This window comes from Neorhizobium sp. NPDC001467 (assembly GCF_050275975.1).
In the GTDB taxonomy this organism is placed as follows: domain Bacteria; phylum Pseudomonadota; class Alphaproteobacteria; order Rhizobiales; family Rhizobiaceae; genus Neorhizobium.
In genome coordinates, this window is sequence record NZ_JBNNPS010000001.1 from 55429 (window position 1) to 111823 (window position 56395).

Annotated in this window: 56 protein-coding genes and 1 pseudogene (2 of these 57 running past the window's edge); 43 read left to right on the forward strand and 14 right to left on the reverse strand. The window is 61.5% G+C overall.

The features are described from left to right. On the reverse strand, positions 1-457 hold the 5' portion of the coding sequence (locus ACQKKX_RS00285; RefSeq protein ID WP_427569300.1) for a glutathione S-transferase. 269 nt of this gene lie to the left of the window's left edge; only the first 457 of its 726 coding nucleotides appear in the window; it begins with the start codon at positions 455-457; the stop codon falls past the left edge of the window. A 177-nt stretch (positions 458-634) separates the two neighbouring features. Between ACQKKX_RS00285 and ACQKKX_RS00290 the strand changes: the two genes are divergently transcribed. Continuing rightward, the gene (locus ACQKKX_RS00290; protein ID WP_427567713.1) at positions 635-2980 is read left to right on the forward strand and encodes a glucose/quinate/shikimate family membrane-bound PQQ-dependent dehydrogenase; all 2346 of its coding nucleotides are present in this window, start codon (positions 635-637) and stop codon (positions 2978-2980) included. Positions 2981-3335: 355 nt separating this feature from the next. On the opposite strand, the gene ACQKKX_RS00295 is transcribed toward ACQKKX_RS00290, so the two are convergent. Further along, on the reverse strand, positions 3336-3614 hold the full coding sequence (locus tag ACQKKX_RS00295; RefSeq protein WP_427567715.1) for a BON domain-containing protein: 279 nt from the start codon (positions 3612-3614) through the stop codon (positions 3336-3338). 55 nt (positions 3615-3669) lie between these two features. Next, entirely contained in the window at positions 3670-5214 is a 1545-nt protein-coding gene (locus ACQKKX_RS00300) for an ATP-binding protein (RefSeq protein WP_427567717.1), read from the reverse strand. 382 nt (positions 5215-5596) lie between these two features. Between ACQKKX_RS00300 and ACQKKX_RS00305 the strand changes: the two genes are divergently transcribed. The 7 genes from ACQKKX_RS00305 (at position 5597) to ACQKKX_RS00335 (ending at position 14604) form a co-directional block, all read left to right on the forward strand. After that, positions 5597-6145, forward strand: coding sequence for a TetR family transcriptional regulator (locus tag ACQKKX_RS00305; protein ID WP_427569301.1), 549 nt, complete (start codon positions 5597-5599; stop codon positions 6143-6145). A gap of 50 nt (positions 6146-6195) precedes the next feature. Next, positions 6196-7338 carry an efflux RND transporter periplasmic adaptor subunit gene (locus ACQKKX_RS00310; protein ID WP_427567719.1) on the forward strand — a complete coding sequence of 381 codons (1143 nt, stop codon included), beginning with the start codon at positions 6196-6198 and terminating at the stop codon, positions 7336-7338. A gap of 26 nt (positions 7339-7364) precedes the next feature. Then, entirely contained in the window at positions 7365-10544 is a 3180-nt protein-coding gene (locus ACQKKX_RS00315) for an efflux RND transporter permease subunit (protein ID WP_427567721.1), read from the forward strand. 164 nt (positions 10545-10708) lie between these two features. Next, a complete protein-coding gene (gene cysP / locus ACQKKX_RS00320) occupies positions 10709-11692 on the forward strand; it encodes a thiosulfate ABC transporter substrate-binding protein CysP (protein ID WP_427567723.1) in 984 nt (327 codons plus the stop codon). Positions 11693-11881: 189 nt separating this feature from the next. After that, positions 11882-12706: a sulfate ABC transporter permease subunit CysT gene (gene cysT / locus ACQKKX_RS00325; protein ID WP_427567725.1), complete on the forward strand. Its 825-nt coding sequence runs from the start codon at positions 11882-11884 to the stop codon at positions 12704-12706. Positions 12707-12709: 3 nt separating this feature from the next. Next, entirely contained in the window at positions 12710-13588 is an 879-nt protein-coding gene (cysW, locus tag ACQKKX_RS00330) for a sulfate ABC transporter permease subunit CysW (RefSeq protein WP_427567727.1), read from the forward strand. Then, on the forward strand, positions 13585-14604 hold the full coding sequence (locus tag ACQKKX_RS00335; RefSeq protein WP_427567729.1) for a sulfate/molybdate ABC transporter ATP-binding protein: 1020 nt from the start codon (positions 13585-13587) through the stop codon (positions 14602-14604). Before cysW ends, ACQKKX_RS00335 begins: the two co-directional genes overlap by 4 nt. On the opposite strand, the gene ACQKKX_RS00340 is transcribed toward ACQKKX_RS00335, so the two are convergent. The 3 genes from ACQKKX_RS00340 to ACQKKX_RS00350 form a co-directional block, all read right to left on the reverse strand. After that, positions 14601-15707 carry a DNA alkylation repair protein gene (locus ACQKKX_RS00340; protein ID WP_427567731.1) on the reverse strand — a complete coding sequence of 369 codons (1107 nt, stop codon included), beginning with the start codon at positions 15705-15707 and terminating at the stop codon, positions 14601-14603. The two genes, ACQKKX_RS00335 and ACQKKX_RS00340, sit on opposite strands and share 4 nt — an antisense overlap. A gap of 278 nt (positions 15708-15985) precedes the next feature. Beyond that, complete coding sequence (locus ACQKKX_RS00345; protein ID WP_427567733.1) at positions 15986-17422, reverse strand: NAD-dependent succinate-semialdehyde dehydrogenase; 1437 nt, start codon at positions 17420-17422, stop codon at positions 15986-15988. Between the two features lie 183 nt (positions 17423-17605). Beyond that, positions 17606-18793: an acyl-CoA dehydrogenase gene (locus ACQKKX_RS00350; protein WP_427567735.1), complete on the reverse strand. Its 1188-nt coding sequence runs from the start codon at positions 18791-18793 to the stop codon at positions 17606-17608. A 99-nt stretch (positions 18794-18892) separates the two neighbouring features. Here ACQKKX_RS00350 and ACQKKX_RS00355 point away from each other — a divergent pair, with 99 nt between their 5' ends. The 15 genes from ACQKKX_RS00355 (at position 18893) to ACQKKX_RS00425 (ending at position 34173) form a co-directional block, all read left to right on the forward strand. Continuing rightward, positions 18893-19810 (forward strand): LysR family transcriptional regulator, encoded by a 918-nt coding sequence (locus tag ACQKKX_RS00355; RefSeq protein WP_427567737.1) that lies wholly within the window; start codon positions 18893-18895, stop codon positions 19808-19810. Between the two features lie 26 nt (positions 19811-19836). Beyond that, positions 19837-20514: a phosphoribosyltransferase gene (locus tag ACQKKX_RS00360; protein ID WP_427567739.1), complete on the forward strand. Its 678-nt coding sequence runs from the start codon at positions 19837-19839 to the stop codon at positions 20512-20514. An 82-nt stretch (positions 20515-20596) separates the two neighbouring features. Then, positions 20597-21652, forward strand: a complete 1056-nt coding sequence (locus tag ACQKKX_RS00365) for a dipeptidase (RefSeq protein WP_427567741.1) — start codon at positions 20597-20599, stop codon at positions 21650-21652. A gap of 88 nt (positions 21653-21740) precedes the next feature. Beyond that, entirely contained in the window at positions 21741-23384 is a 1644-nt protein-coding gene (locus tag ACQKKX_RS00370; protein WP_427567743.1) for an ABC transporter substrate-binding protein, read from the forward strand. A gap of 247 nt (positions 23385-23631) precedes the next feature. Further along, positions 23632-24618, forward strand: a complete 987-nt coding sequence (locus tag ACQKKX_RS00375) for an ABC transporter permease (protein WP_427569302.1) — start codon at positions 23632-23634, stop codon at positions 24616-24618. Beyond that, positions 24615-25547, forward strand: a complete 933-nt coding sequence (locus ACQKKX_RS00380) for an ABC transporter permease (protein ID WP_427567745.1) — start codon at positions 24615-24617, stop codon at positions 25545-25547. The genes ACQKKX_RS00375 and ACQKKX_RS00380 overlap by 4 nt, the downstream gene beginning before the upstream one ends. Beyond that, positions 25544-26380 carry an ABC transporter ATP-binding protein gene (locus ACQKKX_RS00385; RefSeq protein ID WP_427567747.1) on the forward strand — a complete coding sequence of 279 codons (837 nt, stop codon included), beginning with the start codon at positions 25544-25546 and terminating at the stop codon, positions 26378-26380. Before ACQKKX_RS00380 ends, ACQKKX_RS00385 begins: the two co-directional genes overlap by 4 nt. Before the next feature lie 11 nt (positions 26381-26391). Continuing rightward, positions 26392-27147: an ABC transporter ATP-binding protein gene (locus ACQKKX_RS00390; protein ID WP_427567749.1), complete on the forward strand. Its 756-nt coding sequence runs from the start codon at positions 26392-26394 to the stop codon at positions 27145-27147. 213 nt (positions 27148-27360) lie between these two features. Beyond that, a complete protein-coding gene (locus ACQKKX_RS00395; protein WP_427569303.1) occupies positions 27361-28830 on the forward strand; it encodes an ABC transporter substrate-binding protein in 1470 nt (489 codons plus the stop codon). A 511-nt stretch (positions 28831-29341) separates the two neighbouring features. Next, positions 29342-30292 carry an ABC transporter permease gene (locus ACQKKX_RS00400; protein WP_427567751.1) on the forward strand — a complete coding sequence of 317 codons (951 nt, stop codon included), beginning with the start codon at positions 29342-29344 and terminating at the stop codon, positions 30290-30292. Between the two features lie 8 nt (positions 30293-30300). Next, entirely contained in the window at positions 30301-31131 is an 831-nt protein-coding gene (locus ACQKKX_RS00405) for an ABC transporter permease (RefSeq protein ID WP_427569304.1), read from the forward strand. Positions 31132-31172: 41 nt separating this feature from the next. Beyond that, positions 31173-32672 (forward strand): amidase, encoded by a 1500-nt coding sequence (locus ACQKKX_RS00410; RefSeq protein ID WP_427567753.1) that lies wholly within the window; start codon positions 31173-31175, stop codon positions 32670-32672. Positions 32673-32803: 131 nt separating this feature from the next. Then, positions 32804-33145, forward strand: a complete 342-nt coding sequence (locus ACQKKX_RS00415; RefSeq protein WP_427567754.1) for a DUF883 family protein — start codon at positions 32804-32806, stop codon at positions 33143-33145. 2 nt (positions 33146-33147) lie between these two features. Next, on the forward strand, positions 33148-33594 hold the full coding sequence (locus tag ACQKKX_RS00420) for a hypothetical protein (RefSeq protein WP_427567756.1): 447 nt from the start codon (positions 33148-33150) through the stop codon (positions 33592-33594). Positions 33595-33762: 168 nt separating this feature from the next. Then, positions 33763-34173 carry a hypothetical protein gene (locus ACQKKX_RS00425; RefSeq protein WP_427567758.1) on the forward strand — a complete coding sequence of 137 codons (411 nt, stop codon included), beginning with the start codon at positions 33763-33765 and terminating at the stop codon, positions 34171-34173. 9 nt (positions 34174-34182) lie between these two features. Here ACQKKX_RS00425 and ACQKKX_RS00430 read toward each other — a convergent pair whose 3' ends face one another. Both ACQKKX_RS00430 and ACQKKX_RS00435 read right to left on the reverse strand, forming a co-directional pair. Next, positions 34183-34746 (reverse strand): RNA polymerase sigma factor, encoded by a 564-nt coding sequence (locus tag ACQKKX_RS00430; RefSeq protein WP_427567760.1) that lies wholly within the window; start codon positions 34744-34746, stop codon positions 34183-34185. Continuing rightward, a complete protein-coding gene (locus ACQKKX_RS00435; RefSeq protein ID WP_427569305.1) occupies positions 34743-34925 on the reverse strand; it encodes a NepR family anti-sigma factor in 183 nt (60 codons plus the stop codon). The genes ACQKKX_RS00430 and ACQKKX_RS00435 overlap by 4 nt, the downstream gene beginning before the upstream one ends. A 175-nt stretch (positions 34926-35100) precedes the next feature. Between ACQKKX_RS00435 and ACQKKX_RS00440 the strand changes: the two genes are divergently transcribed. The 3 genes from ACQKKX_RS00440 (at position 35101) to ACQKKX_RS00450 (ending at position 37233) form a co-directional block, all read left to right on the forward strand. Beyond that, complete coding sequence (locus ACQKKX_RS00440; protein WP_427567762.1) at positions 35101-35895, forward strand: response regulator; 795 nt, start codon at positions 35101-35103, stop codon at positions 35893-35895. Between the two features lie 78 nt (positions 35896-35973). After that, positions 35974-36138, forward strand: coding sequence for a DUF1328 domain-containing protein (locus ACQKKX_RS00445; RefSeq protein ID WP_427567764.1), 165 nt, complete (start codon positions 35974-35976; stop codon positions 36136-36138). Positions 36139-36222: 84 nt separating this feature from the next. Next, the gene (locus ACQKKX_RS00450; protein WP_427567766.1) at positions 36223-37233 is read left to right on the forward strand and encodes a sensor histidine kinase; all 1011 of its coding nucleotides are present in this window, start codon (positions 36223-36225) and stop codon (positions 37231-37233) included. A 127-nt stretch (positions 37234-37360) separates the two neighbouring features. Here ACQKKX_RS00450 and ACQKKX_RS00455 read toward each other — a convergent pair whose 3' ends face one another. Further along, positions 37361-37600, reverse strand: coding sequence for a hypothetical protein (locus tag ACQKKX_RS00455; RefSeq protein WP_427567768.1), 240 nt, complete (start codon positions 37598-37600; stop codon positions 37361-37363). A gap of 114 nt (positions 37601-37714) precedes the next feature. Here ACQKKX_RS00455 and ACQKKX_RS00460 point away from each other — a divergent pair, with 114 nt between their 5' ends. The 10 genes from ACQKKX_RS00460 to ACQKKX_RS00505 all read left to right on the forward strand — a co-directional run bounded on the left by ACQKKX_RS00460 (position 37715) and on the right by ACQKKX_RS00505 (position 48092). Continuing rightward, positions 37715-38668 carry a sugar-binding transcriptional regulator gene (locus tag ACQKKX_RS00460; RefSeq protein WP_427567770.1) on the forward strand — a complete coding sequence of 318 codons (954 nt, stop codon included), beginning with the start codon at positions 37715-37717 and terminating at the stop codon, positions 38666-38668. Positions 38669-38815: 147 nt separating this feature from the next. After that, a complete protein-coding gene (locus ACQKKX_RS00465; protein WP_427567772.1) occupies positions 38816-40129 on the forward strand; it encodes an ABC transporter substrate-binding protein in 1314 nt (437 codons plus the stop codon). A gap of 151 nt (positions 40130-40280) precedes the next feature. Further along, a complete protein-coding gene (locus ACQKKX_RS00470) occupies positions 40281-41153 on the forward strand; it encodes a carbohydrate ABC transporter permease (protein ID WP_427567774.1) in 873 nt (290 codons plus the stop codon). Positions 41154-41165: 12 nt separating this feature from the next. Then, entirely contained in the window at positions 41166-41990 is an 825-nt protein-coding gene (locus tag ACQKKX_RS00475; protein ID WP_427567776.1) for a carbohydrate ABC transporter permease, read from the forward strand. Positions 41991-42002: 12 nt separating this feature from the next. Next, a complete protein-coding gene (locus ACQKKX_RS00480) occupies positions 42003-43007 on the forward strand; it encodes an ABC transporter ATP-binding protein (RefSeq protein WP_427567778.1) in 1005 nt (334 codons plus the stop codon). 31 nt (positions 43008-43038) lie between these two features. Further along, positions 43039-43815, forward strand: a complete 777-nt coding sequence (locus ACQKKX_RS00485) for an L-iditol 2-dehydrogenase (RefSeq protein ID WP_427567780.1) — start codon at positions 43039-43041, stop codon at positions 43813-43815. 72 nt (positions 43816-43887) lie between these two features. Further along, positions 43888-45369 (forward strand): mannitol dehydrogenase family protein, encoded by a 1482-nt coding sequence (locus ACQKKX_RS00490; RefSeq protein ID WP_427567782.1) that lies wholly within the window; start codon positions 43888-43890, stop codon positions 45367-45369. A gap of 11 nt (positions 45370-45380) precedes the next feature. Further along, the gene (locus tag ACQKKX_RS00495; protein ID WP_427567784.1) at positions 45381-46085 is read left to right on the forward strand and encodes an HAD family hydrolase; all 705 of its coding nucleotides are present in this window, start codon (positions 45381-45383) and stop codon (positions 46083-46085) included. Between the two features lie 41 nt (positions 46086-46126). After that, positions 46127-47719, forward strand: coding sequence for an FGGY-family carbohydrate kinase (locus ACQKKX_RS00500; protein WP_427567786.1), 1593 nt, complete (start codon positions 46127-46129; stop codon positions 47717-47719). After that, a complete protein-coding gene (locus ACQKKX_RS00505) occupies positions 47706-48092 on the forward strand; it encodes an ester cyclase (RefSeq protein ID WP_427567788.1) in 387 nt (128 codons plus the stop codon). The genes ACQKKX_RS00500 and ACQKKX_RS00505 overlap by 14 nt, the downstream gene beginning before the upstream one ends. Positions 48093-48198: 106 nt before the next feature. Here ACQKKX_RS00505 and ACQKKX_RS00510 read toward each other — a convergent pair whose 3' ends face one another. The 3 genes from ACQKKX_RS00510 to ACQKKX_RS00520 are packed head-to-tail and all read right to left on the reverse strand — an operon-like array spanning position 48199 to position 49376. Further along, complete coding sequence (locus tag ACQKKX_RS00510) at positions 48199-48321, reverse strand: hypothetical protein (RefSeq protein ID WP_427567790.1); 123 nt, start codon at positions 48319-48321, stop codon at positions 48199-48201. A 51-nt stretch (positions 48322-48372) separates the two neighbouring features. Further along, the gene (locus ACQKKX_RS00515) at positions 48373-48576 is read right to left on the reverse strand and encodes a hypothetical protein (RefSeq protein WP_427567792.1); all 204 of its coding nucleotides are present in this window, start codon (positions 48574-48576) and stop codon (positions 48373-48375) included. A gap of 47 nt (positions 48577-48623) precedes the next feature. Beyond that, positions 48624-49376, reverse strand: coding sequence for an SDR family NAD(P)-dependent oxidoreductase (locus ACQKKX_RS00520; RefSeq protein WP_427567794.1), 753 nt, complete (start codon positions 49374-49376; stop codon positions 48624-48626). A 111-nt stretch (positions 49377-49487) separates the two neighbouring features. Here ACQKKX_RS00520 and ACQKKX_RS00525 point away from each other — a divergent pair. Then, positions 49488-50419: pseudogene (locus ACQKKX_RS00525) on the forward strand (LysR substrate-binding domain-containing protein). A gap of 81 nt (positions 50420-50500) precedes the next feature. Further along, positions 50501-51214 (forward strand): sulfate transporter family protein, encoded by a 714-nt coding sequence (locus ACQKKX_RS00530; RefSeq protein ID WP_427567796.1) that lies wholly within the window; start codon positions 50501-50503, stop codon positions 51212-51214. Positions 51215-51232: 18 nt separating this feature from the next. Here ACQKKX_RS00530 and nth read toward each other — a convergent pair whose 3' ends face one another. Then, complete coding sequence (gene nth / locus ACQKKX_RS00535) at positions 51233-52045, reverse strand: endonuclease III (RefSeq protein WP_427567798.1); 813 nt, start codon at positions 52043-52045, stop codon at positions 51233-51235. A gap of 35 nt (positions 52046-52080) precedes the next feature. On the opposite strand from nth, the gene ACQKKX_RS00540 reads away from it, so the two are divergent. The 4 genes from ACQKKX_RS00540 to ACQKKX_RS00555 all read left to right on the forward strand — a co-directional run bounded on the left by ACQKKX_RS00540 (position 52081) and on the right by ACQKKX_RS00555 (position 54273). Continuing rightward, positions 52081-52563, forward strand: coding sequence for a DUF2244 domain-containing protein (locus tag ACQKKX_RS00540; RefSeq protein WP_427567800.1), 483 nt, complete (start codon positions 52081-52083; stop codon positions 52561-52563). 191 nt (positions 52564-52754) lie between these two features. Then, entirely contained in the window at positions 52755-53573 is an 819-nt protein-coding gene (locus tag ACQKKX_RS00545) for a methylated-DNA--[protein]-cysteine S-methyltransferase (protein WP_427569306.1), read from the forward strand. Positions 53574-53746: 173 nt separating this feature from the next. Beyond that, on the forward strand, positions 53747-53986 hold the full coding sequence (locus tag ACQKKX_RS00550) for a CopG family ribbon-helix-helix protein (protein WP_427569307.1): 240 nt from the start codon (positions 53747-53749) through the stop codon (positions 53984-53986). A 161-nt stretch (positions 53987-54147) separates the two neighbouring features. Next, a complete protein-coding gene (locus ACQKKX_RS00555; RefSeq protein WP_427569308.1) occupies positions 54148-54273 on the forward strand; it encodes a type II toxin-antitoxin system RelE/ParE family toxin in 126 nt (41 codons plus the stop codon). Here ACQKKX_RS00555 and ACQKKX_RS00560 read toward each other — a convergent pair. Next, complete coding sequence (locus tag ACQKKX_RS00560) at positions 54270-55253, reverse strand: sugar-binding transcriptional regulator (RefSeq protein WP_427567802.1); 984 nt, start codon at positions 55251-55253, stop codon at positions 54270-54272. The two genes, ACQKKX_RS00555 and ACQKKX_RS00560, sit on opposite strands and share 4 nt — an antisense overlap. A 194-nt stretch (positions 55254-55447) precedes the next feature. Here ACQKKX_RS00560 and tal point away from each other — a divergent pair, with 194 nt between their 5' ends. Then, positions 55448-56395, forward strand: partial view of a transaldolase gene (gene tal / locus ACQKKX_RS00565; RefSeq protein ID WP_427567804.1) — the 5' portion only. Its footprint extends 18 nt past the window's final position; only the first 948 of its 966 coding nucleotides appear in the window; its start codon is at positions 55448-55450; the stop codon falls past the right edge of the window.

Genomic DNA, 56395 nt, shown 5'->3' on the forward strand with positions numbered 1-56395 from the left:
CCAGCACGCGTTCGAAATAACCCAGAAATTTCGGGATGCGGCTGTCAATGAACGCCTGCGAGCGCCTCTTTGCTTCCGTTTTCTGGTTTTCGTAATAATCGTCCACGCCGAGCGGATGATGGGTATCGTGCGCCTCGGCGACGAAATCCGTAAGCGTCAGCTGCAATCCTCGTGCAAACAGGCGCTCCTGCTCGCCTTCCGGCGCAAGCCCGTGCCTGCCGCCGAGATAATCGAGAATGTTGGCGACATGCGAGACGATAATGTCACCATGTTTCAGGAAGGGTGGGGCAAAGGGCGCGTAGGGGCCGGCCTCGTCGCCGAGAAAATCCGTGATGGCCTCCGTTCCAGCCTCGCCCTTGCCCATTTCGCGGTAATCCGCGCGCGCTTCCTCTAGAGCCAGCCGCACAAATTCGCCGCGGCCGGGAATGCCGTCCCAGTAATAGAGTTCGTAGGTCACGTAAGGCCCTTCCGGATGTTGTCTTGCCGGGACAACATTGCGCCGCGTCATCGGTTCCACCGGTCCTGTCGGGGTGCGGGCGAAATTCTGCCCGCGGATGGTTGACGGGCGCCGGAAAAAGGCAATCTCCAAGGCGATACGAGTTTTGACAGCGCCAGTCTGCAGCAGGGGGCCGAAATGGCAATCACTCTTACAGCGATCTTGTTTACACTGATCGGGATAGCGCTTGCCGCAGGCGGCGGCCATCTCCTGATGATTGGCGGCAGCGCCTATTACCTGATCACCGGCATTGCCTTCGTGCTGACGGCCATCCTGCTCTTCATGCGCCGGCCGCTGGCCCTTTGGCTTTATGCGGTCATCATTCTCGGCTCGCTGGCCTGGGCAGTGTGGGAAGTCGGTCTCGACTGGTGGCAGCTGGGGCCACGTGGCGGCGTCATCATCGTCCTTGGCATGTGGCTGCTGACCCCCTGGATCCGGCGCCCGCTCGGCTTTTCCAGCCCGACCACCGGTTTCCGCTATGGCGCGGACGTCCGGCCGCTGGCGGTCTCCGTCGGCATTGCCGTGCTGGTGGCGCTGGTCTCGATGCTGTTCGATCCGCACGATCAGTCCGGCGCGCTGCCGGAAGAGGCGGTGGCGGCCGCGCCTGAGCTTGGCGGCAGCGTGCCGCCCGGCGAATGGCATCAGTATGGCCGCACGTCCTATGGTCAGCGCTATTCGCCGCTCGATCAGATCAACACGGAAAATGTCGCAAAGCTCGAGGAAGTCTGGCGGTTCCAGACCGGCGACGTGAAGCTGCCGGAGGATGTGGGCGAAACCACTTATCAGGTGACGCCGCTGAAGGTTGGCAACAGCCTGTTCCTATGCACGCCGCACAATTGGGCGATCGCGCTGGATGCGACGACCGGCAAGCAGATCTGGAAATTCGACCCCAATGCCGGCCTCAATCCGGACCGGCAACACCAGACCTGCCGTGGCGTCTCCTATTATGCCGATCCGGCAGCGGCACCCGGCAGCGCCTGCGCGACCCGCGTCTATCTGCCGACCTCGGATGCCCGCCTGATCGCGCTCGATGCCGCCAACGGCCAGATTTGCGAGAGCTTTGCGAACAAGGGAACGCTCCATCTCGAAGCCGGCATGCCCTACAATCCTGCGGGTTACTATTACTCGACCTCGCCGCCTGCCATTGCCGGCAACAAGATCATCGTCGGCGGAGCGGTCAACGACAACTATTCGACGCAGGAACAGTCCGGCGTCATCCGGGCGTTCGACGTCAATTCCGGGCAGCTGATCTGGAACTGGGACAGCGGCAATCCGACCCAGACGACGCCTTTGCCGGAAGGCCAGAAATACACGGTCAATTCGCCCAACAGCTGGTCGGTCTTTTCCGTCGATGAAGCGCTTGGCCTCGTCTATATCCCGCTCGGCAACCAGGTACCCGACCAGCTCGGCATCGGCCGCAGCGAACATGTCGAGAAATATTCGTCGTCCATCGTGGCGCTCGATCTCAATACCGGCGCCGACCGCTGGGTGAAGCAGTTCGTGCATCACGATCTGTGGGATATGGACGTGCCGGCGCAGCCGACGCTGGTCGATCTGAAGCGGCCCGACAACAGCACCGTACCGGCGCTGGTCGGCCCGACCAAGCAGGGCGACATCTATGTGCTCGACCGCCGCAGCGGGGAGCCGATCATCCCGATTACCGAGGAGCCTGCGCCGACCGGTGCCATTACCGGCGATTTTACCGCACCAACGCAGCCGACCTCCGGCCTGAGCTTCAAGCCGCCGAAGCTGGAAGAACGCAACATGTGGGGCGTCACCATGTTCGACCAGATGGTGTGCCGTATCCGCTATCACACGCTGCGTTACGACGGGCGATACACGCCCCCGTCGCTCGAGGGTTCGATCATCTATCCCGGCAATTTCGGCACGTTCAACTGGGGCGGCGTTGCCGTCGATCCCGAACGGCAGGTGATGTTCGGCATGCCGACCTATCTGGCCTTCACATCACAGCTTGTGCCGCGCGATCAGGTGCCGCCGAAGGGCCAGGACGAAAAGGGCAGCGAGCAGGGGCTCAATCGCAATGAGGGTGCGCCTTACGCGGTGAAGATGGGTCCTTTTCTCGGGCCTCTGCAGATCCCCTGCCAGGCGCCGCCCTGGGGTTATGTCGCTGGCGTCGACCTGCGCACAGGCGAGACCGCCTACAAGCATAAGAACGGCACCGTCTACGACATGACGCCGCTGCCCTTGCCCTTCAAGATCGGCGTGCCCGGCATAGGCGGGCCGATGATCACCAAGGGCGGCATCGCCTTCCTAGGGGCAGCAGTCGACAATTATCTGCGAGCTTACGACCTTACCACGGGCAACCAGTTGTGGCAGGCCCGCCTTCCGGCCGGCGGCCAGGCAACACCGATGAGCTATGCGGTGGAAGACGGCCGCCAATTCGTGGTGATGGTGGCCGGTGGCCACGGATCCATCGGGACCAAGCCGGGGGATTACGTGATCGCCTATGCATTGCCCCGGTAAAGCGCATGACGATGAGGATGAGAGCCGGGTTCAGCCCGGCTCTTTCCTGTAGGGCTCTTCCTGTAGGGTTCTTGCAGGGTGGCTTTCGTCCCCAATGCGGCTGGCGAAATGGCAAGAAGATGCCGACGACGTCGATAGTCGGGACTTTGGGACGGGGGCTGGACCATGCTTGGCCCTTACGCGGCAGATGAACCGTCAAACCTCACGGCCAGCGTCGTGAAAAGATGTGCCGCTGGTCTTGGAACGCCGAGGTTCCATAACGCTTACAAGCTGAATTAGTCGCTTCCTGATCACTGCGCGCGCAAATGGGGCGCCGCCGCGAGGAGGGCGACGCCGTAGTTTCGACATGCACTTATCAGTGCAGGAAGCCGCCGCTGCGGATCATGTTGCGCACGTGGCTGACGCCCTCGACGGAAGCTGCCACCTCGGTTGCGCGCTCGATCTCCTTGGCGTCGAGAACCGTTCCCGTCAGCGTGATGTCGGAGCCGCTGGCCACGACTTTGACATCGCTGGCGTCAACCCCGAAATTGGTGGCAAGCGCATCTGCGACGCGCGTTTCCAGCTCGGCGGCGGGCGGATTCTCGACCTCGATCGTCGGTTCCTGATCGTTGAACATCGGCGGTTTGAACACCATGACCGTTCTCCTTGGCTTTATGCTGCCAGCATAACGCGAGGACCGGCGGATTGGTTCAATGCAGGACCGTGCCGACGATCTCTTTGAGCTGTGCCTGCGTGAACGGTTTTGCCAGCCGGGGAAGATGCTGATCGCTGCCGGCCGGCAGTTCGGCATAGCCGGTGGCGAGGATCACCGGCAGGTCGGGATGCTGCCGGGAAATCTCGCGGGCCAGTTCGGACCCGGTCATCTGCGGCATGGAATGATCGGTGATGACGAGATCCAAGGCTTCGCCGCGGCCGATCACCGACAGCGCGTCGGCGGCGCTGTAGGCCTCGATCACAGTGTGGCCGAGATCCTCCAGCATCAGCGTGGTGTTCATCAGGACCAGCGGATCGTCGTCGACTGCAAGAATGGTGAGCGGCCGGGTCGGTTCCTCCGGCACAATTGTCGGCGCTTCAGGTTCGGCGCTGGCCTGGCCTTCGGTCGCCACCGGCAGCCACAGAAAGATCGTCGTTCCCTTTCCCGGACTGCTTTCGATATTGAGCGCGCCGCCGGACTGCTCGATCAGGCCCTGTACCATGGAAAGGCCAAGGCCGGTGCCGCGGCCGACGCCCTTGGTGGTGAAGAAGGGCGTGGTCGCATGGGCAAGCGTTTCCGCATCCATGCCTTCACCGTCGTCGGTCACGCGGATGCACAGGTATCGCCCCGGCTTCAACCGGCTTTCTTGCGCCGCCGCGTCCTGTGGGGCTGCGGAAATGCTGATCGTGCCACCATTCGGCATGGCATCGCGGGCATTGACGATGAGGTTCAAGAGAGCCGTTTCTAGCTGGTTCGGATCGGTGCGGGCAGGCGGCAGGTCACCGGCAAATGCGGTTTCGATCGACAGTGTCTGGCTGAGCGAACTTTTGAGGAAATCCCGCATGCCATGCACCAGTTTTGGCACGTCAACGGGCACGACGTTCAGTTCCTGCCGGCGCGAGAAGGCCAGCATGCGCTGGGTCAGCGCTGCGCCGCGTTCGGCACCACGGATTGCATTGTCGATCAGCGGAAACAGAGTCGGGTCATCCGGCAAGCGCTTGCGCAGCATTTCCAGACTGCCCCTGATCGCCATCAGGAGATTGTTGAAATCATGCGCGACGCCGCCGGTCAGCTGGCCGATCGCCTCCATCTTCTGCGCCTGGAACAGTTCCTCGCGCGCCTTGGCCAGCGCCGTCTGCGCTTCCATGCGCTCGCTGTTGTCGCGGGTAATCTTGGCAAAGCCGACGACATTGCCGCTGTCGTCATGAATGGCGTCGATGACCACATGGGCCCAGAAGCGGCTACCATTGCTGCGAATGCGCCAGTTTTCCTTTTCAAACCGCCCGTCGCGCCGGGCAATTGAAAGGGCGCGTTGCGGTTCGCCGCGCAGGCGATCGTCCTCGGTGTAGAAGAGCGAGAAATGCCGACCAACGATCTCGTCGGCGCGGTAACCCTTGATGCGCTCGGCCCCGGAATTCCACGTGGAGACGTGGCCATCCGCATCCAGCATGTAGATGGCGTAATCAGTGATAGAATCAAGAAGGGTCTGGTACAGCCCCTCGTTGGTGAGCATCACCGAATGGCCCTTTGCCACATCCATGGTCGTCCCGTCGCTCCCGCAGATAATCCGCGCAACGACCTTAAACAGAAATTGGTTCCAAATCCGATAATCTTCCCGGAAAGGTTGCCGGGCCGTTGACAGCTGGCTGTGATGAGCTTACGACTGACGAAAATTGAAATTCGTCAGTCGTTATGGAGCGATCATGCGTGAAAGCCACCACCTTAGTCAGGCCGACGCCCTTACTCCGGTCGGTGCCGATGAAGTGGGTCGGAATGACGCGGGCGCAGGGACGGGTGCGGACGGCCATTCGGCCACGGTCGCCCGGGCTGCTGCAGGCACGCGGACCGACCCGGGCGTCCACGCGGTTCCCGGCACCGCGGTTGCCGGTCAGGTCGACGTCAGAGCGGAGAATACCGAGCGCATCCTCGATGCCGCTGCCGCGCTGTTCAAGCACTACGGCTATACCAAGACCAATGTCGCCGATATCGCCAAGGAACTCGGGATGTCGCCGGCCAATATCTATCGGTTCTTCGCCTCGAAGGCGGAAATCCACCAGGCGCTCGCCCGCCGCATGCTGGGCGAAACCTATGCGCAGGCCGTTGCGGATGTGCAGGGCGGCGAAACTGCGCATGACCGGCTTCGCCGTTACGCGCTCGGCCAGCACCGCATGACGCTCGAGACCATGCTGCATGAGAACAAGGTACACGAAATGGTGGTGATCGCCATTGCCCAGCAGTGGCCGGTGATCGAAGACCATATCGAACGCGTCCGGGTTCTGGTCGCCGGCGTGATCGCGCAGGGCATAGAGGCGGGCGAATTTCGCCCGCAGGATGTCGATGTCGCCTCGGACTGTTTCATGCAGGCGACGGTGGCGCTGTGTCACCCTCAGATCATTGCGGACTGTCTTGCGAAAGGTCGCAAGGCGACGCCGGAAGATGTTGTTGAATTCGCTATCAGGGCGTTGCGCTGACCCTGAGCGGGAGCGCGTGCCGATTTTTCCGTCGCATGGGGAGTGCGGTCATGTCATCGTTTTTGAAATTGCCCATCGGTCTTGCCCTGGCAACCACAATTGCGGTTTTCAGCGGTTGTTCGGAGCAAAAGAAGCCGCAGGCCGTCGAGGTTCTGCGGCCCGTCAAGGTGGCCGAGATCGCGGCTGCCGATGAGGGCCGCTCCCTTGTCTATTCCGGTGCCGTGCGTGCCAGAAAGCAGATGGATCTCGGCTTTCGCGTGGCCGGAAAGATCACCGAAAGGCTGGTCGATGTCGGTGAGCGCGTGAAGCCCGGTACGGTTCTTGCCCGTCTCGATGCGGTCGATCTTGAGCTTGCCGTTCGCCGTGCCGAGGCCGATCTGGCATCCGCGGACAAACAGGTGGAGATTTCCGCACTGGCCCGCCGTCGTGCCGAAAATCTGGCCTCGAAGAATATCGCCCCGCAGGCCGAACTGGAACAGAGCGTGCTGTCTGCCGATCAGGCGCTGTCAGCCCGCCAGTCCGCCCTCTCCGCGCTCGAACAGGCGCGCAACCAGGTCGCTTACGCGGAACTGAAATCCGATGTTACTGGCATCGTCACCGGCGTCAGCGCCGAGGCCGGGCAGGTGGTCTCCGCCGGTGCGCCGGTGATTTCCGTCGCTGTCGACGGCGAGAAGGAAATCGAGATCGCGGTACCCGAAAACGATATTGCCCAGTTCCGTCCGGGCAAGGCCGTGAAGGCAAGCTTCTGGTCCTACCGCAACCTGACGCTGGACGGCACGGTGCGCGAGGTTTCCGGCAGCGCCAATACCCAGTCGCGCACCTTTGCGGTCCGTGTCAGCCTGCCCGACGACGAAAAGCTTCGTCTCGGCATGACCGGCATGGTCACGGCCCGTACCGATGGTGAGGTTGCGGCCTTTTCCGTGCCACTGGCCGCTGTCACGGAAAAGGACGGCAAAAAGATCGTCTGGATCGTCGACAAGGCAAAGGGCACCGTGCATTCGCGCGTCGTGACCGTTTCCGGTTTTGCCGATGACGGCGTGCGCATTGCCGAGGGCGTCAAACCCGGCGAAACGGTCGTTGCCGCCGGCACGCAGTTCATGGCGGAAGACATGAAGGTGAAGGTGCCGGGCGCGGCAACCGCAGAAGCGCAAGACAGCACCCAGGCCGCGCCTCAAGGCGCTGACCGTTCGTAACCGGTTCGGGAAAAGGATTAGAGATCATGTCGTCCTCCGATCACACACCTTCCGGTTCCAACACCGGCCCCGTTTCTGGCACTGGACGGGCGCCGGAAAATCAACCCTTCAACCTGTCGCGCTGGGCGATCGCCCATCCGAGCATCGGCCGGTTCCTGTTCGGCCTGATCATCATCATCGGTGCGCTCGGCATCATGAACATGGGCCAGAAGGAAGATCCGGATTTCACCTTCCGCGTCATGGTCGTGCAGGCCGTGTGGCCGGGTGCCTCGCTGGAGGAAATGCAGGATCAGGTCGCCAACAAGATCGAGCGCAAGCTGCAGGAGACGCCGCATCTCGACTGGGTAAAGTCCTATTCGCGCGCCGGAACCTCTATCATCACTCTGCAGATCAAGGGTGATACCAATGCCCGCGATGTCGCCGATGCCTTCTATCAGGTGCGCAAGAAGGTCAGTGACATTACCGATCTCCCGGACGGGCTGTTGGGCCCCTATTTCAACGACGAATTCGGCGACACCTATATCACGCTGCATGCAATCAGCGGCGAAGGCTACAGCTATCCCGAACTGAAGCGCTACGCCATTCAGGCGCGCGACATGCTGCTGGCCACGCCCGGCGTCGAGAAGGCCGTCATCCTCGGCGATCAGGCCGAAAAGATCTATATCGACGTCTCGTCCAAGGTTCTGGCCGAGCACAATCTTACCTTCAACGACCTCCAGAGCGCCCTTGCGGGCCAAAACACCGTCGATCCCGCCGGGAACATCCAGACCTCCAGTCGTTCCGTCCGGATCGCGGTGGAGGGGGGCGTCACGACACCCGAAGACGTGCGCGAGCTGCGCCTGCGCACCGGATCGCAAGTCATCCGTCTCGGCGATATCGCCACCGTCTCCTCAGGCCTCGTCGAACCCTATGATCGCAAATACCGCTTCAACGGTCACGACGGCGTGCAGGTCGGCGTGGTGATGGCGCCCGGCTTCAAGGTGACGGATGTCGGCACGTCGGTCGAGGAAACCTATCACCGCTTCACCGCCGCACTGCCGCTCGGCGTCTCCGTGGATCAGGTCTCCAATCAGCCGGAAGTGGTGACGGAAGCCGTCGGCGAGTTCACACAGGCGCTGATGGAAGCGCTGGTCATCGTGCTCGCCGTGTCGCTGATCTCGATCGGCTGGCGTTCCGGCATCATCATCGCCATCGCCATTCCCTTGGTTCTCGCGGCAACGCTTGCCATCATGTATACGCTTGGCATCGAGCTGCAGCGCATTTCGCTCGGTGCACTGATCATCGCACTGGGCCTTCTGGTGGATGATGCGATGATCGTCGTCGAGATGATGGAGCGCAAGCTGGAGGAGGGGCTGCCCAAGCTGGAAGCCGCCACCTTCGCCTACTCCTCCACCGCATTTCCGATGCTGACGGGCACGCTGATCACCGTCGCCGGTTTCATTCCGGTCGGTTTCGCCAATTCCACCGCCGGCGAATATGTCCGCTCGCTGTTCTATGTCGTCGGCATCGCGCTGGTCGTGTCGTGGTTCGTCGCCGTCTATTTCACGCCGTGGATCGGCTATATGCTGCTGAAACAGCGTGCCCATGCCGGCACGCACCATGACGCCTATGACACACGTTTCTACCGCGGCCTCAAGCACTCGGTGGGCTGGGCGGTCAGGCACCGCGTCATCGTGCTGCTTTTGACGCTCGGCGTATTTGCTGGCAGCCTGTGGTCCTTCCAGTTCATCCCGCAAAGCTTCTTTCCGCAATCGTCTCGGCCGGAAATCCTCGTCGACATGTGGTTGCCGGAAGGCACGTCGATCGAGGAAACCGAACGGCAGGCGAAGGCGCTGGAAGCGCGCATTTTGCCCGATCCCGACAAGACCTTTGTCGCTACCTATATCGGTGAGGGCGCACCGCGCTTCTTCCTGCCGCTCGATCAGCAGCTTCGCAACCCAAACTATGCGCAATTGCTGGTCATGGCGAAGGACGTGGAGACCCGCGAGCGCCTGATCGTGAAACTGCGCAAGACGCTGGCCGATGATTTCCCGACCGTGCGTGGCAAGGTGGATCGCCTCTTCCTTGGTCCTCCGGTCGGTTGGGCGGTGCAGATGCGTGTGCAGGGCCCGGATCGCGACGAGGTTCGCCGCATTGCCGATCAGGTGAAGGCGCGGTTCCATCAGAACCCGGTTCTCGGCGCCGTCCATGACGACTGGCTGGAAAAGGTGCCTTCGATGAAACTTGTCATCGATCAGGACCGTGCCCGCGCGCTCGGCGTCTCGTCGCAGCGTGTGCGCCAGATGCTCTATGCAGCAACCACCGGTGCGCCGCTCGGGGATTTCCGCGATGGCGAGGAAACGGTATCGATCGTTGCCCGCGAACCGGCGGAGACGCGCAAGCTTCTGTCGGCGGTGGAAAGCGTCTATATCCCGACCGACAGCGGCGCCTTCGTGCCGGTGTCGCAGATCGCCCGCGTCGAGCCGGTTCTGGAAAACGGCATCGAATGGCGCCGTGACCGCCTGCCGACCATCACCATCAAGGCGACCGTTCCCGACAGTGTCGAGCCGACCGATCTTTCGGTAAAGCTCTACAACCAGCTTGGCGATATCCGCGCGCAATTGCCGGCCGGCTACCGGCTGGAAATTCAGGGTGGTGCCGAGGATGCGGCCGAAAGCCAGCAGTCGATTGCCGCCAAGGTGCCGGTGATGCTGCTGGTCATCGTGGCGCTGCTGATGGTCCAGCTCCAGCATTTTGGAAAATCCATGCTGGTTCTGGCCACCGGTCCGCTCGGCATTATCGGCGCTGCTGCGGCCTTGCTGATCAGTGGCGCGCCTTTCGGTTTCGTCGCCATCCTCGGCGTCATCGCACTGCTCGGCATCATCATCCGCAACTCGATCATCCTGATCGACCAGATCGACCAGGATATTGCGGCGGGCATGCACAAGGCGGAAGCGATCGTCGGCGCTGCCGTGCGGCGTTTCCGTCCGATCATGCTGACGGCGATGACCGCCGTTCTGGCGCTGATCCCGATCTCCTGGGGTCTGTTCTGGGGGCCGCTCGCCTATGCGATGATGGGCGGCATTCTGGTCGCCACCGTGCTGACCATCTTCGTGCTGCCGGCCGGTTACGCGCTGTTCTTCGGCCGTGAGCCGAAGGAGACGGAAAAGTCGTCCGATCAGCAGAACGAGCCGCAGCAGCTCGACCTGCCGATGGCGGCGGAATAACGCAATTCGGGGCCTGTTTCGCAACGTTGGAACAGGCCTCGCCAAACGGCCTTTGCGTTGGTCGAAAATTCTCTCTGTGTGAATTGCGGGAGTGGTGCGTTTCTCGCGCGCTCCCTTGTCGCCGCCTATGTTTGCGCACCAGCAAATCCCACCGGAGACTTTTGATGAACCGCCTCCTGATCCTCGGCACTGCAATCGCCGCTCTTTTCGTGCAGCCGGCCTTCGCGCAGGAGCAGAAACTCCTTAACGCCTCCTACGATATCGCCCGCGAGCTTTTCGTGGCCGAGAACGAGGCCTTCGTGAAGACGCATCCGGGGGTCACCATCGACCAGTCGCATGCCGGCACCTCCAAGCAGGCGCGCTCGATCGTCGAAGGTCTGGAAGCCGATGTGGTAACCTTCAACCAGGTGACCGATGTCGAGTTTCTGGTGAAGCAGGGTTTTGTTTCGAAAGACTGGCAGAAGGCGTTTCCGAACAGCGCTTCGCCCTTCTACTCCTTCCCGGCTTTCCTGGTGCGCGCCGGCAACCCGAAGAACATCAAGGGTTGGGCGGACCTCGGCCGTGACGATGTTCACGCCGTCTTCCCCAACCCGAAGACGTCGGGCAATGCGCGTTACACCTATCTTGCGGCCTATGCCTGGGCGAAGGAAGAGTTCAAGGACGATGCGGAAAAGATCGACGCCTACATCACCAAGATCTTTGACAATGTTCCGGTGTTCGACACCGGCGGCCGCGCTGCCACCACGACATTTGTCGAGCGCGGTCAGGGCGATGTGCTGATCACCTTTGAAGCCGAAACCCGCGGCATCGAAAAGCAGTATGGCAAGGACAAGGTCCTGAGCGTCATCCCGTCCGTCAGCCTGCTCGCGGAATTCCCAGTGGCCGTGGTCGACAAGGTTGCCAAGAAGCATGGCACGGAAGCGCTGGCAAAGACCTATCTCGATTTCCTCTATACGGAAGAGGGCCAGCGTGTTGCCGCCGAGTTCGGTCACCGTGTCCACAATGAAAAGGTCGCCGGTGAGTTCAAGGACCAGTTCCCTGAAATCCGTCTCGTCAATGTCGATGACGTGTTTGGCGGCTGGTCGAAAATCCAGTCGGAACATTTTGCCTCCGGCGGCACGCTCGACAAGCTTTACGGCAGCCGGTAACTTTTTCCGAGCAGACGCCCAATCTTTCGTCATGCTCGGGCTCGTCCCGAGCATCTGCCAACGCCAAATTGAGGGCATAGCAGATCCTCGGCACAGGGCCGAGGATGACGAGGAGAGTGCGGCGGCCCTGTCATTCTTTCACCGGCGGATTTCCATCCGCCGGATTTTGCCAATCAAGGAACCGACTGCGTGAGACGCCGTAATGTCCTGCCCGGCCTGCCGCTATCGCTGGGCGTGACCCTGTTTTATGTCGGCCTGATCGTGGTGCTGCCGCTGGCAGCGCTCGTGTTCAAGGCCGCGAGCCTGGGGCCTGCCGATTACTGGCAGATCATATCGTCATCGCGCGCCGTCGCGAGCTACCGCGTCACCGTGCTGTCGGCGCTTGGGGCGACGCTGTTCAACCTGTTCTTCGGACTGGCGCTCGCCTGGGTCATCACCCGCTACCGCTTTCCCGGCCGGCGCATCGTAGATGCCATGGTCGACCTGCCGTTCGCGCTGCCGACGGCAGTGGCCGGCATCGCGCTCACCGCCCTGTTTGCCAATAATGGCTGGTTCGGTTCGGTGCTGGAAAGCGCCGGCATCAGGGTGGCCTATACGCCACTCGGCATCATGATCGCCATGTGTTTCACCTCGCTGCCCTTTATCGTGCGCACGGTGCAGCCGGTTCTCGAAGATCTCGACCCGGCGCTGGAAGAGGCGGCGCAATCGCTCGGCGGTTCCGACTGGACGATCTTTCGCAAGGTCATCCTGCCGCTGCTGACACCGGCGCTTCTGGCCGGCGTATCGCTGTCCTTCGCCCGCTCGCTTGGCGAATTCGGCGCGATCATCTTCATCGCCGGTAACCAGCCGATGTCGACGGAAATCACGGCGCTTCTGATTTTCATCCGGCTGGAGGAATATGACTATCAGGCCGCTGCCGCGATTGCCTCGGTGCTGCTGCTCACCGCCTTTTTCATGCTGGCCGTGACCAACTGGCTGCAGGCGCGGGCACTGCGTTACACGGTGAAGGGATAAGTCATGAGTTCTCTCCCCTCACACAAAAAGCCGCCGCGTGTCGGCGACAACCCCATCTTCCGCCGCATGCTGATCGGCATTGTGCTCGTTCTCGTCGCTTTCGTCATCGTCGCGCCGCTGATCATCATCGGCGTCGAGGCATTTTCGAAAGGCTGGGCCACCTATCGCGACACAATCATCCATCCCGATACGCTGCATGCGATCGGGTTGACCGTGCTCGCGGCGCTGATCGCGGTGCCGGTCAACACCGCCTTCGGCATCGCGGCGGCATGGGCCATCACCAAATTCGATTTCTGGGGCAAGCGGTTTCTGCTGGTTCTGATCGAAATCCCGTTTTCCGTATCGCCAATCGTGGCCGGTGTCGCCTATCTGTTCGTCTACGGCCTGCAGGGCCTGTTTGGACCGCTGCTGGATGCCTGGGACATCAAAATCCTGTTTGCCATTCCCGGCATCATCATCGCCTCGATGTTTGTGACAGCCCCCTTTGTGGCGCGCGAACTGATCCCGCTCATGCAGGCGCAGGGGCGTGATCTGGAAGAGGCAGCAACCTCGCTCGGCGCTTCCGGTTTCCGAACCTTCCTGTCGGTGACGCTACCCAATGTAAAATGGGCGCTGCTTTACGGCGTCATTCTCTGCAATGCGCGCGTGATGGGCGAATTTGGCGCGGTGTCGGTCGTTTCCGGCAATATCCGCGGCCAGACCAATACGCTGCCTTTGCATATCGAACTGCTCTATCACGATTATCAGGCGGCGGGCGCGTTTGCGTCTGCCTCCATCCTGGCATTGCTTGCCGTCTTCACCATCATCGCCAAGGTTTTGCTCGAGCGCCAGGGTGCGGGCCGCGTCCGCAAAACCGTCAACAGGTCAGAGAAAACCGCATGAAGATCCGCCTCGAAAACGTCGTCAAAACCTTCGAGACCTTCCGCGCCGTAAAAGACGTGTCGCTCGATATCGAAAGTGGCGAACTGGTGGCGCTGCTCGGTCCCTCCGGCTCGGGAAAGACCACGATCCTGCGCATGGTGGCGGGACTCGAATATGCCGATGGCGGCCACATCCATTTCGGCGATCAGGATGCGACCGACATTCCGGTGCGCGATCGCGGCGTCGGTTTCGTGTTTCAGCATTACGCGCTGTTTCCGCATATGACCGTGGCGGACAACATCGCCTTTGGCATGAAGGTGTCGAAGGTGAAGCGCGACAAGGCAGCCATCGCCGCCCGCGTCACCGATCTGCTGCGGCTGGTGCGCCTCGAAGGGCTTGGCGATCGTTTTCCGGCCCAGATCTCCGGCGGTCAGCGGCAGCGCGTGGCGCTTGCCCGTGCCCTTGCCGTCGATCCCAAGGTGCTGCTTCTCGACGAACCTTTTGGCGCGCTCGATGCCAATGTGCGGCGTGACTTGCGTCGCTGGCTGCGCGAAATCCATTCGGAACTCGGCATCACCACGCTTTTTGTCACCCATGACCAGGAAGAAGCGCTCGACCTTGCCGACCGGGTGGTGATCCTGAAGGACGGCCAGATCGTGCAGCAGGGCACGCCGCAGGAAGTGTGCCGCGATCCGCAATCCGCCTTCGTGATGAAATTTTTGGGCGATGCCAATGTTATCGCGGCAGACGTGCGCGATGGGCGGGCTTATGCCGGGAATGTCTCCGTGGAGGCCGCAGACGTGGCGGATGGCAAGGGCGAGATTTACGCGCGCCCGACCGATCTCGACTGGTCTCACGCCGGACCGGGCATTGCCGCGACGATTTCGCGCGTGCTCGACCGTGCCGATGGTCGCCGTGTGCTGGCAACGACGGCGGCGGGCGAGGCGCTGGAATTCGATGTGGAGCCGGAGCGGGTGGTGAAGGCCGGGGAGGCGGGGTTCGTGACGCTGAGAAGGGCGAAGGTGTTTGCCGTCTAGGCGAGGATCTCGAACGCGCCTTCCGCCAGCACCTCGCCATTGACGATCAGTTCCACTGCGTGCCGGCCGGGATAATGCACACGCGTGGTGAAATCGCGGATGGCACGGCTGATGGAAAGCTCTAGATCGACGCCGGCATCCAGCGTGATCTCTTTCCATTTGAACACCTTATTCGAGGTGCCACCTGCTTTTTTCACGTAATGCACGGCGTAATCGACCACGAGCTTTTGCGGCGACGTGGCGGTCGAGATCAATTGCGCGGCAATTTTTACCGCGCCGCCAAGTTTAAGTTCTGACGGCGTCACCGAAAAGTTGTTCACCTTCACCTCTGCCTTGTGTCCGGCGCCCAGCACATGCAGCGCCCGCGCGTCGCCCTTCTTGATCAGCGTGCGCAAGGCCTGCCGGATGATCCAGGCGCTATGGGCATTTGTCTGATCCCAACCGGCAATCTTTTGCAGCACCCAGTCCGGGTGATCCTTGGTGATATCGTTCAGATGGTTGGCGACGGATTTGCGCACGTAATGCGCCGGGTCGCTGCGCAGGTTTTCGAGGATTTTTGCAACGGGCGAGGGATCGGCGATCAGCGGTTTCAGCTGAAACGACCATGGCAGGCGCGGGCGGCAACCTTCCGAGGCGAGACGGCGCACATGTTCGTTGTCGTCTCTGGACCATGTTTCCATGACCTCGAGTGTGCGGGCCTGATCCTTTTGCAGAAAATGGCGGATGGCGAATTCCGATGAGCCGAAGCGGGTAAAATAAGCCAGCGCCCGCATGGAAAGGTCGAAATCATCGTGGCCGTAAAGCGCCACATATTCGGGCAGCGTGATGGAGGCAAAACCGTGGTTGATGCGCGGTGCCAGCGCCCAGATGATCTCGATGTTTTTCTCATAGGGACCGGGCAGGGTGGCGTGAAAGGAGACCGCGATCTGCCTCAGACGTTGCATGATGCTGAGGTTGTCCAAACCGTCCGATGCCAGTGTCAGAAACCGTTCGCCGTCGAAACCCGGATGGATCGCGGTGGTCTCGTTGGCAAAATGCTCGAGGCGGGCGCGGTTGAAAATTTCCTTGAGAAGGGGAGCTGCATCGGGCGCGGTTTTGGTCATGACGTTTCCGGGCGCTCCTTTTGAGGTGTTGGTGCTAGCCTCTCCTACGTCATCCTAGGGCTTGTCCCTAGGATCTAACCACGCCAGACAATGGCGCTCAGCAGACCCTCGGGACAGGCCCAAGGGTGACGTCGAGAGTGAGGCAGGCGCGCAGTCTCTATCTCAAAAATGTTCAATCTTTGTTTTTCATATTCCACTCCGCCCGGACACACAGTCCCAGAAACGAAACGGCCGGAGTTTTCACTCCGGCCGTTCCGCCATTCCAATGAAGCTGGTGATCAGCTCATCTGGCTGACATATTTTGTCTCAAGATAGGCCTGAACCGCTTCCGAACCGCCTTCCGTGCCATAGCCCGAATCCTTGATGCCGCCGAAGGGTACTTCCGGCAAAGCAAGGCCATTGTGGTTGATGGTCAGCATGCCGGCTTCCACCTGACGGCCGAGTTCGTGTGCCGTCTTGACCGAGCCGGTAAAGGCATAGGAGGCGAGGCCGAAAGGCAGGCGGTTGGCTTCTTCGATCGCATCCTCGAAAGTCGAGAACCGGTTGACGATGGCGACGGGGCCGAACGGCTCGTCGTTCATGATCTTTGCTGAAGTCGGCACGTTGGCAAGAACGGTCGGCTCGAAGAAATTGCCCTTGTTGCCGATGCGCTTGCCGCCGGTCTTCAGTTCCGCGCCGTTGGCGACGGCGTCCTGGATCAGTTCTTCCATGGCCGGGATGCGGCGCTCGTTGGCAAGCGGCCCCATGACCGTGTCGGCCTCCAGACCGTTGCCGACCTTGATGGCTTCGGCAGCCTTCACGAAACCTTCGAGGAACCTGTCGGCGACGCCATCCTGGATAAGGAAGCGGGTCGGCGCGACGCAGACCTGGCCGGCATTGCGGAATTTCGACATGGCGGTGATCTCGATCGCCTTGTCGAGATCGGCATCGTCGAAGATCATCACCGGGGCGTGGCCGCCCAGTTCCATCGTGGCGCGCTTCATGTGCTTGCCGGCAAGCGAGGCGAGATGCTTTCCGATCGGCGTCGAGCCGGTGAAGGAAATCTTGCGGATGACCGGATGCGGAATGAGATATTCCGACACTTCGGCCGGCACGCCGTAAACCAGACCAATGACGCCGGCCGGAACGCCGGCATCGGCAAAGGCGCGGATCAGTTCGGCGGGCGAAGCCGGCGTTTCTTCCGGTGCCTTGACGATGATCGAGCAGCCGGCGGCAAGTGCTGCCGAAAGCTTGCGGACGATCTGGTTGATCGGGAAATTCCACGGCGTGAAGGCGGCAACCGGGCCGACCGGCAGCTTGATCGCCATCTGCGAAACACCGGCGAAGCGCGCCGGGATGATCTGGCCATAGGTGCGGCGGGCTTCTTCGGCGAACCAGTCGATCGTATCGGCGGCGCCCATGATTTCCATCTTGGACTGAGCAAGCGGCTTGCCCTGTTCGCGGGTCATCATGTAGGCGATCGCGTCTGCGCGTTCACGCAGGTTGTCGGCCGCCTTGCGCATCATTTTAGAGCGTTCGAAAGCCGAGGTTTCACGCCAGATCTTAAATCCCTTGTCGGCCGCTTCCAGCGCCAGATCGAGATCCGCATGCCGAGCATGCGCGATCTTGCCGATCACGTCGTCGGTCGCCGGGTCGGTCACGTCGATGGTCTCACCCGCGATGGCATCGCGCCATTCGCCGGCAATGAAAAGCTTGACGTCGGGATAGGTAGTCATGGTGTCCACTTTCTTTTTCGGAAGCATGGAGCGGGGCCGGCGGGCGCCGGCGCAGGCAATAGCGGTCCTGACGTAGGATAGATGCCAGCCACAATCAACGGTGCCGGCAAAAAGTAATACTAAATGGGCCGAGCCAGGCGGAGCGCCCGAGCCTGGCTGGCAATTCGCGCGGAGCGCTCGTGCTTAGAAAAAGGCCTGAAGGCCTGTCTGGGCGCGCCCGAGGATCAGCGCATGGACGTCATGCGTACCCTCATAGGTGTTGACCGTTTCGAGGTTTTGGGCGTGGCGCATGACATGGTATTCGATCTGGATGCCGTTGCCGCCATGCATGTCGCGGGAGGCGCGGGCAATGTCGAGCGCCTTGCCGCAATTGTTGCGCTTGACGATCGAGATCATTTCCGGCGCCATCTTCTCGGCATCCAGCAATTGTCCGACGCGCAATGAACCCTGCAGGCCAATCGCGATTTCCGTCTGCATGTCGGCCAGCTTCTTCTGGTAAAGCTGCATGCCGGCCAACGGCTTGCCGAACTGCTTTCTATCGAGACCGTATTGACGGGCGCGGAACCAGCAGTCTTCCGCGGCGCCCATCACGCCCCAGGAAATGCCGTAGCGGGCGCGGTTGAGGCAGCCGAACGGGCCTTTGAGGCCCGACACATTCGGCAGAAGCGCATCTTCGCCCACTTCAACACCGTCCATGACGATCTCACCGGTGATGGACGCGCGCAGCGACAGTTTCCCGCCGATTTTCGGCGCCGACAGGCCCTTCATGCCCTTTTCCAGAACGAAACCGCGGATCTCGTTATTGTGCGCTTCCGACTTGGCCCAAACGACGAACACGTCGGCGATCGGAGCATTGGAAATCCATGTCTTGGCGCCGCGCAGGCGATAACCGCCCTCGATCTTTTCGGCGCGGGTCTTCATGCCGCCGGGGTCGGAACCGGCATCCGGCTCGGTCAGGCCGAAACAGCCGATCAGATCGCCGGAGACGAGGCCGGGGAGATATTTCTGCTTCTGCTCGTCGGAGCCGTAGGCAAAGATCGGGTAGATGACGAGCGAGGACTGCACGCTCATCATCGAGCGATAGCCACTGTCGATGCGCTCGATCTCCCGGGCCACGAGGCCGTAAGCCACATAGGAGGCATTGGCGGCGCCGAACTCTTCCGGCAGGGTGACGCCCAAAAGCCCGGTCTGGCCCATCAGCCTGAAAAGGCCCTTGTCCGTGGTTTCGTCGAGATAGGCCTTTTCCACGCGGGGCAGCAGTTCCGACTTCGCGAAAGCGGCAGCCGTGTCGCGGATCATCCGCTCGTCTTCGCTGATCTGCTCGTCCAGCAGAAACGGGTCTTGCCAGGAAAATGCGGTGCGGGTGCTCAACGGTCATGCCTCTGGTATCGTTCTGGTCCCATTGTCGCCAAGCGCCTTGGATCGGCAAGCGTTGTTTACTCAAGCCGCCATGATGTATAGGAATGGACCATGATCACCGCGAGCCGCCGATTGCTGCCTTCGACCGGTGCGCTGGCCGCCTTCGATGCGGTGGCGCGGCTCGGCAGTTTTTCCGGCGCCGCCGACGAGCTGTCGCTGACACAAGGGGCTGTCAGTCGCCAGATTTCCGGGCTTGAAGACCAGTTGGGCGTGATGCTGTTCGAGCGTACCAGCCGCGGCGTCGGCCTGACGGCGGCGGGCGTGGATTACGCCAAATCGATCGGAAATGCGCTCTCGCTGATCCGCTCGGCCTCGCTGAAGGCCATGACCAAAACGCATAACGATCAGCTCAATCTCGCCATCCTGCCAACCTTCGGCACCCGCTGGCTCATGCCGCGCATTCCGCGCTTTGTCGCGCGGCGTCCGGAGATTACGCTCAACTTCGCCACCCGTATCGGCATCTTCGATTTCGAGAAGGACGGTATCGATATGGCGATCCATATCGGCTTGGCCGACTGGCCCGGGGCGGAATGCACCTTTCTGATGGACGAAATGGTGGCACCGGTCGCAAGCGCGGCCTTCATGGAGGCTCATCCGATTGCGCGCGCGGAGGATCTGGGGGCGTTGCCGCTCTTGCACATGGCATCGCGACCGGGCGCCTGGACCCATTGGTTCCAGAGCCTGGGCCTGCGTGACGCGCCATCGCAGGGCATGCGGTTCGAGCAGTTTTCGAGCGTGGCGCAGGCCTGCATCGCCGGGCTCGGTGTGGCGTTGATGCCGCTGTTCCTGATCGAATCCGAATTGCGCAATGGCGAGATCGTTCAGGCCTTTCCGCACCAGGTGCGCAGCCCCAGCGCGTATTATGCGGTCGCACCCGTCGCCAAGACCGATTCCCGCCCCGTTGCCATGTTCCGCGCATGGCTGGTCGAAGAGATCGGCCGTTATCGCGACGAACCCTATTTCGCCTGACCCGTTTTCGCTTCATGGAGAGCCGAATGCAGCCGCACGATTTCTGGCAGGAGATCTATCCCGCCGACACGTTTGATCCGGCAGGCCCGTTCGATACGTTCTATCCCGCCATGCTGGAGGATGGTCGGCAGATCATGCTGCCGATCCGGCATCTGTCGAACGGTGAAAACGCGCTGGCCTCGCTGATCATCAATCAGGCGAGTTTTGCCGTGCAGGATGCATTGGCGGATGCGCTGGCGGCCAAGCTGAGACCTTTCGATCCGGAGATCGTCGTTGGCCTGCCGACGCTGGGCCTGACGCTGGCTGCGGCCGTCGCCCGCCGTCTCGGCCATGGCCGCTACGTGCCGCTCGGGACCTCGCGAAAATTCTGGTACGACGAGGAATTGTCTGTGCCGATGTCGTCGATCACCACGCCGGAATATTCCAAGCGGCTCTACGCCGATCCGCGCATGCTGCCGCTTTTGCGTGGTAGCCGTATCGCGCTGATCGATGATGTGATTTCCAGCGGTTCGTCTATCCTCGCTGGCCTGTCGTTGATGCAGGCGATCGGCATCGAGCCTGTGGTGATCGGCGCCGCCATGCTGCAATCGGAACGCTGGCGCGACACGATCGCCGATATCGATCCCAAATGGCGCGACCATATTGTCGGCGTGTTCAAAACGCCTCTGCTCAGCAAGTCGGATGACGGGCACTGGACCAAATAAGATGATTTTTTCCTGCTTGCCGAGTGTGTGGAGTTCTGAATAGGATCAGCGCTTCGCATCGCAGCAGAGATCTGGAAAATTCATGGAACTGGTGTTCGACGGCCATAATGACGTGCTTCTCCGGCTGTGGAGGACCATGAAAGGGGGCGGTGATCCCATCTCCGAATTTCTGAAAGGCACAGCCGAGGGCCATATCGATGCGCCGCGCGCCAGGACCGGGGGTCTCGCCGGCGGCATCTGCGCCATCTACATTCCATCCGGCGATCTGGTGCTGAAGGAGCCCGATGAAAGCGGACATTACGAAACGCCGCTGGCCGCGCCGCTCGACTACCTGCCTTCCCTGAACATCGCCATGGAAAAGGCCTCGATCGCGCTGCGTCTCGATCGGGCTGGTGCGTGGCGCCTGTGCCGCTCGACGGCCGATATCCGCAAAGCCATGGCGGAAGGCGTGTTTGCCGCCGTGCTGCATATGGAAGGCTGCGAGGCGTTGAGCGCCGATCTGGCCGAACTGGATGTGTTTTATGCGGCCGGCCTGCGGTCGCTCGGCCCCGTCTGGAGCCGCCACAACATCTTTGGCCACGGCGTGCCGTTTGCCTATCCGATGTCGCCGGATACCGGGCCGGGCCTGACCGATCTCGGCTTCGAGCTGGTCAAGGCTTGCAACAGGCTCGGCATCCTGATCGATCTCGCCCACATCACCGAGAAGGGTTTTTGGGACGTGGCGAAGACAACGGATCAGCCGCTGATCGCCAGCCATTCCAACGCGCATGCGCTGACGCAGGTCGCACGCAATCTCACCGATAAGCAGATGGATGCGATCAGGGAAAGCCGCGGGCTTGTCGGCCTCAACTATGCCGTCACCATGCTGCGGCCGGATGGGCGCGATGACGCCGCGACACCGCTGTCCGACATGATCCGCCATATCGATTACATGGTGGAGCGCATGGGGATCGACTGCGTGGCGCTCGGATCCGACTTCGACGGTGCGACCGTTCCTGCCGATATCCAGGATGCGGCCGGCAACCAGAAACTGGTTGCGGCCCTTGGGGACGCGGGCTACGCTTCTGAAGATATTGCTAAATTATGCCGGGAGAACTGGCTGCGCGTGCTGGGGGAGGCCTGGCACGAACAGGCCTGAAGGCCGAGGCGATACGAAGGCGGCAACGACCGCCGGGACGACAGAAATAACGACAATAACGGGCAACAAAACAACGGGAACGACCACCATGATGAACTCTTTCAATAGACGCATTCGCATTCTTTCCGCAGGCGCGGCACTCGCGCTGATCACGCTGGCTGCGCCAAACGCCTTTGCCGCGACGCCGGCCGATACGCTGGTCGAAGGTTTTGCCATCGACGACATCATCACCATCGATCCGGGCGAGGCGTTCGAGCTTTCGACAGCCGAAGTGACCGCCAACAGCTACAGCAAGCTGGTCGGTCTCGATCCTGCCGACACGTCCAAGGTGGTCGGCGATCTGGCGGAAAGCTGGACCATTTCCGATGACGGCATGACCTATACGTTCAAGCTGAAGCCCGACCTGAAGTTTGCCTCCGGCAATCCCCTGACGGCTGAAGATGTCGCGTTTTCCTTCGAGCGCGCCGTAAAACTCGACAAGTCGCCGGCCTTCCTGCTCACCCAGTTCGGCCTGACCGGCGATAACGTGACCGAAAAGGCCAAGGCCACCGACGCCACGACCTTTACCTTCACGGTCGACAAGGCCTATGCGCCGAGCTTCGTGCTTAACGTTCTCACCGCCACCGTCGCCTCCGTGGTCGACAAGAAGATGGTGATGGAACATGCCAAGGCCATGACGCCGAGCGCGGAATACAAATACGACACCGATTTCGGCAATGAATGGATGAAGACCGGTTATGCCGGTTCCGGCCCGTTCAAGGTTCTCGCATGGCGCGCCAATGAAGCCGTCATCATGGAGGCCAACCCGAACTATTACGGTGAAAAGCCGAAGCTGAAGCGGGTCATCTATCGCCACATGAAGGAAAGTTCGGGCCAGCGCCTGGCGCTGGAGAACGGCGATATCGATGTCGCCCGCAATCTCGAGCCGAACGACCTGACGGCCATCGAAGGCAAGGAAGGGCTGTCGTCAACATCGGCGCCGAAGGGCACGATCTACTATTTCAGCCTCAACCAGAAGAACAAGAACCTCGCCAAGCCGGAAGTGATCGAGGCGATGAAATATCTGGTCGATTACGATGCGATCGGCGCCACGCTGATCAAGGGCATCGGCGAGATCCACCAGACTTTCCTGCCCAAAGGCCAGCTCGGCGCCAGCGATGAAAAGCCCTACAAACTCGACGTCGCCAAGGCCAAGGAACTGCTGGAAAAGGCGGGCCTGAAGGACGGTTTCACCGTCACCATGGATGTGCGCAACACCCAGCCGGTGACCGGCATTGCCGAAAGCGTGCAGCAGACGCTGGCGCAGGCCGGCATCAAGCTGGAAATCATCCCCGGCGATGGCAAGCAGACGCTGACAAAGTTCCGCGCCCGCACGCACGACATCTATATCGGTCAGTGGGGTTCGGACTATTTCGATCCGAACTCGAATGCCGAGACCTTTACCGTCAACCCGGACAATTCCGACGAGGGCAAGAACAAGACGCTGGCCTGGCGCAATGCCTGGGATGTACCGAAGGAACTGTCGGACGCTGGCAAGGGCGCACTTCTGGAAAAGGACGCGGCCAAACGCGCCGCCATCTATGAGGACCTGCAGAAGAAGGTGGCGGCGGTGAGCCCGTTCGTGATCATCTTCCAGCAGACGGAAGTGGCGGGCTATTCCTCGAAGCTGAAGAACTACAAGCTTGGCCCGAGTTTCGATACGAACTTTGTCTATACGGTCTCGAAGGACTGATTGCGGCTTAGGCTGCGGCCCCTTGTTGCTCAACCGTCGTCATGCTCGGGCTTGTCCCGAGCATCTGCAGCGTATCATTGTTTGAAGCGTGAGCAGATCCTCGGGACAAGCCCGAGGATGACGTCGAGAGTGAGGCGCCCTTGTCTTTCGACTTAAGGAGATCTTCTTGACTCTCACCGATACGACGGCAGCGACACGGCGCAAGCGCAGCCGTTCCTCCTCCACCGGCAAGGCGGTTCTCCGTTTTCTGGTGACTGTCGTCACGACTTTCCTCGGCCTTCTGGCCGTCACCTTTTTCATCGGCCGCGTCATCCCCATCGATCCGGCGCTCGCCATTGTCGGCGACCGCGCGCCGGCGCATGTGGTGGAACGCGTGCGCGAGCAGCTGGGGTTGAACCTGCCGCTCTACCAGCAATTCTATTTCTACGTTCGCGATGCGCTGACCGGCAACTTTGGCACCTCCGTCCTCACCACAAACCCCGTCATGGAGGATATCCGCCGCGTCTTCCCGGCAACGATGGAACTGGCGACGATCGGCACGCTGTTTGGTGCGCTGATCGGCATTCCGCTTGGCGTGCTCGCGGCCGTCAAACGTGGTTCCATTGCCGACCAGATCGTTCGCGTCGTCGGGCTGATCGGTTATTCCGTGCCGATCTTCTGGCTCGGCCTTCTCGCGCTGCTGTTGTTTTACGCAAAGCTGCGCTGGGTTGCCTATCCCGGCCGTCTCGATATCGTCTACGAATACACGTTTACGCCGATCACCGGCTTCTTCCTGTTCGACAGTCTGGTTCAGGGCCAGTGGGACGTGTTTTGGGATGCGTTCCGCCACATCATCCTGCCCGGCGCGCTGCTCGGGTATTTTTCGCTCGCCTATATCAGCCGCATGACGCGCTCGTTCATGCTCAACGAACTGCAGCAGGAATATATCGTCGCGGCCCGCGCCAAGGGGCTCTCGGAAACACGCATCATCTGGTTCCACGCATTGCGCAATGCCGCCGTGCCGTTGATTACCGTGATCGCACTTTCCTATGCCGGCCTGCTGGAAGGTTCGGTGCTCACCGAAACGATCTTCTCCTGGCCAGGGCTTGGCCTCTACATCACCAATTCGCTGCAGAATGCGGACATGAACGCGGTTTTGGGCGGAACGATCATCGTCGGCTCCGTCTTCATCGCCATCAACCTCCTGTCCGACCTTCTGTACCGCACGCTTGATCCAAGGACACGCAGCCGATGAGCGTCGTGGAACAGACTTTCAAACCCTATAGCCGCGAATGGCTGCTTTCCGACCGCCCGACCTCTCGCCATCAGGCACGGCTTGGCCGCGCCTATGTGATCTGGCGGCGGTTTTCCGAAAACCGGCTGGCGCTGGTCGGTCTCGGCATCATCATTTTGCTGCTTCTGGTCGCCGCCTTTGCTGATGTTCTGGCACCGTATAATCCGGTACAGGGCGATCTGAGAAACGCCCGTCTTCTGCCGCCCGGCACGGCCGGTTACTGGCTCGGCACCGATGACCAGGGCCGCGACATTCTCTCCCGTCTAATCCACGGTTCGCGGCTGACCCTGATGGTGATCGTACTGGTCGCGGTCATCGCCGCACCGATCGGGCTTATCGTCGGCACCGTCTCCGGTTATGCCGGCGGCTGGATCGATGCCATCCTAATGCGCATCACCGATATCTTTCTTGCCTTTCCAAAACTGGTTCTGGCATTGGCGCTGGTGGCCGCTCTCGGTCCCGGCATTGAAAACGCCATTCTCGCCATCGCCATCACCTCCTGGCCGCCTTATGCGCGCATCGCCCGGGCCGAAACGCTGACCTTTCGCAATTCGGAATTCATTTCGGCCGTCAAACTGATGGGCGCTTCGCCCTTCCGCATCGTGCTACGCCATGTCATGCCGCTTTGCCTGTCGTCGCTGATCGTGCGCGTGACGCTGGACATGGCCGGTATCATCCTGACGGCCGCCGGTCTCGGTTTCCTCGGTCTTGGCGCACAGCCGCCGCTGCCGGAATGGGGGGCGATGATCGCCTCGGGTCGCCGTTTCATTCTCGACCAGTGGTGGGTGGCGGCCATGCCGGGTTTTGCCATTCTCGTCGTCAGCCTCGGCTTCAACCTTTTGGGGGATGGTCTGCGCGATGCCCTCGATCCGAAGGAGGCCGGCCAATGAGTGCGCCGCTTCTCACCGTCGATGACCTGCGCGTCACCTTTCCCACCCGTACCGGCGAAGTGCAGGCCGTGCGCGGCGTCTCCTTCACCCTTGGCCGTGAACGTCTCGGCATTGTCGGTGAAAGCGGGTCGGGCAAATCCCAGACCGGCCGCGCCATCATGGGCCTGACGCCGGGTCATGCCAAAATCACGGCCTCGAAACTGGAATTCGACGGCATCGACCTGCTCAAGGCGGCACCAAAGCAGCGGCGGGACCTGCGCGGTAAACGCATCGGCATGATCCTGCAGGACCCAAAGTATTCGCTGAACCCGGTGATGACCATCGGCAAGCAGATCATCGAAACGCTGCTCGCGCATGAAAAGCTCAGCCGGTCCGAGGCCAGAGATCGGGCGTTGAAAATGCTGGAGGCGGTGCAGATCCGCGATCCCGAGCGTGTGTTCGGCCTCTATCCGAACGAGGTTTCCGGCGGCATGGGCCAGCGGGTGATGATCGCCATGATGCTGATCTGCGGTCCGGAAATGCTGATTGCCGACGAGCCGACCTCGGCGCTCGATGTGACCGTGCAGCTCGATGTGCTCTCCATCCTCGACAAGCTGGTGGCCGAGCGCGGCATGGGGCTGGTCTTCATCAGTCATGACCTTCGGCTGGTCTCGTCCTTCTGCGACCGCGTCATCGTCATGTATGCGGGCCGCATCGTCGAGGAACTGCCGTCGGCCGATCTGGCGCAGGCGAAACATCCTTATACGCAAGGCCTGCTTAACTGCCTGCCGACCATCGGCGCCGACCGGCATCCGCTGCCGGTTCTGGAGCGCAAGTCGGAGTGGTCGGCGTGAAGATGGGCAAAATGACAGAAAAAACCGCACTTTCCGTCCGCGACATGGTCGTGACGTTTGATGAATATGTGGCGCTCGACAAGGTGAGCGTTGATGTCGCCACGGGCGAGTCTTTTGGTATCGTCGGTGAATCCGGTTCGGGCAAATCGACGTTGTTGCGGGCTGTGGCCGGTCTCAACCGGTTCGAAGAGGGGACGCTCAGCGTTGATGGCCGCACTTACCTGAGCGGCAGCCGGGACAAGGAATTTTACCGCACCGTACAGATGGTGTTTCAGGATCCTTATGGCTCGCTGCATCCGCGCCAGACCGTGGACCGGCTGCTGCTTGAACCGCTGGTCATCCACGGTTTCGACAATATCGATGCCCGTATTGCCCGTGCGCTGGATGAAGTGGGCCTGGGCGCCGGCTTCCGCTTCCGCTATTCGCACCAGCTTTCCGGCGGCCAGCGCCAGCGTATCGCCATTGCCCGCGCACTGATCCTCGAGCCAAAGATCCTGCTCTTGGATGAACCAACCTCGGCGCTCGATGCCTCGATCCAGGCGGAAATCCTCAACCTATTGGAACAGGCGCGCAAGGATAGAGACCTGACCTTTGTCATGGTCAGCCATGATCTTGGCGTCATCAGCCACATGTGCGAACGGGTGGCGGTGATGAAAGACGGGCGGATCGTTGAGACCGTGCCGGTGGAAGCGTTGGAGAAACGCGCCTTTTCTGCGGATTACACGCGCCGGCTTCTAGTGGCCAGCGAAGGATTTCGCCGCGGCTGACGCATCTGTCCCTGCTGTTTTTAGTGGGTTGCACGGAAGTGTCACAATCCGCATTGTGTGTGCAGTTGCGAAATGGCGGTTTCTGGTCAATGACAAGCCACCGTCCGATCGCGGGGCGCAAGCGCTGCCAAATGGGGAACACGAATGGCCAGGACGATTTCTTCCATTGCTTCCGCATGCAATTTCATCACCCGCCGGGCGGCCGTTGGCCTGATGGTGGCAACGGCTGCCATGGTTGTGGGGCAGGGCAGCGCACAGGCTGCGAAAAGCTCGGTGACGCTCGGCATGGCGGTGGAACCGGGTGGGCTTGATCCAACTATCGGCGCGCAGGTGATGATCGGGCAGGTGACGTGGCAGAACGTGTTCGAGGGGCTGACGACGATTGACCGGGCCGGCAAGGTCGTACCGCTTCTGGCGACAAGCTGGGACGTATCGCCGGATGGCCTGACCTATACGTTCAAGTTGCGGGATGGCGTCAAATTTCATGATGGCACGGCCTTCGACAGCGCGACCGCAAAATTCACGCTTGAGCGCGCCCGCGGCGCCGACAGCGTCAATCCGCAAAAACGCTACTTCTCCACCATCGCCACGATCGAGACGCCGGATGCGGCGACGCTGGTGCTCAAGCTGAACCAGCCGACCGGCAGCCTTCTCTACTGGCTTGGCTGGCCGGCTTCCGTGATGGTGGCGCCCAATACCGCCGACAACAACAAGGTGACGCCGGTTGGCACCGGCCCATTCAAATTCGTCAACTGGGCCAAGGGGTCGCAGGTCGAACTCGCCAGGAACGCCGACTACTGGAACAAGGAGGTGGCCGTCAAAATCGACAGGGCGTCCTTCCGCTTCATCGGCGATCCTCAGGCGCAGGCCGCTGCCCTCAAGGCTGGGGATGTGGATGGGTTCCCCGAATTCGGCGCGCCGGAACTGATGGAGAGTTTCAAAGGCGATGCCCGTCTGGTGACGGTGATCGGCAATACCGAACTGAAGGTCGTTGCCGGCATGAACAATGCCACCAAGCCGTTTTCCGACAAGCGGGTGCGCCAGGCGCTGATGATGGCGGTGGATCGCGCCACCGTCATCGAAGGTGCGTGGTCGGGCCTCGGCACCGCGATTGGCAGCCATTACACCCCGAACGATCCGGGTTATGTCGATCTCACCGGCACCTGGCCTTACGATGTCGAAAAGGCCAAGGCGCTTTTGGCCGAAGCCGGCTATGCGAACGGCCTGACCTTCACCATCAAGGCACCGCAAATGGCCTATGCGCAGCGCAGCGCCCAGGTCCTGCAGGCCATGTTTGCCGAAATCGGCGTGACGATGAATATCGAGACCACCGAATTCCCGGCAAAATGGGTGTCCGATGTGCTGAAGGCCGCCAATTACGAGATGACCATCGTCGCCCATGCCGAGCCGATGGATCTCGATATCTATGCGCGCGATCCGTACTACTTCAATTACAGGAACCCGGCCTTCAACGACGTGCTGGCCAAGGTACAGGAAACGGCCGATCCGGCCGAGCAGGCCAGGCTCTACGGCGAGGCGCAGAAGATCCTGGCCGAGGACGTGCCGTCGCTGTTCCTGTTCGTGATGCCGAAACTGGGTGTCTGGGACGGCAAGTTGAAGGGTTTGTGGGAGAACGAGCCGATCCCTTCGAATGTGCTGACGGATGTGCATTGGGCCGAGTGACAGATGACAGGAGTGGCATGACAAGATTTCCCCGCCAGCCAGCCGGGACCGTCTTGCGCGTCTTCTTCGCGCCTTCGGGATGGCCGCAAGGGGACTTGTTCGCGCCCTTGGAATGGCGGCAAGGGGAGTGGCTGGGGCTGGCCGACGCTCTGGAACCTGCGTGGAGGCCGAAACGGGCATGGCACCTGCGACCTGCACGGGGCCTGCGTCCCGCATGCGATCGGCGAGCCGTATCGGGCTTGCGGCCGGCGGCGCGCCCGCGAGCTGCATCTGGAAAGACGTCGCCACGGGATTGCCCGTCCTTTGCGGGGCATGGGCTCGGCTGGCCGCAAGGCGATGTTCCTCCCGAAGCGATCATCCTGCTGCAGGCGGGGCAGGGGAGGCTGCCCGGTGGCTGCCTCGGTCCCACGGTGAATTTGCAGCAAGTTTCTTCCGCCCGCAGGCGCTGCGCAGCTGACACCCTCGGGATGCGCGACAGTGGCATCGAAATCGACGGAGGCGTTCTCATCCCATGATCACGCTCGTCGCCCGCCGCCTTTTCAGCCTGATCGTCACGCTTCTTGCCGTATCGCTCATGATCTTCGCCGTCATGAACCTGCTGCCCGGCGATCCGGCAGCGATCATGCTCGGCACCTCTGCCAGCCCGGATACGCTGGCGGCCCTGCAGAAACAGATGGGCCTCGATCAGCCATGGCCGGTTCGTTACCTCGCCTGGCTTGCGGGCGTGGCGCGGGGTGATCTCGGCAGTTCCTATACCTATAGCGTGCCGGTGGCCGGCCTGATCCTGGAACGGCTCGCCGTTACCCTGCCTCTGGCTCTGCTCGCGGTGCTCATATCGGTGGCGATCGCCGTGCCGCTCGGCGTCACCGCTGCGCGCCATCGCAACGGGCCGCTTGATATTCTGATCGGCCTGTTCTCCTATGCCGGCATTGCCATGCCCGGCTTCTGGGTCGGGCTGCTGCTGATCCTGCTGTTTTCCTCAAACCTCGGCTGGTTGCCGGCCGGCGGCTTTCCCGGCTGGCAAGCGGGAATAGGAAAGGCGCTGACGGCGCTCGTGCTGCCGGCGCTGTCGCTGGCGCTCGCGCAGGCCGGCGTCCTGACGCGGGTCGCGCGCACCGCGGTTCTGGACGTGATGAACGAGGATTTCGTACGCACCGCCCGCGCCAAGGGGCTGAGCGAGAGGGCCGCGGTTTGGCGGCATGCGGTGCCGAATGCGCTGATCCCGGTCGTCACCATGCTCGGTCTGCAGTTCACCTTTTTGGTGGCCGGCGCTGTTCTGGTCGAAAATGTCTTCAACCTGCCGGGCCTCGGCCGGCTCGCCTATCAGGCGCTGTCCCAGCGGGATGTCATCGTCATGCAGAATGTCGTTCTGTTTTTTGCCGCGCTCGTCATCCTCATGAATTTTCTGGTCGATCTTGCCTATCTGGTGATCGATCCGCGGTTGAGGACGCAGGCACGATGACCGCAGGAATGGCCTCCATCACCGCGACAATTTTGCGCCGTCCCGTCTTTCTGGTCGGGCTCGTCATCACGCTGGCGCTGGTCGCGATTGCGCTCCTGTCGTTGGTCTGGACGCCGGCGCCGCCCGCCAAGATGCAGATCCTGCTCAAACTCAAACCCCCTTTCGCGGCCGGCCTGCTTGGCACCGACCAGTTCGGCCGTGACATGGCATCGATGCTGATGGTCGGCGCGTGGAATTCGCTGTCGACGGCCCTGGCGGCGGTCGGCGTCGGCGCGGCGATTGGCACGGCTACCGGTGTCATCGTCGCCGCCCGGCGCGGCTGGACGGAGACCATCGTCATGCGCCTGTGCGATATCGTCTTCGCGCTGCCGCCGATCCTGTCGGCGATGATGCTTGGCGCTTTTATCGGGGCAGGGCGGTTCACGGCCATCCTGGCGATCGCCACGTTCATGGTGCCGGTCTTTGCCCGCCTGACCTTTGGCGCGGCCTTGCAGATCTGGACGCGCGATTATGTCATGGCAGCGATCGGCATCGGCCGTTCGCGTAGCCGGATCACCCTCGTGCATGTTCTGCCCAATATCGCCAACCAGATCATCGTGCAGGTGACCATCCAGATCGGGCTGGCCATTCTGACCGAGGCGGGCTTGAGCTTTCTCGGTCTCGGCATGCCGCCGCCGGCGCCGACCTGGGGGCGTATGCTGGCTGATGCGCAGACCTATCTTGGACAAGCTCCCTGGCTGGCGCTTCTGCCCGGCCTGGCCATTGCGCTCGCCGTGCTCGGCTTCAACATGCTGGGCGACGGATTGCGCGACCTTCTCGATCCGCGCGAGCGGGGCTAGCGCACACGCAGACTACGTCATCCGGAGCGAGGATCATGGCCATGGCCGATTTTGTGAAGACCGATCTCCTGACACTGACCATTCGCGAATTGCGAGGGCTTTTCGCCGACAAGCGCCTTTCGCCCATGGAATACTGGCTTGCGGTGGAAAGACGGATCGAAGCCTTCGAACCGCATGTGCAGGCGCTTTACCTCTATGATCCGGCGCATGCGAGGGCGCAGGCGCAAGCCTCGACCGAACGCTGTGCGAGGGGAGAGCCTCTGGGCGCGCTCGACGGCATTCCGGTGACGCTGAAGGAGCTGATCGCCACCCGCGGCCAGCCGGTGCCGCAGGGGAGTGCGGCGGCGGATCTGGTGCCGGCGGCGGCAGATGCGCCGGTTGCGGCGCGTCTGAAGGAAGAGGGTGCGGTGATCTTTGCCAAGACCACCTGCCCGGATTACGGCATGCTATCTTCCGGTCTTTCGAGCTTCCACCCGCTCAGCCGCAACCCGTGGGACTTAAGCCAGAACCCCGGCGGTTCCAGCGCCGGCGCCGCGGCGGCCGCGGCGGCCGGTTTCGGGCCATTGCATATCGGTACCGATATCGGCGGTTCGATCCGCCTCCCGGCAGGGTGGACCGGGCTCTTCGGCTTCAAGCCAAGCAACGGGCGCGTTCCGATCGATCCCTATTATCCCGGTCGCTGTGCTGGTCCGATGACGCGCACCGTCGAGGACGCGGCCTTTTCAATGGCGGTGCTGTCGCGGCCCGACTGGCGCGACGCGACCGCCCTGCCGCCGGAGAGCCGCGACTGGCTCGATCTGGATGTGGAGGTGAAAGGCATGCGGATCGGCCTGATGCTCGATGCCGGCGTCGGGCTTGCCGCGGATCCCGAAATCGTCGATGCGGTGACCCGCGCCGCCGCCCGTTTCGAGCAGGCGGGCGCCACGATCGTCCCGGTCGCGCCGGTGATGACGCGCGCCATGCTCGATGGGCTCGACCTGTTCTGGCGGGCGCGCCTCTGGGCGGATATTGAGGCGCTTGCAGTGGAACGGCAGCGCCTGATCCTGCCCTATATTTTCGAATGGGCGCAGGGTGGCGCGCATGTTTCGGGTGTCGAGGCGGTGCGCGGCTTCAACCGGACGATCGACATGCGCCGGGCCTGCGCCAATCTTTTCTCCACTCTCGACGCAGTGCTTTCCCCGACCAGTCCGGTCATCGCCTATCCGGCCGAATGGGCGTCGCCGACCAATGATCCGGCAAGGCCGTTCGAACATATCGGCTTCACGCTGCCATGGAACATGGGCGAACAGCCTGCGGCGTCGATCCATTGCGGCTTTTCCAGAACCGGCATGCCGATCGGCCTGCAGATCGTCGGCCCGCGCTTTGCCGACCTGACGGTGCTGCGGCTTGCAAAGGCTTTCGAGACCTTAACGGGCGGGGTGCGCGAATGGCCGCAACCGCCTGCCCTGCCATCGGTTTCGCTTTTATCGCAAGGTCGGGAACAAAAAAACCTTTTCGACGTTGACCGCGTGACCGAAGACGGGAAACCCATGCCTCTGTGAGGCACGCGTTTGTGGCGATCGGCTTGGGGATTTTCGGCCTGTTTTCGGGCAGCCTCCCGTGCTGGTGTGACCTGTCCCGTTCTCGATTGCGATAGAATCCGGCTGTACGAAAATCGTCAAAGGAGATTGACATGGCGCCCGTAAACCCCACCCAGGAACTCCCCGACGAGGCTGCTTCGGCGGTCTATAAGCAGGAGATCGAACTGCAGCTGTCGCAGTTGCGCGAGGATATTGCCGTTCTCGCCCGCACCGTTGCCGCCGCCGGTTCCCAGAAGGCCGAGGATGTCGGGCGCCGGGTGAGAAAGGCCAAGGAGGACGCCACCGACGCGTCGCTCAACATGGTCGAAGCGGCACGCGAACAGGCCCTGTCGCTGGAAAAGGATCTCGAGCGCCAGATCCGCGCCAAGCCGCTGCAATCGGTCGGCATCGCCGCCGGTGTCGGCTTCCTCTTCGCTCTTTTGGCGCGGCGCTGACCATGGGGGGGCTGGCCCCGATCGTGGCTTCGCTGCTTGCCGTTGATATTCACGCTTTCACCAAGCGGCTGCGGCGCAATGCGGTGCTTTATGCGATCGCCGGATTTTTTATGCTGACGGCCTATGCCGCGGGCGTGACGGCATTCGGCATCTATCTGGCAACGATGATGCATCCCGCCGTGGCTGCGGCGGTGGTCGCCTTCGCGGCCTTCATCGTGGCGCTGATCTTCTTCGCCGCAGTGATGCTGGCCAACCGCGCCGAAGAAAAGCGCAAGCGCCAGGCCGCGGCCGCCAATAGCGGCAAGGCAATGATGGTGACGGCGGCCATCACCGCACTGCCGATGGTGATCCGCTCGCGACCGCTTGCTGCCGTCGCGATCGCCGGCGGGCTGGCCATGGTGCTCGGCCGTACGTTCACCGGCGGATCTCACACGGGCGAGGATGCCTGATATACCTCCTTCGCGGACGGTTCGACTGAAGAAACGGGACGCGGCTTGAGTGCCGCGTCCCGTTTCGCGTTGCTGACGCCCCGGCTTTAACCCCGTCGGCGAGGGGACGACGCACGGCGGCTGTATCATTTGTTAAAGACCCGCCGATCCGGGGTGATTAGACGACTGATGGGTTCGAACCGAATCGCCATTCAGGATGCCTGCCCATTGCTCGTTCTCATCATCGACCCGGAATATCTGGTAGCTCTTGATGCCGAGCAGGTGCTGACCGATGCGCTCGCATGTCGCGTTGATATCGCCATGCCGCGAGAATACCCCGCTATTCTCGATCAACGCCGCTATGATGTCATCCTTATCGATATAAGGGTAATCCAGGGCGATGCGGCCGATGCAGCCCGGCGGATTGGCGCCCATGGTGCCAAGGTCGTGCTTTCCAGCCTGTCCCACAGCTATTCGAATGGGTTTGCGCCCTGGCCAGATGTGCCGGTGGTGCTCAAGCCGTTCAACGACCAGGCCCTGATCGCGGCCATAAAAAACGCCGCGACTTTCGATCGCGACGTTTCGTCTTCTCAAGCGTGATGGAGCGGCTCAGCTGCCGAAAGCGCGGGCGGTAATCGCGGCATCACCCGGATCGGGGCCAAAATCGCCTTCACCGGAAACGCCCAGCAGTTCCTGCAACCGGGTGCGGGCACGGCTGACGCGGCTCTTGATCGTGCCGACGGCACAGCCGCAGATCTCTGCCGCTTCCTCATAGGCAAAGCCCGCAGCTCCCACCAAAACGATCGCTTCGCGCTGATCGTCCGGCAGCTTGTCCAGCGCCTTGCGGAAATCCTGCAGATCGAGCCGGCCATACTGTTCCGGGTGTACGGAAAAGCGTTCGGAAAACAGGCCGTCGCTGTCCTGCACCTCGCGGCCGCGTTTGCGCATCTGGCTGTAGAATTCGTTGCGCAGAATGGTGAAAAGCCAGGCCCGCATGTTGGTGCCGGCGGTAAAGCTGGTCTGGTTCGCCCACGCCTTCATGATCGTGTCCTGGACCAGATCGTCGGCCTTGTCGTGGCGCCCCGTCAGGGACACGGCAAAGGCACGAAGGTTGGGCAGGGATGCAAGGAGGTCGCGCTTGAACGCACGGTCGGCAAGTTCCTGCTCAGTCATTTTACATCCGCCGATTTCGCGTTTTTTTCAGCCTGTTCAAGGCGCTCGAGAAGGTCGAGAAAACGGTCGGGAATCCCTTCTTCCTGTACGGCATCGTAGAAATCGCGCAGCTTGCGCGAAATCGCGGCGTTCGGAAGCATCGCGCCGGGCTTGAAATCTTTCGCTTGTGCTGTCGTCATTGTTTTTTCTTTTTTTCTGCTATCTTGTTCACTCATCACGCGGGCAGCCTGTTGCGATATCGTTCCCAGCAGAATGCGCGGCGACCAAAAAAGTTCCGGGTCGCTCGGAACTTTTTTTGTCGCCGACCGTTTCCAGCCAGTTAGTTGCCCACTGGGCTCAGGGGAGAATTTATTTATGTCACTCACCACGCGCGTTGCGTCTCACCTTCCTTATCTGCGTCGATACGCCCGTGCCGTCACAGGGTCGCAGACATCCGGTGACGCTTATGTAGCCGCGGTCCTCGAAGCCTTGATTGCCGATATTTCGATCTTTCCCGAAACATCGAAGGATCGCGTCTCGCTGTATAAACTTTTCGTTGCGATCTTTGGTTCCACCTCCATCGAAATCCGTCCGATCGATTCGCCCTTCGCCTGGGAACAGCGCGCCGTGGCCAATCTTTCGGCGCTGCCCTCGAAGGCGCGTCATGCCTTCCTGCTGATTTCGGTCGAAGGTTTCACCATCGAAGAAACCGCCGAAATTCTCGACGTCAGCACGGAGGAAGCGACCCAGCTTCTCGACGAGGCGTCGCGCGAAATTTCGCGTCAGGTCGCAACCGACATCATGATCATCGAGGACGAGCCGCTGATCGCGCTCGATATCGAACAGATGGTCCAGGATCTCGGCCACCGGGTCACCGGCGTCGCACGTACCCACAAGGAAGCCGTCTCCCTGTTCCAGACGTCGCAGCCGAAGATGGTTCTCGCCGATATCCAGCTCGCCGACGGCAGCTCAGGCATCGACGCCGTCAACGAGATTCTGCGCACGTCGAACGTGCCGGTGATCTTCATCACTGCTTTCCCGGAACGCCTCCTCACCGGTGAGCGCCCCGAGCCGGCCTTCCTCGTTACCAAGCCGTTCAACCCCGACATGGTGAAGGCGCTGATCAGTCAGGCGCTGTTCTTCAACGAGGCGGTCAAGGCGGCAGCCTGAGCAGCCGGATATCGAGACAGATCAGGAACAAACACGACATGGCGACGTTCTTTCGCGTGATATCGGAAGGAATTCGCCATGTTGTACTACGCTCTGGTGTTTCTCGTGATTGCGCTGATCGCAGGCGCTCTCGGGTTCGGAGGAGTGGCTGGAACGGCCGCCGGGTTTGCCCAGATCCTGTTCTTCCTTTTCCTCATTCTGCTGGTTATTTCGCTGGTGCTCGGGTTGTTCAGGCGAACGTGACTATCTATAAGAAATGACCTTGATCAGCCACATGCCGGTTCCCGGCCTTTGGTGTTTCTCCAATCCAGATAAGCAGGCGGGGTGATGCCGTTGCCGCATCAGCTGACATGGCAGCAGGCCGGAGAGAGTGACGACAAGCTCCACGGTTTCTTTATGCCGGCACTCTTGGATCTTGGCGCCAGCATCATCATTCAGAATGCGGCGCGCGAGTATCTGTTCGTAACGCATCTGCCCTCGGCCTGGCGTCTGTCCAAGGGGACCTCGCCCACCGACAGCAGCCTGTTCGGGGAGGAGATTGCCGACAAGCTCTCGGCGATCAAGGATGCGGTGCGCAAGCCGGGCGACAAGGCGCATATCGAGGTCGCGGTCGGATCCGAGGATGTGTTCGAGTTCCGGGTGCAGGCCGTCAGCCTGACCGATGGCGACATGCATCTGGTCACCACCATTGTCGACCGGTCGGAAGAGCGGCATCGCGAGCGGCTGTTGCGGGCGCTCCTGCGCGAAGTCAGTCACCGCTCGAAGAACCTGCTGGCCATCATCCAGAGCATTGCCCTGCAGACCGCCCGCTATTCCGGCACCCTGGACATGTTCCTCAACAAGTTCCGCGGACGGCTGTATTCGCTGTCGCAGAGCCAGGACCTGATCACCGATTCGAGCTGGCGCGGTGCCTATTTCCGTGAGCTGGTGGAGCAGCAGACCCAGAAATATCTGCCGGAGAATGCCCATCTCGTCGACATCAAGGGCGACGATGTGTTGTTGACGCCGAACGCATCGCTGCATATCGGCCTGGCGCTGCATGAACTGATCGTCAATGCCGTCAGCCACGGATCGCTCCTGACCAGCCGCCGAGCGATCTCGGTGACCTGCAACCGCGTCGTCGTTGATGGTCACGACAGTCTGGAAGTCTTGTGGCTGGAAAAGCTCGATCCGGGCACGCTCCATAACCTCGTCGGAGACGAGAACTGGAAGGGCCATTTCGGCAGCACCGTTCTCGAGCGCGTCGTGCCAGCTTCGGTCAATGGGCAGGCGCATTACGGAATTTCGGACCAGGAAATTACCTATAGCCTGACCTTTCCGCTCGACGCCGCCGAATAGCGCGGGCGCTCGCTCGTAGGATCAGGCGATAAAAATGACCCTTTGGTATTTTTCCCAAAATTTTTCGGAACCAATAGCGGGGAGTGCCGTTATCCATACATCTGGAAGCGCCCCCGTCCCCCGCCCTTCAAGCTTCCAGGTAAAACTCTTCATCCCCCTCGAAGAGACGATCTGGCTCGGTTTCCAACGGAAACCGGGCCAGTTCATTTTTGGCGCTTTTCATCAGTTCGTGGGTCGTGCTCAATCCTTCGTGGGCCTGACGACAATGTGCCAGCAAGCCTGACCGGGAACCGAACATGAAGAGACACGGCGGGTGCCGCGCACATTCGCGCCGCGCGTCGATGGTTGGGCGCCGGTCTTGCGACATTCGCCACGTGTTCCTGACACGGAGCGGTGAAACCGTTGCCGGCTTTTGGCCTTGCTGATCGTTTGACAGGTCCCGGCAAAACATGTCAGCAAATCCACGAGGAGAATTTCTGTCATGGCAAAACGGTCGGATACGCAGGGACGGCTCGATGACGCGGCGCGCGCCGGCTGGCTTTATTACGTCGCGGGGCGCACGCAGGATGAGATTGCGTCCTCCATGGGCATCTCCCGGCAATCCGCGCAGCGGCTGGTATCGCTGGCCGTCGCCGAGCGGCTCATCAAGGTGCGGCTCGACCATCCGATCGCCGCCTGCCTGGAACTGGCCGAAGCGCTCAAGACCAAATACGACCTCAACTATATCGAGATCGTGCCGAGCGATCCTGCCGCCGTTTCCACCACGGTCGGCATTGCCGAGGCTGCGGCCGCCGAGATCGAGCGCTGGCTGAAGCGGGCGGACCCGATCATCGTTGCCATCGGCACGGGCCGCACGTTGAAGGCAGCCGTCGATCAGTTGCCGCCGATGGAATGCCCGCAGCACCGCATCGTGTCGCTCACCGGCAATATTGGGCCAGACGGATCTGCCGCCTATTACAACGTCATCTTTTCCATGGCCGATGCCATCAAGGCGCGGCATTTCCCGATGCCGCTTCCCGTCATGTGCAGTTCCATCGAGGAGCGTGAGACGCTGCACGATCAGGCACTGGTGCGCTCCACGATCGGGCTCGGCGCGATGGCCGATGTTACCTTCGTTGGCATTGGCGAGCTCGGGCCGGACGGTCCGCTCTGCCTTGACGGTTTTCTCGCGCGCGAGGAAATGCAGGCGCTGGTCGAAGGCGGCGCTGCAGGGGAGATCTGTGGCTGGTTCTTCGATCATGACGGAAAGCTGCTGGACGATCCGATCAACGGGCGGGTGGCCTCCGTGCCCATTCCCTCTCGCGACACCTGTTCGGTCCTGGGCATCGCCCAGGGACGCCGCAAGATTCCGGCTATGGCTGCGGCGCTGAAGGGTCGTCTTATCAACGGATTGATCACCGACGAAAATGCCGCTGAGCAGTTGCTCTCCCTGTGAGCAAAAATTTCTTTTAGGTAATTCAACCACTTAAAACGTTTTAATCGCAGTGCAGCGACGAATCCGCATTGACTTCTGTCCTGCGTTGATAGGTAATTGCCCACGAGCAAAGCGAATGCTCGCATTTAATCTTCTCGGGAGGAAGATATGACATTGAAGACCGTTCTGCTGGGCGCATGCTCGGCGCTGGCGTTTGCCGGCATGGCCTCTGCCGAAACCCTCACCATCGCAACCGTCAACAATGGCGACATGGTCCGTATGCAGGCCCTGACGTCGGAGTTCACCAAGGCGAACCCGGACATTCAGGTCGAGTGGGTAACGCTTGAAGAAAACGTCCTGCGCGAACGCGTAACGACCGATATCGCTGCCGGCGGTGGCCAGTACGACATCGTCACCATCGGCAATTACGAAGTTCCGATCTGGGCAAAGCAGAACTGGCTGCTGCCGCTCGACGGTCTCGGCGACAGTTACGACATGGACGACCTGCTGCCGGCGATCCGCGGGGGCCTGTCGATGGACGGCAAGCTTTATGCGGCACCGTTCTACGGCGAATCCGCCATGATCATGTACCGCAAGGACCTGTTCGACAAAGCCGGCCTGAAAATGCCGGAAACGCCGACCTGGGAATTCATCGCCGATGCTGCCCGCAAGATCACCGATCGCGGCGCCGATGTGTCGGGCATGTGCCTTCGCGGCAAGGCCGGCTGGGGCGAAAACATGGCCTTCGTTTCGGCTCTGAACAACTCGTTCGGCGGTCGCTGGTTCGATGAGCAGTGGAAGCCGCAGTTCGATCAGCCGGAATGGAAGGCCGCGCTGCAGTTCTACGCCGACCTGATGAAGGATGCCGGCCCGTCCGGCGCGTCCTCGAACGGCTTCAACGAAAACCTGACGCTGTTCCAGCAGGGCAAGTGCGGCATGTGGATCGACGCCACCGTCGCCGCATCCTTCGTATCGAACCCGAAGGACTCGAAGGTTGCCGACAAGGTCGGTTACGCCATCTTCCCGAACAAGGAAGGCGTAGACAACCACGGCAAGTGGCTGTGGTCGTGGAACCTTGCCGTTCCGGCCTCCTCCAAGAAGGCTGAAACGGCGCAGAAGTTCATCTCCTGGGCAACCAGCAAGGAATACACGGCGCTCGTCGCTTCCAAGGAAGGCTGGGCAAACGTTCCTCCGGGCACGCGCACCTCGCTCTACAAGAACGAGGAATACACCAAGGCTGCTCCGTTCGCTGCTCCGACGCTTGCCGCGATGGACGCTGCCGACATCACCAAGCCGACCGTCAAGCCGGTTCCTTACACCGGCGGCCAGTTCGTCGCGATCCCTGAATTCCAGGCTCTCGGCACCACGGTCGGGCAGCTGTTCTCGGCTGTAATCGCCGGCCAGTCCACGGTCGACGACGCGCTTGCCGCCGCTCAGGCAACGGCAACCCGCGACATGACCCGCGCCGGTTACATCAAGTAAAGTCCTCCCAAGGACCGCGGCTGCCTGTCATACGGGCAGCCGCACCCGTCGCCCGCGGCATGAAGGGCTCAAAGCCATAACAACAAGATGAAACCATGCGAGCGCCTCCCGCTGGGGCGCAACGCATGGGCATTCCGGGAGGGTCGCTGAAATGGCAACGCAGAATACCAAGACGTTGGCGCGGCTGATGATGGCGCCCTCCGTCATTGCACTCCTCGTCTGGATGGTCATACCGCTGTCGATGACGCTGTATTATTCGTTCCAGAACTACAATCTGCTGACGCCCCAGAACGTCAGTTTCGGTGGTTTCTTCAACTACCAGTATTTCTACACCGATCCGGCCTTCTTCACGGCGATCTGGAACACGCTGATCCTGGTTGTCGGCGTGCTGGCCATCACCGTGATCGGCGGCATCGCCATCGGTCTTCTGCTCGACCAACCGATTTTCGGCCAGGGCATCGTGCGCATTCTGGTGATTTCGCCCTTCTTCGTCATGCCGCCGGTGGCGGCGCTGATCTGGAAGAACATGATCATGCACCCGTCCTACGGGGTGCTGGCCGATATCGCCCGCTTCCTCGGGCTGCAGCCGGTCGACTGGTTTGCGCAATATCCGCTGTTTTCGATCATCGTCATCGTGGCATGGCAGTGGCTGCCATTCGCAACGCTCATTCTTTTGACGGCACTGCAGTCGCTTGACGGCGAGCAGAAGGAAGCCGCCGAAATGGACGGCGCCAATTTCGTCAACCGCTTCATCTACCTGACGCTGCCGCATCTTTCCCGGGCCATCACGGTCGTCATCCTGATCCAGACGATCTTCCTGCTCGGCATCTATGCGGAAATCCTGGTCACCACCAATGGCGGCCCGGGCTATGCGTCCACTAACCTGACCTTCCTGATCTACCGCACCGCGCGTCTCGGTTATGACGTCGGCGGAGGTGCGGCGGGCGGTATCATCGCGGTCGTTCTCGCCAATATCGTCGCCTTCTTCCTGATGCGCGCCGTCGGCAAGAACCTCGACAAGTAAGGAGAGACGATCATGGCTCGCAAAGTTACAACGCAAAGCAAGATCGTCTGGACCGTCATCGCATGGGTCGTGGCGCTGGTGATCTTTTTCCCGATCCTCTACGCGGTCATCACCAGCTTCAAGACGGAGCCGGAAGCGATCGACGGGTTCAGCCTGATCCCGTCGGGCACGTTCGAGAACTACATCACGGTGCAGACGCAGCGCGATTACTTCAAGCCGTTCATGAACTCGGTGATCCTGTCGATCGGTTCGACCATCCTCGCCCTGATCTTCGCCATTCCGGCGGCCTGGGCGATGGCGTTTGCACCGACCAAGCGCACCAAGGACATCCTGATGTGGATGCTCTCCACCAAGATGATGCCGGCGGTCGCGGTGCTTCTGCCGATCTACATCCTGTTCCGCAATTTTGGCCTGCTCGATACCCGTATCGGTCTGACGATCATGCTGACGCTGATCAACCTGCCGATCGTGGTGTGGATGCTCTACACCTACTTCCGCGAAATTCCGGGTGAGATCCTGGAAGCGGCCCGTATGGATGGCGCCAATCTGTGGAAGGAAATCGTCTACGTGCTGACGCCGATGGCGGTGCCGGGCATTGCCTCGACGCTTCTCCTCAACATCATCCTTGCCTGGAACGAAGCCTTCTGGACCATCCAGCTGTCGACCACCAACGCGGCACCGCTGACGGCCTTCATCGCCTCGTTCTCGTCGCCTCAAGGGTTGTTCTGGGCAAAGCTTTCGGCGGCTTCCACCATGGCGATTGCGCCGATCCTCATCCTCGGCTGGTTCAGCCAGAAGCAACTCGTTCGCGGCCTCACGTTTGGCGCGGTTAAGTAAGGAATTGGTCTCATGGGCAGCATTACTCTCAAAAACGTCCAGAAACACTTTGGCGAGGCCAAGGTCATTCCATCCGTCGATCTGGAAATCACCGATGGCGAATTCGTCGTCTTCGTCGGCCCGTCGGGCAGCGGCAAGTCCACGCTGCTGCGCCTGATCGCCGGTCTCGAAGATGTCACCGGCGGCACGATCACCATCGACGGCAAGGATGTGACGGAAGCGGCACCCGCCGCGCGTGGCCTTGCCATGGTGTTCCAGTCCTACGCGCTCTACCCACACATGAGCGTGCGCAAGAACATCGCCTTCCCGCTGAAGATGGCGAAGATGGAGCAGTCGGCAATCGACAAGAAGGTTGCCGATGCCGCCCGCATCCTCAATCTCACCGATTATCTCGAGCGCCGTCCCGGCCAGCTTTCCGGTGGTCAGCGCCAGCGTGTCGCCATCGGCCGCGCCATTGTTCGCGAACCGTCGGCCTTCCTGTTCGACGAACCTTTGTCCAACCTTGATGCGGCTTTGCGCGGCACGATGCGTCTGGAAATCAGCGACCTGCACAACCAGCTGAAAACGACGATGATCTACGTCACCCATGACCAGATCGAAGCCATGACCATGGCCGACAAGATCGTCGTTCTCAATCGCGGCAATATCGAGCAGGTCGGTTCGCCGATGGAGCTCTACAACACGCCGCGCAACCTGTTTGTCGCCGGCTTTATCGGTTCGCCGCGTATGAACCTCATCGAAGGCGAATACGCGCAGTCGAAGGGCGCCAAGACCGCCGGTATCCGCCCCGAACACCTGACGCTGTCCAAGGAAAGCGGCACCTGGAAGGGCACGGTTTCGGTTGCCGAACATCTCGGCGCCGACACGTTCCTGCATCTCGATGTCGATGGCATCGGCAAGATGACGGCGCGTGCCAGCGGAGAATTCGGCGCCCATCACGGTGACACCGTCTACCTGACGCCGGATGAAACGAGGCTGCACCGTTTCGACGACAAGGGCCTGCGCATCGCGGGCTGAGAATACGATTGTCATATCAAGGAAAAAGACTGTGACAGGTAGACTGGAAGGCAAGTCGGCAATCATCACCGGATCGGCGCGCGGCATCGGCCGGGCGTTTGCGGAAGCCTATGTGCGCGAAGGCGCAACCGTGGCCATCGCCGACATCAATATCGAACGCGCCGAGCAGACCGCGAAGGAAATCGGGCCAAAGGCCTATGCGGTCCAGCTCGACGTCACCGATCAGGCGTCCATCGATGCCGCCATCCGCACCGTCGAGGAAAAGACCGGCGGCGTCGATATCCTGATCAACAATGCGGCGCTGTTCGATCTGGCACCGATCGTCGAGATCACTCGCAAAAGCTACGACACGCTGTTTTCGATCAATGTCGCCGGTTCGCTGTTCATGCTGCAGGCGGTCGCAAAGTCGATGATTGCGCGTGGGCAGGGTGGCAAGATCATCAACATGGCCAGCCAGGCCGGCCGTCGTGGCGAAGCGCTCGTGGCAGTCTACTGCGCCACCAAGGCGGCGATCATCAGCTTTACCCAGTCGGCCGGTCTCGACCTGATCAAGCATGGCATCAACGTCAATGCGATCGCCCCCGGCGTCGTCGATGGCGAACACTGGGACGGCGTCGATGCGCTGTTTGCCAAGCACGAAAACCGCCCGCTTGGCGAAAAGAAGAAGCTGGTCGGCGAGTCCGTCCCGTTCGGCCGCATGGGCACGGCGGAAGACCTGACCGGCATGGCCGTGTTCCTCGCCAGCCGCGATGCCGATTACGTCGTCGCCCAGACCTACAATGTCGATGGCGGCAACTGGATGAGCTGAGGCTCTCGCTGACCGCCCGTTTGGGGCGATCACGCATCTATTTCATATTCTAGGACCTTCGAGGACCGAGACATGACCGTAAAACTTTCGCTGGCAACGCTGGATCAGGCCAAGGCAACCGCGGCCATTCCTGCTTACGATCCCAAAGCGCTTTCGCACGGCATCGTGCATTTTGGCGTCGGCAATTTTCACCGGGCCCATCAGGCGATCTATCTCGACGACCTGTTCAACACGGGCAAGGGCCATGACTGGGCGATCACCGGTGCCGGCGTCATGCCGTCCGACGCCGCCATGCGCGACAAGCTGAAGGCACAGGACTTCCTGACCACGGTTGTCGAGCAGGACAACAACAAGACCGGCGCCCGCGTCACCGCCCCGATGATCGACATCATCGCGCCGGGCGAGACTGCGGCGCTGATCGAAAAGCTGGCCGACCCGGCCACGCGCATCGTCTCGATGACGATCACCGAGGGCGGCTATTTCATCGACGCTGCCGGCCACTTCAATCCGGCGCATCCGGCCATGGTCGAGGATGCCAACAACCCGACGGCACCGAAGACGGTGTTCGGCCTCATTCTCGCCGGCCTCAAGGTTCGCAAGGAACGCGGTATCGCGCCCTTCACCATCATGTCCTGCGACAACATTCCGGGCAATGGCGAGGTGACCGAAGGCACGGTGATCGGTCTGGCAAAGATGTCGGATGCCGATTTCGCCCACTGGATCCATGAAAACGTCGCTTTCCCGAACTCGATGGTCGACCGCATCACGCCGGCCACCGGCCAGCGCGAAATCGACATTCTCAAGAACGACTTCAACATCGACGACAATTGGCCGGTATTCTGCGAAGAGTTCAAGCAGTGGGTGATGGAAGACAAGTTCCCGCTCGGCCGTCCCGCTCTGGAAGAGGTCGGCGTGCAGTTCGTGCCGGATGTTGCCCCTTACGAGCTGATGAAGATCCGCATCCTCAATGGCGGCCATGCGACGATCGCCTATCCGGGCGAGTTGCTCGACATCCACTTCGTGCATGAGGCGATGGAACACCCGCTGATCCGCGCTTTCCTCGCCAAGCTGGAGAAGGAAGAGATCATCCCGATCGTTCCGCCGGTGCCCAATACCAATCTCGATGAGTATTTCGACCTGATCGAGCGCCGTTTCCTCAACCCGAAAATCGGCGACACCATTCCGCGTCTGGCGCAGGATGGCTCCAATCGCCAGCCAAAGTTCATCCTGCCTTCGACGCGTGATCGTCTGGCCAAGGGTGACGATATCATCGGCCTGTCGCTGGTCTCCGCCCTGTGGTGCCGTTATTTCGCCGGCACGTCGGATTCGGGTCGCAAGATCGTCTTCAACGATGCCAGCGCCGAAAAGCTGCAGGCCGCCGCCATCAAGGCCAAGGACGATCCGGATGCCTTCCTTGTCTTCGACGAGATCTTTGGCGAAGTGTCGAAGAACGAGTTGTTCCGCAAGCGTTTCGCGCATGCGCTGAACACGCTGTGGGAACAGGGGACGGCGAAAACGCTGGAACTCTATCTCGCTGACGAACTGGTCAAGTAAGGGCATCAGCCATGAATGACCGGCCGCTGGTGATTTTCGATTGTGACGGGGTCCTTGTGGACAGCGAACCGGTTTCGGTGCGTGTTCTCGTCGCAGCACTCAATCGCCACGGCATCGATATGGCCGAGGAGGAAGCCTATAGCCGTTTCCTCGGCCGCAGCCTCGCCACCATGACCCAGGTCATGGACGAGGAATACGGATTTCACACGGGGCCGGAATTTCTCGAAGGTCTGCGTGTCGATCTCTACGAGCGGTTCCGCAGCGAATTGCAGGCGATCAAGGGCATTGCCGATACGGTCGACCGCCTCGGCGGCGCCTTCTGTGTCGCATCCTCCAGCCAGCCGGAGCGCATCCGCCTGTCGCTGACCCTGACCGGGCTCATCGACAAGTTCGAACCGCATATCTTTTCCGCCTCCATGGTCGAAAACGGCAAGCCCGCACCCGACCTGTTTCTGCTTGCAGCCGAGCGGATGGGATATGATCCTGCCGACTGTATCGTGGTCGAGGACAGCCCGGCCGGCATCGAGGCCGCGCACCGCGCCGGCATGACGGCGCTTGCCTTTACCGGCGGCTCCCATACCCATGTTTCAGGCTATCGTGAACGGATCGAGGCGCTTCAGCCCGACGCCGTATTTGACGCCATGCCCGATTTGCTCCACCTTGTCGAAAAATTTCAGGATGGTCGCAAGGGACCCGCCGTCGGCCGTTCGTTGTGACCGGCTGCGGCACTGAGGGCTAGGGCAGGAAATCGATAAGCATGCGTGAACACATCGTCGCGGTGGATGTCGGCACCACGAGCGCACGCGCGGCCGTGTTTTCGCGCGACGGGCGCATGCTGGCCCGTGCCCAGCAGTCGATCGAGATGATCCGCCCTCGCGAAAACCACGCCGAACATGATTCCGAAAACATCTGGACTGCCTGTTGCGGTGCCGTGCGGGCAGCGCTGGGCGAGGCGGGCGTTGCCGCCGGCGAGGTGGCCGCACTCGGTTTCGACGCGACGTGTTCCCTGGTCGTGCGGGACGGGGAGGGCCGGCCGCTGCCGGTTTCCCCGCGTGGCGAAACCCGGTTCGACACGATCGTCTGGCTCGATCACCGGGCCATCGACGAGGCGGAAGTGCTCAATGCCTCCGGCCACCCGGTTTTGAAATATTCCGGCGAAACCTTGTCGCCGGAAATGCAGATGCCCAAACTGATGTGGCTGAAGCGGCACCACCAGGCGACCTGGGTGAAGGCCGGTTTCATTTTCGATCTTGCTGATTTTCTGACCTGGAAGGCAACGGGCCTCGCCAGCCGGTCGCGCTGCACGCTGACCGCCAAATGGAATTATCTTTCCCACGCAAAAACGGGCTGGCAGACCGATTTTCTAGCGCAGGCCGGTCTTGAAGACCTGCTGCAACGCGCCGGCCTGAGCGAGGAGACGGTGCCGGTCGGCGGTGTGATCGGACACCTGACGAAACAGGCGGCGGACGATCTCGGTCTCGATACGGCCTGCGTCGTCACATCCGGCATGATCGATGCCTATGCCGGCGCACTCGGCGCGCTCGGCAGGGCAGCCGCGGGCGATGCCCTGGCGCAGAGCGTGGCGCTGATCGCCGGCACTTCAAGCTGCATCGTCGCCATCAACGGCGAGGCGAAGCCCGGCAAGAGCCTGTGGGGACCGTATTTTGAAGCGCTGCTGCCCGGTCACTGGCTGGTCGAAGGCGGTCAGTCGGCCACTGGCGCGCTGCTGGACCATATCGTGCGCATGCACGCGGCGGGCGGCGAGCCGACGCTCGACCTGCATGCGGCAGTCGTTGCCCGCATCGGCCTGTTGCGCGCCGAGGAAGGCAGCAACCTTGCGCCCGATCTTCACATCCTGCCCGATTTCCACGGCAATCGCTCGCCGCTTGCAGACCCGCGCGCCACCGGCGTCATGTCCGGCCTGACGCTCGATGCGTCGTTCGATGGTCTGTGCCGCGTCTACTGGCGCACCTGTGTATCGATCGCCCTCGGCGTTCGCCATATCCTTGAGGCGCTCGCGCAATACGGCTACCGGTTCGAGACCCTGCACATTACCGGCGGTCACGTGCAGAACCCGCTGCTTCTGGAACTCTATGCCGACGTGACCGGCCGCAGGGTCGTGGTACCCCAGGCCCGTGACGCGGTCCTTCTCGGTACGGCCATGGCGGCTTCGGTGGCCGGCGGATTGCACGAAACGCTGCAGGCTGCAGCCGGTGCCATGGACCAGGGTTGGGTGGAACATGCGCCTGATCCCATCCGCACGAAAGCCTATGATCGCGATTATCGGCGTTTCCTCGCCATGGTCCGCCATCGCGAGGAATTGCGGAGACTGGACGATGACGCCGCATGAGCTTGCCGACCTTTACCGCGCTTATATCGACTGCCTGAACGCCAGGGCCTTCGACGATCTCGGCCGCTTCGTCGGCGACGATGTGCATCACAACGGCCGTCCGCTTGGCCTCACCGGCTATCGCGACATGCTGATGGACGATTTCGAGCGGATCCCCGACCTGTGGTTCAGGGTCGAACTCCTCGTCTGCGAACCGCCCCATATTGCCAGCCGGCTGGCCTTCGACTGTTCGCCGAAGGGTCAGTTTCTCGATCTCGCGGTGAATGGCCGGCGTATCCGGTTCGCCGAGAATGTCTTTTATCGTGTCGAGGCGGGACGGATCGTCGATGTGCGCTCCGTGCTCGATAAGACCGCGATCGAAGCGCAGCTTTGACACTGGCGCTTGGCGCTTCTTCGTCGCCTCCATGCCCGGATCACGCAAACCTCCACGCAATGGTTTCGCGTGGAGGTCGGTGGATCGTGTAACGGTGTCGTGCCCGTCACGCTTCTTCCTGTGCGGGTGCCCGGTCGAAGAACAGATAGACCGCGGCTATCCTGCCGTCGCGGGCAATGACGATGTCGGTCCCGGCATAGGCTGCCGGTTCCCCGGGGCGGCCCGACACCCATTGTATGCGCCCGTATCGTGAAGCTCTTCCGGCGGCCGCAATACCGTATTAGCGGTAATCCGGATGGAACGAGCGGATACGCCCGGCAATGCGCGCGATATCCTCCCGGCCATGATGGACGCCGTTCGGCTCGTGGAATACGGCATCCTCGACAAAGATGTCTTCGACTGCCGCCCTGCGGCGGGCGTCATCGCCCTCGCCGAACACGTCGAACAGGTTGCGTGTCAAAAGGGTGGACAGATTGTAAGGCATGCCCGGTCTCCTTGAAGGGTCGGGTCCGTCATCGCGATGGCCTGTTGTCAGATCTGGACCTGACCACCATCGACGAACAGCTCGACGCCGTTGACGAAACTTGCATCGTCCGAAGCGAGGAACAGCACGGCCTTGGCGATCTCTTCCGGTTGGGCGACACGGCCCGCGGGGATCAGTCCGGCGAGATAATCCTTGGTGCCATTGGCCTGCTCGCCGCCACCGAACAGCTCATTGAGGCCGGCCGTGTCGGTGACGCCGGGGCTGACGGCGTTGACGCGAATATGGCGATCCTTGAGGTCGAGAATCCAGTTGCGGGCAAAATTGCGGATGGCGGCCTTGGTCGCCGAGTAGACGCTGAAGGCCGGCGTGCCGGAAATACTGGTGGTCGAGGAGGTCAGCACGATCGAGCCACCGTCCCGCAGCAGCGGCAGGGCTTTCTGGACGGTGAAGAGCACGCCTTTGACATTGGTGTCGAACGTGGTCTGGTAGTGCGCCTCGGTAATGGAGCCGAGCGCTGCGAATTCGCCGCCGCCGGCATTGGCGAACACGACGTCGATATGGCTGTGGTCTTGCTGGACGGCATCATACAGCCTGTCGATATCGGCAAGCTTGCTCATGTCGCCCTGCACGCCGGTGACGCGGCCGCCGATCGCCTTCAGCGCCGCATCGAGCGTTTCCTTGCGGCGGCCGGTGATGAACACCGAAGCGCCTTCGTCCGCAAAGGCCTTGGCACTGGCAAGACCGATGCCGCTTGTGCCGCCGGTGACGATGACGACCTTGTTGTCAAAACGCTTGCTCATTGTTTTGTCTCCATGAGGTTGGCGGCTCATTGACCGCCCCATAGAGATGCTACCGCAACGCCGCTGGCGAAAGTCGGCAAATGTGCTACTCATCGTTCCGTCAGGAGAACGATGATGCGCAGCGACCTGAATGATCTCGCCTATTTTGCCGAGGTGGCGAAGCATGGCGGCTTTGCCGCCGCAGGCCGCGCCCTGCGGGAGCCGAAATCCAAGCTGAGCCGCCGCATCGCGGCGCTCGAGACGCGTCTCGGCCTGCGGCTGATCGAGCGCTCCAGCCGCCGTTTCCGCGTGACCGATGTCGGTCAGGTGTTTTACCAGCGCTGCAGGGCCATGCTGGCGGAAGCAGAGCATGCAGAAGCACTGGTGGCCGAAGCGCAGTCGGAACCGCACGGAATTGTCCGCTTCAGTTGCCCGACAGGCATGGTCGAGCCGATCTCCGGGCTGATGACCAGCTTTCTCGAACGATACCCGAAAGTACGGCTGCAACTGGTCGCCACTGACCGGGCCGTCGATCTCATCGAAGAGCGTATCGATGTGGCGCTGCGGGTTCGCGTCTTGCTGGATAGCGATGCCTCGCTCACCATGCGCTGCTTGGCCACTCGGTCCGCATCCTTGTGGCAAGCCCGCAACTGGCGAGCCGCATCGGTGATGTCTCTCAGCTTGCATCCCTGCCGACCCTGGCAAGCAGTGACGAGGCAAACGAGGTGGAATGGCAACTGGAAACGGGTGACGGCCGCGCGCATGTCCTGCGCCACACGCCGCGCATGGGCTGTGCGGATTTCGCCGCCGTTCGCGCCGCGGCGATCGCCGGGCTTGGTATCGGTCTCCTGCCGGATCACACTTGCCGGCAGGCGTTGCAGAACGGAAGCCTGACGCGTGTTCTTCCTGCATGGCGCGGGCGGCGCGGCATCGTGCATGTGGTCTTCACGACCCGGCACGGCCTGCCGCCGGCGGTGCGCAAGTTCATCGATCATCTGGCGACGCATTTTCCGCGTGACGCGCTGGAGACAGTGATACCGAAGCGCCACGCGGATATCGCCTAAACCATCCCGTTCGTCTTGCTGTTCCTCCAAGACCAACCTACATCCCCGCAGACCCGCCTGAAGGGCAATATGGAGACGCCGATGATCCTCGACGCAGCCCGCCGCTCGCTCGTCAACCTTCCTGCGCCCGAAACGCGGGCCGCCTTCATAAAGACATTGGGGCTGACGCTGCTGATCCTAAGCGGCCTGTGGTTTGCTCTTCGCGAGGTGTTGCTGACCTATGTATGGCCATGGTTCGCAGCCTTCCTGCCCTCCATGCCGGATTTCGGCGGCATCCTGGCGCTGATTGCGGGCATCCTGTTCGGGATCGGCCTTGCCCTTGCGCTGGCGCTTCTGATCGCTCCGGTGACGGCGCTGATTGCCGGCCTGTTTCTCGATGATATCGCCGAGGTGATCGAAAAGCGCGATTACCCCGCCGATCCGCCGGGCCGGGAATTGCCGCTCGGCCAGGCGATCGTCGGTTCGATCCAGTTTCTCGGCGTCGTGATCGTCGGCAATATCATCGCGCTGCTGATGCTGTTCATTCCCGGCGTCAATCTGATCGCCTTCTTCCTCGTCAACGGCTATCTGCTCGGCCGCGAATTCTTCGAATTCGCCGCCATGCGGTTTCGCCCGGTCAGGGAAGCCAGAGCGTTTCGCGCCAAACATTCGTCCACCGTGTTCCTGGCCGGCATGCTGATCGCGGGTTTTCTGGCAATCCCCTTCGTCAACCTTCTGACGCCGCTGTTTGCCGCAGGCCTGATGGTGCATCTGCACAAGGCACTGTCAAAGCGCGATCCGGCATTTGCCGGGTAGGTTGGCGCCGCCCGACTTCTATCGTGCGGCGTTTTCTTCGATATCCTGCGCCACGACCTCGCCCACCACTTGCGGCGGGAGTTCGACGAGCGGTGCTGGAATGTCGTTGCTCTTGGCGGGGTATTTGCAGATGTCGGCGATCACGCAGCGTTCGCATTCGGGGCGGCGCGCCTTGCAGGTATAGCGTCCGTGCAGGATCAGCCAGTGATGCGCATGATAGAGATAGGGTTGCGGGATCACCCGCATCAAATTGTCTTCGACATCGTCGGGCGTCTTGCCGGGCGCCAGCTTTATGCGGTTGGCGATGCGGAACACATGGGTGTCGACGGCCATGGTCGCCACGCCGAAAGCCATGGACATTACCACATTCGCCGTCTTGCGACCGACGCCGGGCAGCATGACGAGTTCCTCGCGGGTCTTCGGAACCTCGCCGCCGAACTGGTCGGTGAGCATGCGACAGAGCGCGATGACGTTTTTCGCCTTGTTGCGATAAAGCCCGATCGTCTTGATATGGGCAATCACCCCATCTTCACCCAGGGCCAGCATCTTTTCCGGCGTGTCCGCAATCTTGAACAGGGCGCGCGTCGCCTTGTTGACCCCGGCATCGGTCGCCTGCGCCGATAGCGCCACCGCCACCACCAGCGTGAACGGGTTTACATGCTCCAGTTCGCCCTTCGGCTCCGGCCGCTGGACGGCGAAGCGGCGAAACATTTCGATCCGCTCCTCCTTCGAATAGGCAGAGCGGGGCAAGGCCTTGCGACGGCGGGTCGCGGCGTCGGGATTTGACTTTTTCGGGGTTTGGGTGCTGGATTTGAGCTTGGAAATGGCCATGCTTGTCTGTGCCATTCGACCCGGAGAAAAGCAACGTGGATGCCTCCGAAGACAGACCGGTTTTCGCGGCCGAACTGACCGCACATCGTTCGCTCGGGCCGCGCGGGTTTCGCGTGCTTCTGGCCCTCTCGGGCGCTGTCTGCGTGCTATACGGCCTGTTCTTCCTCATCACCGGCGCCTGGCCTGTGGGCGTGTTTTTCGGGCTCGATTTTCTCGCTCTCTACGCTGCTCTGCGGCTGAACTACCGTTCCGGCCGGGCGCGCGAGCAAGTCACGGTGACGCGCAGCCTGGTGTCGATCCGCAAGATTTCGCCGGCGGGCCGCGCCGTCGAACATCGCTTCAACCCGTTCTGGGCGCGCTTCGGGGTCTCCCGTCACGAGGAATTCGGGATCACGGCCATGTATGTGACGGGTAAGGGCCGGCGAACGGATGTCGGCTCGCTGCTCAACCCGGAGGATCGCGAAAGCTTTGCCAGCGCCTTTCGCGGCGCGCTTGCCAGCGTGACGCGTCGAATCTAGCGGATAATCGCGCGTAGTAGCGAGAAACGGGTGGTAGGAAGCGCCGCGGGCGGCCATCTTGGGGCAAAGGAGAGACGCCGATGAACGCCCTTGCCATGAAGACGGTTGCCGGGAACGCTGCTCCCACGGACATCCCCGCAAAGATCGAAAGCCAGGCGCTCGACGTGACGCCGGAAGGGTCCGATTACGACATGGTGCGCCGGGTGATCGAGCTGATTACGCTCGATTATCGCGCCCAACCCTCGCTCGACGCCATTGCCGCAGAACTCGGTCATTCCCCCACGCAGTTGCAGAAGGTCTTCACGCGCTGGGCAGGCCTTTCGCCCAAGGCGTTTCTTCAGGCGGTAACGCTCGATCACGCCAAGCGGCTGCTCGGCGCCGAAAATCTGCCGCTTCTGGAAACCTCCTATGAGCTGGGTCTGTCCGGGCCGGGTCGCCTGCACGATCTCTTCGTCAATCACGAGGCGATGTCGCCAGGCGAGTGGAAGGCGAAGGGCGGCGGGCTGACGATCCGTTACGGTTTTCACGCCTCGCCGTTCGGGCGGGCGCTGGTCATGGCGACCGATCGCGGCCTTGCCGGTCTCGCCTTCGCAGACGGCTTCGAGCACCAGCAGGCCTGTCTCGACGACATGACGCGGCGCTGGCCGAACGCGGCTTATGTGGAGGATGCGGATGGAACGGCCGATTATATCACCCGTATCTTCGACCGCACGCGATGGGCGGCGGAGCGGCCGTTGCAGGTCGTGCTGATCGGGACCGATTTCCAGGTCAAGGTCTGGCGCAGCCTTTTGAAAATCCCGTTCGGCAAGGCGGTGACCTACTCACACGTAGCCTGCGATATCGGCCAGCCGACTGCCAACCGCGCGGTGGGTGCGGCGATCGGCGCCAACCCGATCTCCTTCGTGGTGCCCTGCCACCGGGCGGTGGGCAAGAGCGGCGCACTTACCGGGTATCATTGGGGTCTGACCCGCAAGCGCGCGATCCTCGGTTGGGAAGCCGGGCAGGCCTGATACCTGAACGGGCGGGATGCCATAAGCATCCTGCCAGCTTGGCGTTCTTTCCGTTTCTGATGTGCCTTATGGGTGAAAGGGCGGATGGCATAGTTCCGAAACCGGTGACGCAAAAGGATTGTACGGCGTGTTTTCCTTCGCAGAGTTCCGGCAGCCGTGCCAAAATCCCGGCCATGAAAAGTAGCGTTGAGCTTTCTGAGGACATGTCGCAACGGATCGATCGGTTGGCCGAACGGATGCATCTGACGCGTGCGCAGATCGTCGAAGACGCGCTTACGAACGGACGCTCTCTCGCGTGGCAAGAAAAATGGGTTGCGGGCGTTCAAGCTGGAATTCAGGATGCTGACGCGGGAAATTTTGCGGCGGATACCGAAATTATCGGTGTCCTTGGCAAATATGACAAGTTCGCCTAGCCGTACGGATATTGGTAGCGGCGCTACCTCAATGAACTTGAGGCGATCGGTGACTATATTGCGGAGCGAAATCCGCGTGCCGCTTCGAAGGTCGTCCGCGACATTCACACCAAACGGCCACTCTTCTCTCCAACCATCCTTTCACGGGCAGGACCGGCGATATACCGGGCACGCGTGAACTCGTTGTAGCCGGCACGCCTTACATCGTTGCTTATTGCGTGAAGAACAATCGCGTCGAAGTGCTGTTCGTTCAGCATGGTGCCCGCTTGTGGCCTGACGACATCTAGCTATCTTCCGCCAACGCCAACAATTCCGTTGCCGCCGCTTCGTCGGTGATCAGCGTGTTGCAGCCGACACGGCGGATCGTGGCACGGATCGCCGTGGCGCGGTGCGCGCCGCCGGAAGAAAGCACGATGTGCTTTGCCTTCTTCAGCGTATCGAGGTCGACCGACATGACCCGCTCGTTGAGCTTGTGATCCACCGAGTTGCCGTCCGCGTCGAGAAAGTTGAACATCGTGTCGCAGACGCAGCCGGCCGCGATCAGCCGGTCGAGTTCGGCCTTGGAGATGAAGCCTTCCGACAGCGAGGTCGAATGCGGGCCGATATCGCCGCAGCTGACGATCGCAAGATCGAGGTCCTCGGCCAGATCGTAGACGGCATCGAGACCACATTTTTCGATCAGCGCCCGCTTCGTGGCAACGCTGTCGACCAGGAGCGGCGCAAGAAACATGAAACATTCCGCGCCGAGCTGGCCGGCAAACCGCCATGTGAAATCGAGCGGATTGGTCTTCTGGACCGCGACAAGTCCACCCAGCAGTGACACCACCTTGCAGTTTTCCCGCCGCGGCGGCCGAAAACTCGACAGCGAGGCCGTCATCGTACGGCCCCAGCCGACGCCGATGGTCATGTCGTTCTGCACAACTTCGGAAAGAAACTGCCCCAGCGCAAGGCCGACGGCACCGGCCAGCGCCTCGGCGCCATCGTCTTTCGGCGCCGGCACGACGACCGCCTCGTCCAGCCCATAGGCGCGTTCCAGCCGGGTCGCGAGTTCCAGACAGGTATCGACGCCCTCACTGATCCAGATCTGCACTTCAGAGCGTTTCATCGCCTCGTCGAGCATGCGGATCACGGTGGAGCGGCTGACGCCGAGGCGCTCGGCGACATCCTTCTGGGTCAGCCCCTGATTGTAGTAGAGCCAGGCGGCGCGCAGCCGCTGCGATCCGTTGTCCGAGGCGGCGGTATGGGTATCGCGTCTGAGTTTGACCAAGCCATCCTCGCATTTGCCCGCAGGCGCACTATCTCTTGCCTATGCCATGATATCGTCATGGATGGAACATATGTCAATTCAAGAAGACAAATGTCTTGACTTGTCGCCGCGCCCCGGCTGTTATCACCGTGACTGTCCAGGGATCGAAAGCGCCTCTTGGAGGCGCCGGGTTTTCAAAAGCGAGGATTTTCCGGATGACATCGAAACTAGAGCAGCTGCGCGCCATGACCACCGTTGTCGCCGATACCGGTGACATCGAAGCCGTTGCCCGCCTCAAACCGGTGGATTGCACCACCAACCCGTCGATCGTGCTGAAGGCAATCGGTACCTCGATCTTTGCAGACAAGGTGAAGGAAGCCGTGGCCTGGGGCCGCAGCCAGGGCGGCAATGATGATGCGATCGCGGTTGCCGTCGCCGACCGTCTGGCCATCGACGTTGGTGCGGCGCTTGCCGCCATCGTTCCGGGTCGCGTTTCGACCGAGGTCGATGCCGACCTCTCCTTCGATACCGAGGGTTCGATCAAGAAGGCGCATGAGATCATCGCCGCCTACAAGGCGCGCGGCATCGAGCGCGAACGCATTCTCATCAAGCTCGCCTCCACCTGGGAAGGCATCAAGGCCGCCGAAGTGCTGCAGACCGAGGGCATCGACTGCAACCTGACGCTTCTGTTTTCGCACGCTCAGGCCGTCGCCTGCGCCGATGCCAAGGCGTTCCTGATCTCGCCCTTCGTGGGCCGTATTCTCGACTGGCACAAGAAGGCGTCCGGCCAGGACTACACGTCGGAAACCGATCCGGGCGTGGTCTCGGTGCGTTCGATCTACAACTATTACAAGGCGAACGGCATTTCGACGATCGTCATGGGCGCCTCGTTCCGTAATATCGGCGAAATCGAAGCGCTGGCCGGTTGTGACCGCCTGACGATCGCGCCGAACCTGCTCGACGAGCTCGACAAGGCCGAAGGCACGCTGGAGCGCAAGCTGTCGCCCGAAAAGTTTGAGGCCGTCGATCCGATCAGGATGGACGAAAAGACGTTCCGCTGGATGCTCAACGAAGACCAGATGGCAACCGAAAAGCTGTCCGACGGTATCCGCCTGTTCGCCAAGGACCTGCACGCCCTGCGCGATCTGGTGAAGAAAGAGCTG

Bases quoted from the DNA above. Each gene is read 5' to 3' on its own strand.
- ACQKKX_RS00290 (WP_427567713.1), top strand. From the start codon at position 635: ATGGCAATCACTCTTACAGCGATCTTGTTTACACTGATCGGGATAGCG.
- ACQKKX_RS00295 (WP_427567715.1), bottom strand. From the start codon at position 3,614: ATGGTGTTCAAACCGCCGATGTTCAACGATCAGGAACCGACGATCGAG.
- ACQKKX_RS00300 (WP_427567717.1), bottom strand. From the start codon at position 5,214: ATGGATGTGGCAAAGGGCCATTCGGTGATGCTCACCAACGAGGGGCTG.
- ACQKKX_RS00310 (WP_427567719.1), top strand. From the start codon at position 6,196: ATGTCATCGTTTTTGAAATTGCCCATCGGTCTTGCCCTGGCAACCACA.
- ACQKKX_RS00315 (WP_427567721.1), top strand. From the start codon at position 7,365: ATGTCGTCCTCCGATCACACACCTTCCGGTTCCAACACCGGCCCCGTT.
- cysP (WP_427567723.1), top strand. From the start codon at position 10,709: ATGAACCGCCTCCTGATCCTCGGCACTGCAATCGCCGCTCTTTTCGTG.
- cysW (WP_427567727.1), top strand. From the start codon at position 12,710: ATGAGTTCTCTCCCCTCACACAAAAAGCCGCCGCGTGTCGGCGACAAC.
- ACQKKX_RS00335 (WP_427567729.1), top strand. From the start codon at position 13,585: ATGAAGATCCGCCTCGAAAACGTCGTCAAAACCTTCGAGACCTTCCGC.
- ACQKKX_RS00340 (WP_427567731.1), bottom strand. From the start codon at position 15,707: ATGACCAAAACCGCGCCCGATGCAGCTCCCCTTCTCAAGGAAATTTTC.
- ACQKKX_RS00345 (WP_427567733.1), bottom strand. From the start codon at position 17,422: ATGACTACCTATCCCGACGTCAAGCTTTTCATTGCCGGCGAATGGCGC.
- ACQKKX_RS00355 (WP_427567737.1), top strand. From the start codon at position 18,893: ATGATCACCGCGAGCCGCCGATTGCTGCCTTCGACCGGTGCGCTGGCC.
- ACQKKX_RS00360 (WP_427567739.1), top strand. From the start codon at position 19,837: ATGCAGCCGCACGATTTCTGGCAGGAGATCTATCCCGCCGACACGTTT.
- ACQKKX_RS00365 (WP_427567741.1), top strand. From the start codon at position 20,597: ATGGAACTGGTGTTCGACGGCCATAATGACGTGCTTCTCCGGCTGTGG.
- ACQKKX_RS00370 (WP_427567743.1), top strand. From the start codon at position 21,741: ATGATGAACTCTTTCAATAGACGCATTCGCATTCTTTCCGCAGGCGCG.
- ACQKKX_RS00380 (WP_427567745.1), top strand. From the start codon at position 24,615: ATGAGCGTCGTGGAACAGACTTTCAAACCCTATAGCCGCGAATGGCTG.
- ACQKKX_RS00385 (WP_427567747.1), top strand. From the start codon at position 25,544: ATGAGTGCGCCGCTTCTCACCGTCGATGACCTGCGCGTCACCTTTCCC.
- ACQKKX_RS00390 (WP_427567749.1), top strand. From the start codon at position 26,392: ATGACAGAAAAAACCGCACTTTCCGTCCGCGACATGGTCGTGACGTTT.
- ACQKKX_RS00395 (WP_427569303.1), top strand. From the start codon at position 27,361: ATGGTGGCAACGGCTGCCATGGTTGTGGGGCAGGGCAGCGCACAGGCT.
- ACQKKX_RS00400 (WP_427567751.1), top strand. From the start codon at position 29,342: ATGATCACGCTCGTCGCCCGCCGCCTTTTCAGCCTGATCGTCACGCTT.
- ACQKKX_RS00405 (WP_427569304.1), top strand. From the start codon at position 30,301: ATGGCCTCCATCACCGCGACAATTTTGCGCCGTCCCGTCTTTCTGGTC.
- ACQKKX_RS00410 (WP_427567753.1), top strand. From the start codon at position 31,173: ATGGCCGATTTTGTGAAGACCGATCTCCTGACACTGACCATTCGCGAA.
- ACQKKX_RS00415 (WP_427567754.1), top strand. From the start codon at position 32,804: ATGGCGCCCGTAAACCCCACCCAGGAACTCCCCGACGAGGCTGCTTCG.
- ACQKKX_RS00420 (WP_427567756.1), top strand. From the start codon at position 33,148: ATGGGGGGGCTGGCCCCGATCGTGGCTTCGCTGCTTGCCGTTGATATT.
- ACQKKX_RS00425 (WP_427567758.1), top strand. From the start codon at position 33,763: ATGGGTTCGAACCGAATCGCCATTCAGGATGCCTGCCCATTGCTCGTT.
- ACQKKX_RS00430 (WP_427567760.1), bottom strand. From the start codon at position 34,746: ATGACTGAGCAGGAACTTGCCGACCGTGCGTTCAAGCGCGACCTCCTT.
- ACQKKX_RS00435 (WP_427569305.1), bottom strand. From the start codon at position 34,925: ATGACGACAGCACAAGCGAAAGATTTCAAGCCCGGCGCGATGCTTCCG.
- ACQKKX_RS00440 (WP_427567762.1), top strand. From the start codon at position 35,101: ATGTCACTCACCACGCGCGTTGCGTCTCACCTTCCTTATCTGCGTCGA.
- ACQKKX_RS00445 (WP_427567764.1), top strand. From the start codon at position 35,974: ATGTTGTACTACGCTCTGGTGTTTCTCGTGATTGCGCTGATCGCAGGC.
- ACQKKX_RS00450 (WP_427567766.1), top strand. From the start codon at position 36,223: ATGCCGTTGCCGCATCAGCTGACATGGCAGCAGGCCGGAGAGAGTGAC.
- ACQKKX_RS00455 (WP_427567768.1), bottom strand. From the start codon at position 37,600: ATGTCGCAAGACCGGCGCCCAACCATCGACGCGCGGCGCGAATGTGCG.
- ACQKKX_RS00460 (WP_427567770.1), top strand. From the start codon at position 37,715: ATGGCAAAACGGTCGGATACGCAGGGACGGCTCGATGACGCGGCGCGC.
- ACQKKX_RS00465 (WP_427567772.1), top strand. From the start codon at position 38,816: ATGACATTGAAGACCGTTCTGCTGGGCGCATGCTCGGCGCTGGCGTTT.
- ACQKKX_RS00470 (WP_427567774.1), top strand. From the start codon at position 40,281: ATGGCAACGCAGAATACCAAGACGTTGGCGCGGCTGATGATGGCGCCC.
- ACQKKX_RS00475 (WP_427567776.1), top strand. From the start codon at position 41,166: ATGGCTCGCAAAGTTACAACGCAAAGCAAGATCGTCTGGACCGTCATC.
- ACQKKX_RS00480 (WP_427567778.1), top strand. From the start codon at position 42,003: ATGGGCAGCATTACTCTCAAAAACGTCCAGAAACACTTTGGCGAGGCC.
- ACQKKX_RS00490 (WP_427567782.1), top strand. From the start codon at position 43,888: ATGACCGTAAAACTTTCGCTGGCAACGCTGGATCAGGCCAAGGCAACC.
- ACQKKX_RS00495 (WP_427567784.1), top strand. From the start codon at position 45,381: ATGAATGACCGGCCGCTGGTGATTTTCGATTGTGACGGGGTCCTTGTG.
- ACQKKX_RS00500 (WP_427567786.1), top strand. From the start codon at position 46,127: ATGCGTGAACACATCGTCGCGGTGGATGTCGGCACCACGAGCGCACGC.
- ACQKKX_RS00505 (WP_427567788.1), top strand. From the start codon at position 47,706: ATGACGCCGCATGAGCTTGCCGACCTTTACCGCGCTTATATCGACTGC.
- ACQKKX_RS00515 (WP_427567792.1), bottom strand. From the start codon at position 48,576: ATGCCTTACAATCTGTCCACCCTTTTGACACGCAACCTGTTCGACGTG.
- ACQKKX_RS00520 (WP_427567794.1), bottom strand. From the start codon at position 49,376: ATGAGCAAGCGTTTTGACAACAAGGTCGTCATCGTCACCGGCGGCACA.
- ACQKKX_RS00530 (WP_427567796.1), top strand. From the start codon at position 50,501: ATGATCCTCGACGCAGCCCGCCGCTCGCTCGTCAACCTTCCTGCGCCC.
- nth (WP_427567798.1), bottom strand. From the start codon at position 52,045: ATGGCCATTTCCAAGCTCAAATCCAGCACCCAAACCCCGAAAAAGTCA.
- ACQKKX_RS00545 (WP_427569306.1), top strand. From the start codon at position 52,755: ATGGTGCGCCGGGTGATCGAGCTGATTACGCTCGATTATCGCGCCCAA.
- ACQKKX_RS00550 (WP_427569307.1), top strand. From the start codon at position 53,747: ATGAAAAGTAGCGTTGAGCTTTCTGAGGACATGTCGCAACGGATCGAT.